Annotated in this window: 41 protein-coding genes; 22 read left to right on the top strand and 19 right to left on the bottom strand. The window is 62.2% G+C overall.

Features of this window, described 5'->3' with window-relative positions; translation table 11 throughout:
• Positions 1 to 702 precede the first annotated feature (702 nt).
• From BJP08_RS01445 to BJP08_RS01420, 6 genes are read left to right on the top strand one after another with little or no spacing between them, the layout of a single operon-like run.
• Entirely contained in the window at positions 703 to 2,646 is a 1,944-nt protein-coding gene (locus BJP08_RS01445; RefSeq protein ID WP_071567924.1) for an alpha/beta hydrolase-fold protein, read from the top strand.
• Between the two features lie 19 nt (positions 2,647 to 2,665).
• Positions 2,666 to 3,142, top strand: a complete 477-nt coding sequence (locus BJP08_RS01440) for a DUF732 domain-containing protein (RefSeq protein ID WP_071567923.1) — start codon at positions 2,666 to 2,668, stop codon at positions 3,140 to 3,142.
• A gap of 9 nt (positions 3,143 to 3,151) precedes the next feature.
• Complete coding sequence (locus tag BJP08_RS01435) at positions 3,152 to 4,081, top strand: cutinase family protein (protein WP_071567922.1); 930 nt, start codon at positions 3,152 to 3,154, stop codon at positions 4,079 to 4,081.
• A gap of 49 nt (positions 4,082 to 4,130) precedes the next feature.
• Entirely contained in the window at positions 4,131 to 5,924 is a 1,794-nt protein-coding gene (locus tag BJP08_RS01430; RefSeq protein ID WP_071567921.1) for a FadD32-like long-chain-fatty-acid--AMP ligase, read from the top strand.
• Between the two features lie 38 nt (positions 5,925 to 5,962).
• Complete coding sequence (locus tag BJP08_RS01425; protein WP_071567920.1) at positions 5,963 to 10,690, top strand: type I polyketide synthase; 4,728 nt, start codon at positions 5,963 to 5,965, stop codon at positions 10,688 to 10,690.
• A complete protein-coding gene (locus tag BJP08_RS01420) occupies positions 10,680 to 12,224 on the top strand; it encodes an acyl-CoA carboxylase subunit beta (RefSeq protein WP_071567919.1) in 1,545 nt (514 codons plus the stop codon). Before BJP08_RS01425 ends, BJP08_RS01420 begins: the two co-directional genes overlap by 11 nt.
• 132 nt (positions 12,225 to 12,356) lie before the next feature.
• Here BJP08_RS01420 and BJP08_RS01415 read toward each other — a convergent pair whose 3' ends face one another.
• A complete protein-coding gene (locus BJP08_RS01415; RefSeq protein WP_071565725.1) occupies positions 12,357 to 12,701 on the bottom strand; it encodes a DUF3054 domain-containing protein in 345 nt (114 codons plus the stop codon).
• A gap of 784 nt (positions 12,702 to 13,485) precedes the next feature.
• Between BJP08_RS01415 and BJP08_RS01410 the strand changes: the two genes are divergently transcribed.
• Together BJP08_RS01410 and BJP08_RS11320 are read left to right on the top strand one after the other, a co-directional pair.
• Positions 13,486 to 14,055, top strand: coding sequence for a hypothetical protein (locus tag BJP08_RS01410; protein WP_255364720.1), 570 nt, complete (start codon positions 13,486 to 13,488; stop codon positions 14,053 to 14,055).
• A 31-nt stretch (positions 14,056 to 14,086) separates the two neighbouring features.
• A complete protein-coding gene (locus BJP08_RS11320; protein ID WP_143109974.1) occupies positions 14,087 to 14,404 on the top strand; it encodes a hypothetical protein in 318 nt (105 codons plus the stop codon).
• Positions 14,405 to 14,735: 331 nt separating this feature from the next.
• Here BJP08_RS11320 and BJP08_RS01400 read toward each other — a convergent pair whose 3' ends face one another.
• The 5 genes from BJP08_RS01400 to trmB form a co-directional block, all read right to left on the bottom strand.
• Positions 14,736 to 15,191: a hypothetical protein gene (locus BJP08_RS01400; RefSeq protein ID WP_143109973.1), complete on the bottom strand. Its 456-nt coding sequence runs from the start codon at positions 15,189 to 15,191 to the stop codon at positions 14,736 to 14,738.
• An 828-nt stretch (positions 15,192 to 16,019) separates the two neighbouring features.
• On the bottom strand, positions 16,020 to 17,018 hold the full coding sequence (locus tag BJP08_RS01390) for a YbhN family protein (RefSeq protein WP_255364719.1): 999 nt from the start codon (positions 17,016 to 17,018) through the stop codon (positions 16,020 to 16,022).
• Positions 17,002 to 19,320 carry an MMPL family transporter gene (locus BJP08_RS01385; RefSeq protein ID WP_071567915.1) on the bottom strand — a complete coding sequence of 773 codons (2,319 nt, stop codon included), beginning with the start codon at positions 19,318 to 19,320 and terminating at the stop codon, positions 17,002 to 17,004. Before BJP08_RS01385 ends, BJP08_RS01390 begins: the two co-directional genes overlap by 17 nt.
• A gap of 9 nt (positions 19,321 to 19,329) precedes the next feature.
• A complete protein-coding gene (locus tag BJP08_RS01380) occupies positions 19,330 to 20,010 on the bottom strand; it encodes an NYN domain-containing protein (RefSeq protein ID WP_071567914.1) in 681 nt (226 codons plus the stop codon).
• Positions 20,011 to 20,013: 3 nt separating this feature from the next.
• A complete protein-coding gene (trmB, locus tag BJP08_RS01375; protein WP_071567913.1) occupies positions 20,014 to 20,775 on the bottom strand; it encodes a tRNA (guanosine(46)-N7)-methyltransferase TrmB in 762 nt (253 codons plus the stop codon).
• 329 nt (positions 20,776 to 21,104) lie between these two features.
• Here trmB and BJP08_RS01370 point away from each other — a divergent pair, with 329 nt between their 5' ends.
• Complete coding sequence (locus tag BJP08_RS01370) at positions 21,105 to 22,928, top strand: phosphoenolpyruvate carboxykinase (GTP) (protein WP_071567912.1); 1,824 nt, start codon at positions 21,105 to 21,107, stop codon at positions 22,926 to 22,928.
• A 250-nt stretch (positions 22,929 to 23,178) separates the two neighbouring features.
• On the opposite strand, the gene BJP08_RS01365 is transcribed toward BJP08_RS01370, so the two are convergent.
• The 5 genes from BJP08_RS01365 to BJP08_RS01345 all read right to left on the bottom strand — a co-directional run bounded on the left by BJP08_RS01365 (position 23,179) and on the right by BJP08_RS01345 (position 27,516).
• On the bottom strand, positions 23,179 to 24,405 hold the full coding sequence (locus BJP08_RS01365) for a hypothetical protein (protein ID WP_143109972.1): 1,227 nt from the start codon (positions 24,403 to 24,405) through the stop codon (positions 23,179 to 23,181).
• Positions 24,389 to 25,198 carry a hypothetical protein gene (locus BJP08_RS01360; protein ID WP_070975627.1) on the bottom strand — a complete coding sequence of 270 codons (810 nt, stop codon included), beginning with the start codon at positions 25,196 to 25,198 and terminating at the stop codon, positions 24,389 to 24,391. The genes BJP08_RS01365 and BJP08_RS01360 overlap by 17 nt, the downstream gene beginning before the upstream one ends.
• A 34-nt stretch (positions 25,199 to 25,232) precedes the next feature.
• On the bottom strand, positions 25,233 to 25,886 hold the full coding sequence (locus BJP08_RS01355; protein ID WP_071567910.1) for an ABC transporter ATP-binding protein: 654 nt from the start codon (positions 25,884 to 25,886) through the stop codon (positions 25,233 to 25,235).
• A gap of 494 nt (positions 25,887 to 26,380) precedes the next feature.
• On the bottom strand, positions 26,381 to 26,764 hold the full coding sequence (locus tag BJP08_RS01350) for a hypothetical protein (RefSeq protein WP_071567909.1): 384 nt from the start codon (positions 26,762 to 26,764) through the stop codon (positions 26,381 to 26,383).
• An 11-nt stretch (positions 26,765 to 26,775) separates the two neighbouring features.
• Positions 26,776 to 27,516 (bottom strand): class I SAM-dependent methyltransferase, encoded by a 741-nt coding sequence (locus BJP08_RS01345; RefSeq protein WP_071567908.1) that lies wholly within the window; start codon positions 27,514 to 27,516, stop codon positions 26,776 to 26,778.
• Positions 27,517 to 27,520: 4 nt separating this feature from the next.
• On the opposite strand from BJP08_RS01345, the gene BJP08_RS01340 reads away from it, so the two are divergent.
• A complete protein-coding gene (locus tag BJP08_RS01340) occupies positions 27,521 to 28,597 on the top strand; it encodes a glycosyltransferase family 4 protein (protein WP_071567927.1) in 1,077 nt (358 codons plus the stop codon).
• Here the strand turns inward: BJP08_RS01340 and BJP08_RS01335 are convergent.
• The 5 genes from BJP08_RS01335 to BJP08_RS01300 all read right to left on the bottom strand — a co-directional run bounded on the left by BJP08_RS01335 (position 28,594) and on the right by BJP08_RS01300 (position 33,564).
• Positions 28,594 to 29,049 carry a DIP1984 family protein gene (locus tag BJP08_RS01335; protein ID WP_071567928.1) on the bottom strand — a complete coding sequence of 152 codons (456 nt, stop codon included), beginning with the start codon at positions 29,047 to 29,049 and terminating at the stop codon, positions 28,594 to 28,596. The genes BJP08_RS01340 and BJP08_RS01335 overlap by 4 nt on opposite strands.
• A gap of 281 nt (positions 29,050 to 29,330) precedes the next feature.
• A complete protein-coding gene (locus BJP08_RS11545) occupies positions 29,331 to 29,978 on the bottom strand; it encodes a DNA methyltransferase (RefSeq protein ID WP_177221696.1) in 648 nt (215 codons plus the stop codon).
• A gap of 1,085 nt (positions 29,979 to 31,063) precedes the next feature.
• Positions 31,064 to 31,291, bottom strand: a complete 228-nt coding sequence (locus tag BJP08_RS01310) for a three-helix bundle dimerization domain-containing protein (RefSeq protein WP_071567905.1) — start codon at positions 31,289 to 31,291, stop codon at positions 31,064 to 31,066.
• A 94-nt stretch (positions 31,292 to 31,385) separates the two neighbouring features.
• On the bottom strand, positions 31,386 to 32,450 hold the full coding sequence (locus BJP08_RS01305; protein WP_255364718.1) for a hypothetical protein: 1,065 nt from the start codon (positions 32,448 to 32,450) through the stop codon (positions 31,386 to 31,388).
• Positions 32,451 to 32,769: 319 nt separating this feature from the next.
• Positions 32,770 to 33,564, bottom strand: a complete 795-nt coding sequence (locus BJP08_RS01300) for a porin PorA family protein (protein ID WP_255364717.1) — start codon at positions 33,562 to 33,564, stop codon at positions 32,770 to 32,772.
• Here BJP08_RS01300 and BJP08_RS01295 point away from each other — a divergent pair, their 5' ends adjacent.
• From BJP08_RS01295 to BJP08_RS11160, 5 genes are read left to right on the top strand one after another with little or no spacing between them, the layout of a single operon-like run.
• On the top strand, positions 33,565 to 34,605 hold the full coding sequence (locus BJP08_RS01295; RefSeq protein ID WP_255364716.1) for an acyltransferase: 1,041 nt from the start codon (positions 33,565 to 33,567) through the stop codon (positions 34,603 to 34,605).
• The gene (locus BJP08_RS01290; protein ID WP_071567901.1) at positions 34,602 to 35,786 is read left to right on the top strand and encodes an ABC transporter substrate-binding protein; all 1,185 of its coding nucleotides are present in this window, start codon (positions 34,602 to 34,604) and stop codon (positions 35,784 to 35,786) included. Before BJP08_RS01295 ends, BJP08_RS01290 begins: the two co-directional genes overlap by 4 nt.
• A gap of 7 nt (positions 35,787 to 35,793) precedes the next feature.
• Positions 35,794 to 36,843: an iron ABC transporter permease gene (locus BJP08_RS01285; RefSeq protein WP_071567900.1), complete on the top strand. Its 1,050-nt coding sequence runs from the start codon at positions 35,794 to 35,796 to the stop codon at positions 36,841 to 36,843.
• A gap of 2 nt (positions 36,844 to 36,845) precedes the next feature.
• Positions 36,846 to 37,571, top strand: a complete 726-nt coding sequence (locus BJP08_RS01280) for an ABC transporter ATP-binding protein (protein ID WP_071567899.1) — start codon at positions 36,846 to 36,848, stop codon at positions 37,569 to 37,571.
• Between the two features lie 38 nt (positions 37,572 to 37,609).
• Positions 37,610 to 38,080 carry a hypothetical protein gene (locus BJP08_RS11160; protein WP_083428334.1) on the top strand — a complete coding sequence of 157 codons (471 nt, stop codon included), beginning with the start codon at positions 37,610 to 37,612 and terminating at the stop codon, positions 38,078 to 38,080.
• 317 nt (positions 38,081 to 38,397) lie between these two features.
• Here BJP08_RS11160 and BJP08_RS01270 read toward each other — a convergent pair whose 3' ends face one another.
• The 3 genes from BJP08_RS01270 to BJP08_RS01260 form a co-directional block, all read right to left on the bottom strand.
• The gene (locus BJP08_RS01270; protein ID WP_071567898.1) at positions 38,398 to 38,670 is read right to left on the bottom strand and encodes a hypothetical protein; all 273 of its coding nucleotides are present in this window, start codon (positions 38,668 to 38,670) and stop codon (positions 38,398 to 38,400) included.
• 505 nt (positions 38,671 to 39,175) lie between these two features.
• Positions 39,176 to 42,091 (bottom strand): alpha-(1->3)-arabinofuranosyltransferase family protein, encoded by a 2,916-nt coding sequence (locus BJP08_RS11950; RefSeq protein ID WP_304441024.1) that lies wholly within the window; start codon positions 42,089 to 42,091, stop codon positions 39,176 to 39,178.
• Positions 42,092 to 42,113: 22 nt separating this feature from the next.
• Positions 42,114 to 42,290 (bottom strand): DUF2613 family protein, encoded by a 177-nt coding sequence (locus tag BJP08_RS01260; protein WP_071565697.1) that lies wholly within the window; start codon positions 42,288 to 42,290, stop codon positions 42,114 to 42,116.
• Here BJP08_RS01260 and BJP08_RS01255 point away from each other — a divergent pair, their 5' ends adjacent.
• From BJP08_RS01255 to BJP08_RS01220, 7 genes are all read left to right on the top strand, one after another.
• Positions 42,291 to 43,478 (top strand): glycoside hydrolase family 3 N-terminal domain-containing protein, encoded by a 1,188-nt coding sequence (locus tag BJP08_RS01255; RefSeq protein ID WP_071567896.1) that lies wholly within the window; start codon positions 42,291 to 42,293, stop codon positions 43,476 to 43,478.
• A gap of 25 nt (positions 43,479 to 43,503) precedes the next feature.
• Positions 43,504 to 45,150 carry a VanW family protein gene (locus BJP08_RS01250; RefSeq protein WP_255364715.1) on the top strand — a complete coding sequence of 549 codons (1,647 nt, stop codon included), beginning with the start codon at positions 43,504 to 43,506 and terminating at the stop codon, positions 45,148 to 45,150.
• 796 nt (positions 45,151 to 45,946) lie between these two features.
• The gene (locus BJP08_RS01240) at positions 45,947 to 47,734 is read left to right on the top strand and encodes an ABC transporter ATP-binding protein (RefSeq protein ID WP_071567895.1); all 1,788 of its coding nucleotides are present in this window, start codon (positions 45,947 to 45,949) and stop codon (positions 47,732 to 47,734) included.
• Positions 47,731 to 49,479: an ABC transporter ATP-binding protein gene (locus BJP08_RS01235; protein WP_070975613.1), complete on the top strand. Its 1,749-nt coding sequence runs from the start codon at positions 47,731 to 47,733 to the stop codon at positions 49,477 to 49,479. The genes BJP08_RS01240 and BJP08_RS01235 overlap by 4 nt, the downstream gene beginning before the upstream one ends.
• Before the next feature lie 34 nt (positions 49,480 to 49,513).
• A complete protein-coding gene (locus BJP08_RS01230) occupies positions 49,514 to 50,110 on the top strand; it encodes an MptD family putative ECF transporter S component (RefSeq protein WP_070361801.1) in 597 nt (198 codons plus the stop codon).
• On the top strand, positions 50,103 to 50,789 hold the full coding sequence (locus BJP08_RS01225; RefSeq protein ID WP_070361802.1) for an energy-coupling factor transporter transmembrane protein EcfT: 687 nt from the start codon (positions 50,103 to 50,105) through the stop codon (positions 50,787 to 50,789). The genes BJP08_RS01230 and BJP08_RS01225 overlap by 8 nt, the downstream gene beginning before the upstream one ends.
• Entirely contained in the window at positions 50,786 to 52,177 is a 1,392-nt protein-coding gene (locus BJP08_RS01220) for an ABC transporter ATP-binding protein (RefSeq protein WP_070975612.1), read from the top strand. The genes BJP08_RS01225 and BJP08_RS01220 overlap by 4 nt, the downstream gene beginning before the upstream one ends.
• Positions 52,178 to 52,467: the final 290 nt, after the last annotated feature.

Genomic DNA, 52,467 nt, shown 5'->3' with positions numbered 1-52,467 from the left:
CACCGCAGCTGGCACAGGTCTTCCAGCAGAAGTCAGCATCATCCGCACCACCACCCACACCGCCCCAACCCCACAACCCATCACGATCTAACACCCAAACACGTTCACAACCACTTGACACAAAGCGTTTCGGGGTTTTGGTTTTGCGTTGCCCCTGGCCATTGGGATCGCGCGAGGGAATTTGGTGCGCTTGCTCGGGGTGTCAGTGACAAAAGACGCACCCTAATATATATAGCCCTTTATCTACCTGCAGGTTTGAATGTCCAGCACTTTTGGGGATGTGTCTTTTGTCACTTCCCCACTCGACCCTGCACCAAATTCCAGCATTTCAGCGGGTGGGTTTTACGTTTGCCCAGGTCGCCGGACTTGCATGCGGGAATGTGGTGCGCACCCCACCTGGCCTGACACCAAATTCCTGGATTTTTGCGTGGCGATCTGCAAACACCCAGGTCGCTGACTCTCGCCGAGGGAATTTGGTGCGGAGTTACCCGCTTAGCAAAAATCTTGGTGGCGCACCGGCGTGTCTGGTGGCTAAACTCTCAAGGCATACTTAACCTTTAGGGTGATTTGTTGGCGCCGTCGCTGGTTGATTCCGGGGGAGGGGAACCCTCGGAGTTTGCCGAAGAGCACGCGGCGCTGGTTGTGCACACCTAAAACCTAAAAGTGGCAGAAGCCCAGAAGAAGAGTTGAGGCAGGAAATTCATGCGTGAGACCCATTCCCCTATGAATCGGATGAAGAAGGCTGCGATTGTTGCGGCGGCGGTGCCGATGGTGGCGTCGTTAGTTCCGGTGGTATCGACGTCGGCTGTGGCGCAGTCGGCGCTGCCGCTGTCGAGTAACCGTGGTGGGCTGTCGGACAATATTCGGCCGTCGGATCCGCCGAAGCGGACGCCGATTGAGGTTGATAAGAACCCGCAAATTCCGGGCCTGCCTGCGGGAGTGAGCGTGGACCGCATTGAGTGGTTGACGAACCGCCGCGTGGCTGTGTTTATTCGTTCGGCGGCGATGCCGGAGCAGCTGATGCAGGTGCAGATCCTGCTGGCGCGTGATTGGCACTCGAATCCGCAGGCGAAGTTCCCGGAGGTGTGGGCGCTGGATGGTCTGCGTGCGCGTGATGATGAGAACGGCTGGACCATCGAGACCAACATTGAGCAGTTCTACGCTGACAAGAACGTGAACGTGATTCTGCCGGTTGGTGGCGAGTCGTCGTTCTACTCGGATTGGCAGCGCCCGAACAATGGGAAGAACTACAAGTGGGAGACCTTCCTGACGAAGGAGCTCGTCCCGGTGCTGAATAACGAGTTCCGCTCGAACGGTAGTCGCGCTGTGGTGGGTATCTCGATGGGTGGTACTGCCGCGGTGAACTTGGCGGAGCGCAACCCGCACTTGTTTAAGTTCGTGGGTTCCTTCTCTGGCTATTTGGACACGACGACCACTGGTATGCCGACGGCGATTAAGGCCGCGCAGATGGATGCGGGTGGCTACGACTCGGAGGCGATGTGGGGCCCGGCTGGGTCGCAGGATTGGATTGACCACGATCCGAAGCTTGGCATTGAGGCGCTGAAGGACATGACGGTGTACGTGTCCTCGGGTTCGGGTCGCGATGATTTTGGTAACCCGGAGTCGGTGGCGAAGGGTGCGGCGAACCCGGCGGGTGTCGGGCTCGAGGTGATTTCGCGCTTGTCGACGCAGACCTTCGTCGATTACGCGTCGCGGACGCCGGTGAAGCCGGTTGTGAAGTTCCGTCCGTCGGGCGTGCACTCGTGGGAGTACTGGCAGTTTGAGATGACGCAGGCGTGGCCGTACATCGCGAATGCGTTGGCGATGGCGGAGGCGGACCGCGGTTCGGACTGCAACCCGGTGGGCGCGATTGCTGAGGCAACGAAGTCGGGCGTGATCGGTAGCTGCGTGAATAACGAGTACGACGTCGCTGGCGGTAAGGGTAAGGCTGAGGACTTCCGTGGTGGTACTGCGTTCTGGTCCCCGAAGACGGGTGCGTACCCGCTGTTCGGTGCGATTTTGGCGAAGTACAGTGGCCTGGGTGGGGCGCAGAGCTGGCTTGGTTTCCCGACCACGGGTGAGACCTCGACGCCGGACGGCGTTGGCCGCTTCGTCCACTTCGAGAACGGCTCGATTTACTGGACGCCACAGACCGGCGCCTACGCCATCCCTGGTGACATGTTCAAGGCCTGGGGTGAGAACGGCTACGAGACGGGCGACCTGAAGTACCCGGTTGCTGAGGCGAACCAGGTGGGCAACGGCTACGTGCAGAAGTTCCAGGGCGGGTTTCTGACCCGTAACCCGGACAAGAGCCACAACATTGTCCACGGCGCGATCGCGGAGAAGTACGGCGAGCTGGGCACCGCAACGAGCGCGCTGGGCTACCCGAAGAGCAACGAGATTGCGATCCGTGGTGGGTTCTTCCAGCAGTTCGAGAAGGGCAACATTTACTGGTCGCCGGAGACCGGCGCGCACGTGGTGCTCTATGGCGACATCTTCGAGGAGTGGGGCAAGCGCGGCTACGAGCAGGGTGCGATGGGCTGGCCGACCTCGGATATGCGTGAGATCCCTGCCGGTGGGCTGGTGATTGACTTCCAGCACGGAACACTGGAGCAGGTCAACGGCGTGGTCCGCGAGCGGAAGTAACAGGAAGTAAGGAGCGGCGATGAAGCGACTGCTGACGAGCGCAAGCCTCTGCCTCGCGTTGGGCCTGGCGGCCTGCGGTGGCACGACGGTGAACAGCGATGACGTGACCGCGACTCAGGGGACGCAGGCCCCGCCGACGGCAAGCGCGTCGGCGTCGGGCACTACGAAGGCGACGACGTCGGGGACCGCGGCGCCGGCGTCGAAACATGCGGGCCCGGCGGATCAGCCGGCGCGCGAGGTGACCTCGATTCCGGAGCAGGCGCCGACGTTTAGCCCGAAGGAGCAGGCGTTCCTCGACCAGCTGCAGCAAAGCGGCGTGAACGTGAAGGGCGTCGAGGATCAGTTGACGGCGACGGGCGCGACGGTGTGCAATGGTGACTCCGTGACGCGCGATGCGGTCGCGGGACAGTTGGTCGAGCAGCGCCGCACCGACCTGGATGCGAATGCTGTGGCGACGCTGATTGCTGAAACCGCGCAGTCCAAGCTGTGCAAGTAAGGGAGTAGTATGCGCAGAGCAGGCGTTGTAGCTGCGGTTATTGTGGTGCTGGCGGCGATTGGGCTGGGGGTCTTCCAATGGTTGAAGAGCCAGGACGGACCGCGTGTGGTGGAGCCTGGTGAGCCGGGTGGCTCGACGGAGGCCCGCCAGGAGCCGGAGTGGTGTCCCTCGGTGGAGTTTGTCTCGATTCCGGGCACGTGGGAGTCGTCAATTGACGACGACCCCTTCGCCCCGCAGGCGAACCCGAACAGCTTCATGCTGTCGATTACGAAGCCGCTGCAGGAGCGCTACCCGATTGACCAGGTGCGCGTGTTCACGGTGCCGTACACGGCGCAGTTCCGGAACATCCAGACGCCTCAGGGCCGCAATGAGATGAGCTACGACGACTCCCGTGCTGAGGGTACGGCGCGTGCGAACGGCGAGATCGCGTTTGTGGCGGAGCAGTGCTCGAAGACGAAGTTCATTGTGGCTGGTTTCTCCCAGGGTGCGGTGATTGCGGGCGATATTACGAGCCAGATTGGCGCGGGTACGCACGCGTTGCCGCCGGAGCGCCTGCTGGGGTCGCTGATGATTGCGGACGGGCGCCGCGAGAACGGCGTCGGCATGAACCCGGGCGTTGAGTTGGCCGGTGTTGGTGCAGAGATTGCGCTGCGCCCGCTGCAGATGGTGGTGAGCGCGGCGACACCGGGCGCGACGATGACCGGAGCGCGGCCGGGTGGCTTCGGTCAGGTGGCTGACCGCGCGTACGAGATTTGTGCGCCGAATGATTCCATCTGTGACGCGCCGCAAAATATCGGAAATGCGGTGGACCGTGCGGCTGCATTGTTGCTGGCCAACGGCAATCACGCGATGTATGCCTCGAACCCGGATGTGATTCCGGGTACCACTACGCCGCAATGGGCTGTAGATTGGTCGATGTCCGTAATTGATTCTTTCTAGAAACTAACCAATTTCTAGGACCTGACAAGACCTGACACAAGGAGTGCCCATGGATCTCCAAGCACTGATTCAGCGGTTTATCGACGAAACCGGCCAGATCAAACTCCCGCCGAACTTCACCATCCCGGCCCTGACCGAGATGCTCTACGGGGCGGCGGCCCAGGCCGGTGCGACAGACACCGTCAACATCCGCTCGTGGGACTACTCCGCGGACCCTGACGGGGCGCTGCGCACCTTCACGCGCGCGGAAGTGAACACACGCATCAAGTCGGTGGCGGCACGCTTGCAGCAGATCGGAAAGCCGGGGGACCGCGTGGCCATCCTGGCCGGCAACTGCCCCGAGTACATCTTCGGCTTCATGGGCGCCATGTACGCCGGCCAGGTCCCTGTGCCGCTCTACGACCCGACCGAGCCAGGCCACGAAGGCCACCTGCGCGCCGTCCTCGCCGACGCCGAGGCCAACGTGGTGCTCACCAACAAGCAGGGCGCGCCAGCAGTGCGCGCCTTCTTCGCGGAGTTGCCGGGCAAGGAACGCCCGCGCATCATCGCGGTCGACGCACTGCCGGACACGCTCGCTGCCGGCTGGGTGGCTGGGCAGGCGGAGGAGGCCGTCGATACGTCGGACCATGTGTCCTTCCTGCAGTACACCTCCGGCTCTACCCGCAACCCGGCCGGCGTGATGCTCACCAACGAGTCCATCGTGTCCAACGTCATCCAGATTTACACGGCGGCGAAGCTGGAACAGCCGATGCGCGTGCCGTGCTGGCTGCCGCTGCACCACGACATGGGCATCATCATCTCGATGATGCTGATCATCCTCGGCAGCGAGTTCGAGCTATTCACCCCGCGTGACTTCATCCAGCAGCCGATGCGCTGGGTGGAACGCCTCGGCCGCTGCGAGAGCGACCCGGAGGACATCCACGTCTTCACCGCGGCGCCCAACTTCGCGCTCGAGCTGTGCGCTCGTGCCGTCGGGCACGCGCCGCAGGACCTGGACCTGTCCGTCCTCGACGCCCTCGTCATCGGTTCTGAGCCGGTGACGAAGCCGAGCGTCGACAGCTTCATTGCGGCCTACGAGGGCTTTAACCTGGAGCGCAAAGCGATGCGCCCCTCCTACGGGCTCGCGGAGGCGACCCTGCTCGTTTCCACCCCGCAGACCCCGGACCGCCCCAAGTTCGTCGCCCTCGACCGCGACAAGCTCACTGAGGGGCTTGCGGTAGAGACAGATGACGGCGTTGTGATGGCCTCCAACGGCCAGCCGGTGTCCTGGATGCACTTCGCCGTCGTCGACCCGCAGACCCACGACGAGGTCGCGCCTGGCACCATCGGCGAGCTGTGGGCACACGGCCCGAACATCGCCCTCGGCTACCAGGACCGCGAGCGCGACACCGCCGACACCTTCGGCAACACCATCGGCGCCACGCTCCAGGAAGGCCTGCCGAAGGACGGCTGGCTGGCAACAGGGGACCTCGGCACGCTTCTCGACGGCCACCTCTACATCACCGGCCGCGTCAAGGACCTCATCGTCGTCGCAGGACGTAACCACTACCCGCAGGACATCGAGGCCACCGTCATGGAGGCCAGCGAACATGTGCGCAAGGATTCGGTGGCGGCGTTTGCGGTGCCGGGGGAGGACGTCGAAAAGCTGGTGCTGCTGGTAGAGCGCGCGGACACCGCCACCCCGGACGGCGACGCCGACGCCATCGCCGCGATCCGCTCCGCCGTGACCGCGAAGCACGGCCTGGCGCCGGCGGACATCCGTTTCTACGCGCCGGGCGAGATCGCGCGTACCTCCTCGGGCAAGATTGCGCGCCAGGTCAACGCGAAGAACTACCAAGGCTGATAACGAAAAGAAAGGCACGACCGATAGGGTTGGATGCTATGAGTGAGAATGCATTGATCCAGTGGCTGCAACAGTGGGTTGCGGAGACGACCGGAGTGGAAAGCGTTGACGCGACCACCCCGTTCGAGTCCTACGGGCTTTCCTCCCGCGACGCAGTGGTGCTTTCCGGGGAACTGGAGAAGTTACTGGGCCGACGCATCGACCCCACCGTGGCCTACCAGTACCCGACGATCGCTGCCTTGGCCCACGCGCTGACTGCTGACGCCCCGGCGGCGTCGAACGTCGTCGCCACCGGCCGCGACGTGGAGGCGAAGGGCCACGACATTGCCATCGTTGGCACGGCCGGGCGGTTCCCGGGCGCGAATAACGTGGACGAGTACTGGGAGCTGCTCGCCGCAGGCGAGGTCACGACCGGCCCGCTGCCGGAGGGCCGCTGGTCCGAGTACAACTCGGATCCGTTCCTGCGCACCAAGATGCGCGAAGAAGCCACCGACGGCGGCTACCTCGACGACATTGCGGCCTTCGACAACGAGTTCTTCGGCCTGTCCCCGCTGGAGGCGAAGAACATCGATCCGCAGCAGCGCATCATGCTGGAGGTCGCCTGGGAGGCGCTTGAGGACGCCCACATCCCCGCCGACTCGCTACGTGGGCAGCGTGTGGGCGTGTTCGTCGGTTCCTCGAATAACGATTACGGCATGCTCATGGGTGCCGACCCGGCGCAGGCGCACCCGTACGCGCTGACCGGCGCGTCCAGCGCGGTGATCCCGAACCGGATCTCCTACGCCTTCGACTTCCGTGGGCCCTCCATGAACGTGGACACGGCCTGCTCCTCCTCGCTGGTGTCGGTACACCACGCGGTGCGCGCCCTTCGCGAGGGCGAAGCCGACGTCGCCCTCGCCGGTGGCGTGAACATCCTGGCCAACCCGTTCGCTTCCCTGATGTTCTCGGAGCTGGGCGTGATTTCGCCCTCCGGGAAGATCCACGCATTCTCTGATGACGCGGACGGCATCGTCCGCTCGGAAGCAGCCGGGTTCATCGTGCTCAAGCGCGTCGAGGACGCCATCGCCGACGGCGACGACATCCTCGCCGTGATCAAGGGCAGCGCCACCAACTCGGACGGCCACTCCAACGGCCTGACCGCCCCGAACCCGGAGGCCCAGGTAGACGTGCTGCAGCAGGCGTACGCCGACGCGGGCGTGGACCCACGCACCGTCGACCTTGTGGAGGCCCACGGCACCGGCACGATCCTCGGCGACCCGATCGAGGCGACCGCGCTGGGGCAGGTCTGCGGCGCCGGACGCGATGCTGGCCAGCCGTTGCTGCTCGGTTCTGCGAAGTCCAATATCGGCCACTCGGAGTCGGCCGCGGGTGTGGCCGCGCTGATCAAGGTTGTGCAGGCCCTACAGCACGATGCGATCCCGGCCATGGCGAACTTCGCCGGCCCGAACCGCTACGTCGATTTCGACGCCAACAACCTCGAGGTCGTCGAGGACCCGCGCGAGTGGCCGCAGTACTCCGGCCAGCGCGTGGCGGGAGTCTCCGGCTTCGGCTTCGGCGGCACGAACGCGCACGTCGTGGTCAAGGAGTTCGACCCCGCCGACTACGAGACAGCACCGCAGCGCCCCGAGGCGCTCACCGGCGTATCGACGGCCACCCTGCCCGTCAGCGGCCTGCTGACCTCGCGCCGCAAGACCGCAGCAGCCGGGCTTGCCGACGCGCTCGAGGGACGCCCGGACGCCGACCTTATTCCTCTTGCGCGGTCGTTGGCGCTGCGTAACCATGGCCGTTCCGCCGCGGTGGTCACCGCCGCCACGACCGAGGAGGCCGTCAAACGGCTGCGCCAGGTCGCTGAGGGCAAGGTCGGCCCCGGTATCGCCGTGGCGGATTCGCCGAACGCACTCGGCCCGGTGTTTGTGTACTCCGGCTTCGGCTCCCAGCACCGCAAGATGGCGAAGCAGCTCATGGCATCCTCGCCACTGTTTGCACAGCGGATGCGTGAGCTGGATTCGATCGTCCAGTTCGAGGCCGGCTGGTCCATCATCGAAATCATCGAGGACGACGGGCTGACCTACGACACCGAGACCGGCCAAGTCGCGGTGACCGCCTACCAGATCGCGCTGACCGATATGCTGGACGCCGCCGGGATCCGCCCGGCAGCCGTGATGGGCATGTCCATGGGCGAGATCGCTGCGGGCTACGCCTCCGGCGGTATCAGCGCGAAGGACGCGATGGTGATCGCGTGCCACCGTGCTCGCCTGATGGGTGAGGGCGAAGCGCTCACCGCCGACACCGACGCCGAGGGCGCCATGGCCGTCGTCGAATTGAGCGCCGATCAATTGGAGGGCACGGGTGTTGAAGCGGCCGTGTTCGCCGGGCCCGGGATGCTCACCGTCGGTGGCCCCGTCGGTGCGGTGAAGGGGCTCGTCGAGAAGCTGGAAGAGGAAGGTAAGTTCGCGCGACTGATGCGCGTGCGCGGCGCCGGGCACACGAGTGCGCTCGACCCGATATTGGGCGATTTGGCTGCCCAGATCGCCGGCATTGAGGCGCACCCGCTGCGGATCCCGCTGCTGAGCAGCGTCGACGAGCACGTTGTGTACCAGCCGGGCCAGGTCGTGCACACCGACGAATACTTCCTGCGCATGACGCGCCAGCCGGTCTACATCCAGCAGGCCACCGAGACCGCGTTTGCCGAGGGCTACACCACACTCGTGGAGGTCGCGCCGAACCCGGTGGCGATCATGGGCCTGATGAACACCGCGTTTGCCTCGGGCAAGCCGGACGCGCAGCTGCTGTTCACGTGCAAGCGCAAGGTCGACGAGGTGGAGTCCATCCTGGACCTCGCGGCGAAACTGTACGTCACCGGCACCGCCGTCGACTTCACCGCGTTCTACGGCCGCGGCCCGCGTATCGACGCCCCACTGACCCAGTTCAAGCGCTCCGAATTCTGGACCGACGCGCGCCCCGCCTCTGCGCACACCTCGCTGCTCGGTGCGAAGGTGCGCCTGCCAGAAGGCCAGGTCGCGTACTCGACGGCCGCGGACACGCTGTTTAGCCCGCACCAGATTATTGACGCCGTCGCCGCCGAAGTCCTGCCCGGCTCCCGGGTGGTGGCCTACGAGGACCACGACGTACTTCCTGCCGAGGGCGACGTGACCACCATCGCGGCGACCTCGCTCGGCGGGGTAAGCGTGAAGGTCTTCCACGAGGACACTCTGCTCGCGGAGGGCTTCGCCACGACGCTCGACCTTGGCGGCGCTGTTGAGGAGGACTCAACGGCTGCTGGTCCTGCCGCAGTGGCTGACGCCGCTGGTGACGCCGCGCCGGTCGCGGACGAGCTCGCCGACGTCGACGCCATCCGCTGGGACCCGAACTCCGGCGAGTCCGTCGCGCAGCGCCTGCGCTCCATCGTGTCGGAGTCCATGGGCTACGACGCCGAGGACCTGCCCGACGAGCTGCCGCTCATCGACCTTGGACTGGACTCCCTGATGGGCATGCGCATCAAGAACCGCGTGGAGAACGACTTCCAAATCCCGCCGCTGCCAGTACAAACGCTTCGCGACGCCTCCGTCGCCGACGTCATCCGCATCGTCGAGGACGCCGTCGCCGGGGTGCAGTCCGAGGCCCCTGAGCCTGCTTCTGAGCCAGTCGATAATGCTGATGAGCCCGCCGAGCCCGCCGAGAAGTCGGAGGGTGCCCAGGGCGTCGGCGTCGCACCACGCGACGCCTCGGAGCGCATGGTGTTCGGCGCGTGGGCCAAGTTCACCGGCACCGCAGCCGCAGGCGTGACCTCCGAACTGCCCGCCATCGACGACGCGCAGGCCGAGAACATCGCCAACCACTTGAGCGAACGCTCGGGCATTAGCGTGACCGCCGAGCAAGTCAAGGACGCCGAGACGCTCGAGCCGCTCGCCGACATCGTGCGCGAGGGCCTCGAAACCGAGGTCGAAGGCAACATCCGCGTCTTGCAGCAGCCAGAGCACACCACCAAGCCGCCCGTGTTCGTGTTCCACCCGGCCGGTGGGTCCAGTGCGGTGTACCAGCCGTTGGCTCGTCGACTAGCGGACGACGTCGCGGTGTACGGCGTCGAGCGACTCGAAGGCACCCTGGAAGAGCGCGCCGCGGCCTACGTGGAAGACATCAACCGCATCGCGCCCGAGGGCAAGGTCGTGCTCGCGGGCTGGTCCTTCGGCGGCGCACTCGCCTACGAGGTGGCGCACCAGTTGGGCAACGACCGCATCGCCTACATCGCGCTGCTGGACACCACCCAACCGTCCGAACCCGCCCCCGACACCCCAGAAGAAACCAAGAAGCGCTGGGAGCGCTACGCCAAGTTCGCCAAGGACACCTACGGGCTGGACTTCCCAGTGCCCTTCGACCTGCTGGAGACGGCAGGGGAGGACGCGGTTCTCAACATGCTGGCCGAGTTCCTCGCCACCACCGACGCCTCCGAGCACGGGCTCGCCGCCGGGGTGCTGGAACACCAGCGTGCCTCCTTCGTCGATAACCAGATTCTCAACCGCCTCGACTTCGCCCGCTGGGCGGACGTGCAGGTGCCCGTGCTGCTGTTCCGCGCCGAGCGCATGCACGACGGCGCGATCACCCTCGAGCCGGCCTACGCCCACATTGACGAGGACGGCGGCTGGGGCGCTATCGTGAAGGATTTGACGATCGTCCACCTGCCGGGCGACCATTTGGCAGTAGTTGACGAGCCCGCGGTAGGCATCGTGGGCAAGCACATGAACGAATGGATTGACAATGGCAACTAGCGCAGAAAAGCTCGCTGACCTGCGTGCGCGTCTAGAAAAAGCGCAGGACCCCGGTTCCGAGCGCTCGCGGAAGCGCCGCGACGACGCCGGGAACACCACCCCGCGCCAGCGCATCGCCGCGCTTCTCGACGAAGGCTCCTTCGTCGAAATCGGCGCCCTGGCCCGCACCCCCGGCGACGAGAAAGCCGTCTACTCCGACGGCGTCGTCACTGGCTACGGGCGTATCGACGGCCGCCCCGTCGCCATCTACGCCCACGACAAAACCGTCTACGGCGGCTCCGTCGGCGTCACCTTCGGCCGCAAAGTCGTTGAAGTGATGGAATTCGCCATCAAGATTGGCTGCCCCGTCATCGGCATCCAAGACTCCGGCGGCGCCCGCATCCAAGACGCCGTGACCTCTTTGGCCATGTACTCCGAGATCGCCCGCCGCCAGCTCCCGCTGTCCGGCCGCAGCCCGCAGATCTCCATCATGCTGGGCAAATCCGCCGGCGGCGCCGTCTACGCGCCCGTGACCACCGACTTCGTCGTCGCCGTCGACGGCCAGTCCGAAATGTACGTCACCGGCCCCAACGTCATCCGCGAAGTCACCGGCGAAGACATCACCTCCGCCGAACTCGGCGGCGCCCGCGTCCAGGAACAATCCGGCAACATCCAGGCCGTCGTCGGCTCCGAAGAAGAAGCCTTCGACTACGTCCGCGACCTCCTCGCCCACCTCCCGACGTCCACCTTCGACCCAGCCCCCGTCGAATGGGCCCCCGAGGACGACGACCTCGACGACTCCGCCCTCGACACCTTCATGCCCGACGACACCAACGCCGGCTACGACATGATGGACCTCCTCGTCCAGCTCGGCGACGACGACAACCTCGTCGAAATCCAAGCCGGCTACGCCGAAAACCTCATCTGCGCCTTCGGCCGTATCGACGGCCGCACCGTCGGCTTCGTCGCCAACAACCCCATGTACCAGGCCGGCTGCATCGACGCCGACGCCGCCGACAAAGGCGCACGCTTCATCCGCACCTGCGACGCATACAACATCCCCCTCGTCTTCGTCGTGGACACGCCCGGCTACCTGCCCGGCGTCGACCAAGAACGCGAAGGCCTCATCCACCGCGGCGCCAAACTCGCGTTCGCCGTCGTCGAGGCCACCGTGCCGAAGGTCACCCTCATCGTGCGCAAAGCGTACGGCGGCGCCTACGCCGTCATGGGGTCCAAGAACCTCACCGGCGACATCAACCTCGCCTGGCCCACCGCCCAGATCGCCGTCATGGGCTCCTCCGCCGCCGTCGTCATGATCCAAGGCAAGCAGCTCGCCGCCATCGAGGACCCCGTTCAGCGCGAGGCGATGAAGAAGATGTTCATGGACTTCTACGACGAAACCATGACCTCCCCATACGTCGCAGCCGAACGCGGGTTCATCGACTCGATGATCGAGCCGTCCCAAACCCGCCTCTCTTTACGACGCGCCCTTCGCCAACTTGCCACCAAACAAGAGCAAGACCTGCCGAAGAAGCACACCATCAGTCCCCTCTAAAACTCATAAGGAGAAGAATTTCATGCTTTCCTCAGCACTCGACATCGCCGGTGACATCATCAACCACCTCGTGTGGATGATCTACGCCCTCCAAGGCGGCGACTTCCTGGCCAACATGGGTTGGCTGTCGAGCTAACGCCGCTTCAGGATCAGTTTCGCTGCACCGCGCCATCCGAGCATGAGCAGCGCCGACATGCTGCTCGCCACGATGACGAACGAGTAGTGCGGCAACTTGTGGCGGTAGAAGCCCCAGATGATCAGTCCGACCACGATCGTGATGAGCCAGATCAGCCACCCCTTATCCTTGCGGGTGGCCAGCCACGCCAGCCCCAGCCCAGTCGCGAACGGCAGGAAGGTTTCCAGCCAGCCGAAGAAGTTCAGCGGCATCTCTTCGGTCTGGTGCGCGATGCGCGCGAGCAGCGCGAACGCGGCGATGGCAACGTAGTCAGCAGCAATTGCGTACGGTTTTTTGATCATGTCAGACAGTCTAACCCGGTGCCCGGCGGTGCTGGTAGGTCGCTGGTAGGTGCCACAAAACCTGCTTAGCGAATTTGTGAACAGATTTGCGTTTTCCCCTGCCACCCCCGGTAAAACCGCAAAGCGTAGCAATAGGATTGTAGTAATCATCGAAACGGGAGCACGGAAGTGTCACGCTGCTAAAGGGGCAGGCGTTTCATGAGCTCTGGAAGAGCGCGTGGACTACTCAGTCCTGGGTACTTGAATCATTTTCTTCTTTTCTTATTTTAGTACCAATGGCGTAGCCGAGCAGGCAGCCGGCAAAAACCACAGCACCAATCATCCATACTGGCATGGGTTGCTCCTTAATCCCAAGGTTCGATAGCTTCGAGCATAAGTGTTGTGTTTTAGATCGTACCGGTCGTGTAATGGTCGCGTATCCTGCTAGAGTCACGGGATTGGCAAGCATGTAGTGGTGAACCAGTAACGCCTGCCCAAATCGGACCCGTTTGGTTTTGGTAGAACCTACCGTCTCGTTTTCCGGCTTCCCAGTCTGCGCTGTGCGGTTTCAATTCGTTGCTGAGGTCGTGACACAAACGATGAGAACTCAACAGCGCTAACGAAAGACCGAGGCCACTCCTCATCATCGGTCAGAAGCATGTCCTCCCACAACCGTGACACAGTTGCGCCGGGTTCAGTGGGTTCATCGATTGTTCCAGGTGCGGTGGAATGACGGTACATATCTTATGTGTGTAATCAGCGATGGCTTTTTTGCTTGTCTTTAGCTATATTCGGCCTCGCGATTGTGAAAAATGATTTCACCCTACAGAAAGGATGGACTAGTCCGTTGAAAAAACTTGTCTCTCGATTTGTTCCCGTCGTGGCTATGGTGGCAGCTGCTCTCACTGGGGTGGTTACTGTAAACGCTCCGGCATATGCTGCCGAATCTGCTTCTGCTACGGCTCCCGTATCTTCGGGCCAGAATGATCGAGGTGATCTTTGGTTTGAACAAGAAGACGGGATCCGTAGCTTTAACGTTGATAGCAATGTTCTCGTTCCTAACGTCCTTGATGGTGATCAAATCAAGATCGAAGGCAATCTCATCAATACTTATGACGCACAGGGGAAACTTGTTGCGAGCATCAAAGCGGATCTTCCCGAGGGCGTTGTTTTGAAATACACCGACGGAGTAATTTACGCGGGGAGCGTGAGCGGACAAGCCGCGCGTTGCATCGATAACAAGTGGGTGAGTCTAGGTATTAATCTCGCTGCCGATGCATTGGTCTGTGCCCCCTTCGGTGCCGCTACTGGTGGTGTCGGCGGTTTTGGGTGCAGTGCTGCTGTAGGTGTAGGTATTACTGCAGCGAGCTGCTAGTGCAGCGGTTCTGGGATGAAGGCTTAAAGGGATGAATAAAGTATCCGGTAGGACTATTGTAAAGACCCCAACGGGATTGCGGGTTCCACTGGTTCTCTATGCAGCGTCAATTGCAGTTTTAATTGCTGCTGGGTCTGCTGCTGGAATGTATAAAATGAACTTCCCATTGTGGGTGTGGATTGCGGAGGCTTTGATCCTTCTACCTATCGTTTATGTGACCTCCCGCAATCTGACCGTCGATGACGGTTTTGAAGGCTATGTGGTTGTCGGAAAACCGAAGGTTATTGGATTCGCTACAATCTCAGCGATCGTGATTGCCATGTTGATTATTACGATCGCCGTATTATAAAGGTTCATTTATCTCGCTGAGCGTAGTTTGTTGCTGGGTTGAAAACGGGTCTTGTTTGCCTTTGTAAAAAGGCCAAGATCCGTTTTTGCTACTGATCTCATTTAAGCGAAAGCTCCGTGATACATGGCGCCAATATAGAGGGGCGGAGGACTGCAAAATCGATTTTTCGGACGAAAGGAGTCGCACTGTGAGTGGTGCTCTCCGGGAGGCGCTGATGCTGCAGCTAAGGAATTATTTAATTGGCTGTGTGCGGTTTAGCCCACGTTGCATGGAAGATGAATCTCGGCGGACAGTGCAGTTCCCCGTTGGTTTCCAGCGTTAATTGTCGCTCTTATGCGGTAGCCATGCCCAGCTTGTCAGGTTTGCAGAAGGCCTCTCCGCGAACGAAACCATATCCATCGTGGAGTCTCATCGAAGCTCTATCGACCGACCGTCGACCAGTACCCGCGTTTACCCAGGGGAGGCCGTGGGGTGGCGGGGCTTGTACGTCAGGCGGTGGTGGTACGGAATACTTCGCCTTGACGGAGGATTTGAGCCTTATTTCGCCGCGCTTGAAGCCGAATAGGGCATGGAGCGTATTCACCGTGGTGATCGCCTCGGCTGCTGCGTGCGCGCCAGAATTGTCTAGCCCTAGTTGGTCGAGAACCGCTGGCAGGCTGTAGGGTCCATGGTCGGCAATTTGCTTGGCAAGATCGATGGTGTCAATGAAGAGGAAGATCTCGTTCTCGCCCTCATCGTCGAGACCAGTCATGCAGCCTGGCTCGGCGATGATTAGTTTTTGAGTCAAAGGGAACATTGAAACACACGAGTGTGGCGGTACGGATACAAAATTGCACCCGTACCGCCACACCTGCGTACGCTTTAATGACCACCTAAAAGAAAACTTTCCTCCACGGTGTCTCTGTCATTTCCTATCAGGGATCCCCTTCGTGTCTTTTCTGTTGAACGACATACAGAAGAAAAGCGATAGGCCCGAGTACCGGAAGGACGATTATGGTGGCAAGCCATATAAGTGCAGAAAGAGCACTCATTTTCTTTTTGAACAATACAGTAATGCTTATCGCCCAAAGGAGGAAGATGGCTGACATGACTGTAGTTGTTGCAAAATCATAGAACGTAATCATCAGTCGCCGCCTTTCGGTAGGCAATAATGGTCTACATGAGTGGGGTAATGGACACTTATCTTAATGAAAAATTTGCCGTCTTTTGAAGTAATAGATGAAAACACATTGAGGTTACCGCTCATTTAGCGGATGGCAGAAAGCCTCTTTGCAGACGAACCCAAATCCATCGTGGAGTCTCATCGAAGCTCTATCGACCGTTTGGTAGAAGACCCCTAGGTGTTCTTTCTGCAGCTCAAGTTGCACGTCTGGTGGTGGTGCCTTGTCCTCTGTAGACCAAAATCGTTCCCGCCCTCGGGAACTATTTGGCGTTAGGGGCCGGTTCCCATCGACCAGCAATCGCGTTTTCCCAGGGCGCGACGAATGTCTACGAAAAAAGTTCCGCGACCAACGGCGAGCCGGGGAACTTTTTCGGCGTGGGCGGTACGAGCGAGCGGCACGCGCGAGCGATCCCGGCGCGAGCCGACCGCCTGACACCGAGATCGACACCGACCTCACGCCTTGCCCAGCATGTAGCCGCGCCCGGCGTACTCCGCCGTGTGGAAGACCCAGCCGATGGCGGTGATGAGGGCGAAGGAGATGAGTCGGTAGAGTACGGTGACGGCGGTGGCGTCGACAAGGGTGAGGCCGACGGTGACCAGGGACCCGGCGAGGATGGCCTCCACCGTGCCCACGCCGCCGGGGGTGACTTGGGCGGCACCGGCGAGTTTGGTCATGATGAACGCGAGGGTGATGCCCATTGCGGAGGTTTGGTTGAGGCCGGGGTTGAAACCTGGGGCGGTGCCGAGGACGGACCAGGCGCAGAAGTAGAGCACGGCCAGGTCGAGGACCTGGTTGAGCAGGGAGAATGCGGCGGCTGCGGTGAAGCGGCGGCGTGACATTTGGATGGTGGCGACTTGGTCGACGACGCCGCTGGCTTTGGTGGCGACGCGGTCGGGCAGGAAGCGCAGCCAGCGTTTCAGCACGGAGGGGTTGCGGGTGGCCCAGTAGAGGGCGCCAACCACGGCGGCAGTGCCCAGCAGCGATCCGGCTAGGGCCCACACGGAGAGGCTGGCGCCCATGAACACGACGGCGCTGATGCCGATGAGCGCCATCCAGACCGTGGATAGCGCGCCGGAGACGACGAAGAACCAGGCGCACAGGCCGGTGGAGGCGCCCCAGGACTGGTGGACGCGGAAGGTCAGCCACGCGGAGAGTGCCGGGCCGCCGGGGACGGTGGTGGACCAGGCGTTAGAGGCGAGCGTGATGTTCACACAGCCGCGCAGGGTGGCGATGCGCCCCTCAATGTTGAGGAGTACTAGCATCACGGCGGCCATGGCGGCGATGGCGCCGAACGCGGTGGCCACCGCGCCGACGAGCGGCAGCAGGTCGGCGCGGCGTAGCGTGGTCCAGGCTTCGCCGAGGAAGGGGAGGCGGTCGCGAAACAGCACCAGGCCGACAATCAGGATGACGACGGGTGCTGTCCAGCGCAGCCACTTAGCGTTCAAGTTCACGCTTCTTGAGCTGCTCGAGGGCCCGGCGGGTCTCGAGTTCCTGCATCAGTTCCGTGAAGGGGACAAGGTCGGCATCCTCGTTGACGGTCCTGCCCGCGCGAGCGGGGGAGGGGTCGAGGGCGATCGCTTCGTCGACGGGGGTGTGGGTGGGGTCGGAGGGGGCGTCGACAAGCGGGACGGAGCTGGAGCCTTCGCCGAGGCTGCGGTAGGCGCGCTTGACCCAGCGTGGTGCCCACCAGTTGTCCTCGCGCAACAGGTGCATGACGGAGGGCACGATGAGCAGACGGATGATGGTGGCGTCGAGGGCCAGGGAGACGATCATGCCGAACGCGATGTACTTCATCATGACGATGTCGCTCATGGCGAAGGCTGCGGCGACCACGATCATGATGGCGGCGGCCGCGGTGATGATGCCGCCGGTGTGCGCCGTGCCGTACTTGATGGACTGGTCCGTGGTGGCGCGGTTGTGGCGGGCCTCGACCATGCGGGAGACCAGGAAGACTTCGTAGTCGGTGGACAGGCCGTAGAGGATCGCGATGATGAGGACCAGCACTGGGCTCATCAGCGGGCCTGGGGTGAAGTTGAGCAGGTCGGAGCCGACGCCGTCAACGAAGACGAGGGTGAGGAACCCGAGGGTTGCGCCGATGCCGAGTACGTTCATAATGACGGCCTTCGCCGGTAGGATCAGCGATCCGAACAGTAGCGCCATCAGCAGGAACGTGGCCAGCACCATGTAGAGCGCCATCCACGGCAGCCGCTCCAAAAGGGCCTCGATGGATTCGACTTCCATGGCAGGGGTGCCTGCGATGTAGACGCCGACGCCCTCTGGCGCCTCGATGGCGCGCAGCTGGTCAACGACTGCTTGGCCGCCGTTGCGGTCCGCCAGCGGCGCGGAGAGCACCGTGGTGCCGTCCTTCGTCGCCTGGGATGGGGAGAGCGGCTTGGCTAGGCCGGTGACTTCGCGGGACTGCAGGACCACGTCCACGAGTTGCTCGTTGGTGGCGTTGGTGACCACGAGCTTGATCGGGTTGGTGCGAAACGCCGGGAACTCCTCGTTGAAGGCGTCCTGCGCCTGCCGCGTTTCCTGGTTGGGTGGCAGGTAGCTTTCGTTGATGCCACCGAAGGTGATGCCGACCATCGGCACGGTGAGCAGCAGCAGCGCGCCGGTCGCGCCGACGACGACTTTCTTCGAGTTGCGCATCGCCCACGCCGGAAGCCGGTACCACACGGTGTCTTCTATTCGACGCCCCTTCCGCGACGTCCGCCGCACCGACCACTTATCGATGTTCGGCCCGAGCATGCCGAACAGCGCCGGCAGCATGGTCACGGAGATGACCGCGGCGAGCATCACGGCGCTAATTGCGCCGTAGGCCACGGACTTGAGGAAGGCCTGCGGGAACATGAGCAGGCCGGAGAGCGCCACCCCGACCATCAGGGCGGAGAAGAACACGGTCTTGCCGGCGGTGGTTGTGGTGGCGGCGACGGCCTCCTCGGTGCTCACCCCGCGGTCGAGTTCCTCGCGGAAGCGGGAGACCATGAACAGGCCGTAGTCGATGGCCAGGCCCAGGCCGAGCAGCGTAATAATCGACTGGGAAAAGATGTTGACCTGCTGGAACTGCGCCAGGATGGACAGCAGTGACAGGGAGCCGATGATGGACAGGATGCCCACGATCAGCGGCATCGCCGCGGCGACCACGCCACCGAAGACGAACAGCAGGATGATGGCTACGAACACCAGGCCGACTTTTTCGGCGCGGGCGATGTCGTTGGCCATGCCGGTGTCCAGCGCGTCGGCGACGGCGGTGGCGCCGGCGATCTGCACGGTGGCGTCGCCAGGCAGCGTGATGTCGTTGAGCGCCGGTTGGATGGTGCGGAAGTCTTTCAGCGTCTGTTCGCCGTCGCCGGCCAGGCCGATCGCGGCGAAGGCGGCGGTGCCGTCCTCGGTGATCTGCTGCTGGTTCGGCGCGGAGAAGTAGCTGGTGATGTGGTCGATCTGGTCCGGGAACTGGGTTTTTAAGGCCTCGATTTGCCGGTTGGCCTCGTTGAATACGGCGGGGTCGGCTACGCCTTGTGGGGCGCGGACGAGCAGGATGACATCACCGGCGTTGTCGCGACCGAAGGTGTCGTTCTCGATGGTGGCAGCTGTGGTGGAGTCCGCGCGCGGGTCCTCCCAGCCTTCCTGCGAGAGGCGCTCGCCCAACTTGGAGCCGAAGAGCACCTGCAGCACCACGATTACCGCGATGACCACAATCGGCAGTACTTTGCGCTGCCGGTACGCGAAATGTCCCCACCTGTAAAACACGGCCAGCTCCTACTTTTCCTTGGTGTTGTGCAGCAACGAGGTCAGCGGGCGGAACGGCTGCAGCCATGCGCCGCCGTCCGGCAGGGATTCCAGGTTGATGCGCGGCAGCGGCTCCAGGAAGACGTTCGGGATGTCCTCGAGGTCCACGAAGCGCAGCAGCGGGGAGTCGACGGCCCACGCGGCGTGCTCGTGAAACCCGATGACGGTCACGGGCAGGCCGTCTTCCGCGAGCTGCTCGAGCGGCTCCTGGAAGTTCTGGCCGTCGGCCGACGCGACGACGACGCCGCGCAGCACGCCCTCGTCGAGACGGCGGCGGATGTGGGTGAGCATGTCCTGATCGACGTCCGAATCCTCAGCAGTCTTCGGCTTTGCGAAGACCGCGAAACCCACGTTGCGCAGCGCGTCCACCCACGGGCGGACCGATTCGGCGTTGTGGGCGGCGACGTTGGTAAACACGGTGGCCTCCGGCTCGATGGTGGAGCCGGTGTCCTGCGAGGCCTTCGCCGCGAGCCCGATCAGCCAGTGGCCGAGGGCGTCGAAACGCGGACGCTGCGACCCGGAAGGCCGCCCGCCGAGGATCGCGCCGAGCCCCATGTCAAGGTTCGGTGCGTCCCAGACGAGCAGGTAGGTGTCGGGGCCTGGCTCTGCGCCTGGCGTGTAGGGGTGCGTCTTGTCCTGCAGGTCCTGCATGGTTTACTTCTTCTCCCAGAGGTATTCGCGGATTGTGTGGTCTTTTTCTAACCCTTTCCCCTCGAATTTAGTGATGACCTGACGGTCTGTCAGCAACGGCGCCTCTGGCCACGGCCAACCCTTGTATTCCAGCATGGGTTCCACGTTGACAAGTTCGTCGATCCACTCGGCGTAGTCGGCGTGGTCGGTGGCCACGTGCAGCACGCCGCCTTTCTTCAGGCGCGTCGCGATCAGGTTCAGCGTGCCCGACTGAATAATGCGGCGCTTGTGGTGGCGGGCCTTTGGCCACGGGTCCGGGAAGAAGATGCGCACGCCGTCGAGGCTTTCCTCACCGAACATGCGGGCCAGCACCTCGACGCCGTCGCCACGCACCATCCGGATGTTTTCGATCTCGCCGCGCACCACGGAGCCGAGCAGCTTCGCCAGGCCCGGCTTGTACAGCTCGACCGCAATCACGTTGGTGTCCGCCTCCAGCGGCGCCATCGCCGCAGTGGAGGTGCCGGTGCCGGAGCCGATCTCGAGGATCGTCGGGTGGCCCGTGCGGCCGAACCATTCGTCGACGTTGATGGGGGTGTCGCTGAGCATCTGCCCCAGGCGCGGCCAGTGCTCGTCGAAGAGCGCCTCCTGGTTGTCCGTTAGCGTGCCGCGGCGGAACGTCACCGAGCCGAGGCGCGGGTAGTCCAGGCCGGTATCAAATTCGGTTTGTGGGGGCCGCCCGTGGGGCAGTTCGCCCATGCCAGGGCGTGAATTCTCAGACATGTTCATCGTGTTCATTGTCCACACGGTGGATTGAAATGCAATTCCCCCATTTGCCCCCAAAATAGGGTGAATGTGGGTCCGGTCACGTTTGTTTTCGGGTTTGCGCAGTCGTGGAATGTTGTTTTCGCTGCGTACGGCCTATATTTATTGACGTCTCACCGTTCGGGCACACCCCTTTTCGGGGCACATTTACATGCTCACTCTTGGTCGTATCTATGAAGTATGTCACTGGTTATGACCGGGGTGGGCGTCGAAAAGCTGGAGACGGACCAGCGTAACCGCGATTTCGATAGGCTTGGGACCTAGAGGTTTGTCTATTTTGACCAGGAGAGATTATGACCACTGCCGTGAAGCGCATCGAAGGCAACGTACCAACCGACAATGAGCAGCTCATTGCTTGGATCAACGACGCTGTCGACCTCTTTGACCCGGACAAGGTGGTTTTCGCGGACGGATCCCAGGAAGAGTGGGACCGCCTCGCAGCCGAGCTGGTAGAGAAGGGCACGCTGATCAAGCTCAACGAAGAGAAGCGTCCGAACTCCTTCCTTGCGCGCTCGAACCCTTCCGACGTCGCACGTGTTGAGTCCCGCACCTTCATCGCCACCGAAGACGAAGACGGCGCAGGCCCAACCAACAACTGGCGCGACCCAGCCGAGCTCAAGGCTGAAATGCGCGAGCACTTCAGCGGCTCCATGAAGGGCCGCACCATGTACGTTGTGCCGTTCTGCATGGGCCCAATCAGCGACCCGGACCCGAAGCTAGGCGTACAGCTCACCGACTCCGCATACGTGGTCATGTCCATGCGTGTGATGACCCGCATGGGCCAGGAAGCGCTGGACAAGATCGAGGGTGACAAGTTCGTACCGTGCCTCCACTCCGTCGGCGCACCGCTCGAGCCAGGCCAGGAAGACGTCGCATGGCCATGCAATGAGACGAAGTACATCTCCCAGTTCCCAGAGACCAAGGAAATCTGGTCCTACGGCTCCGGCTACGGCGGCAACGCAATCCTGGCGAAGAAGTGCTTCGCCCTGCGTATCGCCTCCGTCATGGCGAAGGAAGAGGGCTGGATGGCTGAGCACATGCTCATCCTGAAGCTCACCTCCCCAGAGGGCAAGGTGTACCACATCACCGGCGCATTCCCGTCCGCATGTGGCAAGACCAACCTGGCAATGCTCACCCCGTCCCTCGAGGGCTGGACCTCCGAGGTTGTCGGCGACGACATCGCCTGGATGCACCTGCGTGAGGACGGCCTCTACGCCGTCAACCCAGAAAACGGCTTCTTCGGCGTTGCACCTGGCACGAACTACAAGTCCAACCCGATCGCCATGAAGACGATGGAGCCGGGCAACACCCTGTTCACCAACGTTGGCCTCACCGACGACGGCGACGTCTGGTGGGAAGGCATGGACGGCGACGCCCCAGCGCACCTCGTGGACTGGCACGGCAACGACTGGACCCCGGAGTCCGGCGAGAAGGCCGCCCACCCGAATTCCCGCTACTGCACCCCGATCGCGCAGTGCCCAACGGCAGCACCGGAGTACGACGACTGGAAGGGCGTCAAGGTCGACGCCATCCTCTTCGGCGGACGCCGCCCGGACACCGTGCCACTGGTCACCCAGGCGCACGACTGGGAGCACGGCACCATGATCGGTGCGATGCTGTCCTCCGGCCAGACCGCAGCCTCCGCTGAGGCGAAGGTTGGCTCCCTGCGCCACGACCCAATGGCCATGCTGCCGTTCATCGGCTACAACGTCGGTGACTACTTCCAGCACTGGATCGACATGGGCCGCGAAGGCGGCGACCGCATGCCGGCGATCTTCCTGGTGAACTGGTTCCGCCGCGGCGAGGACGGTCGCTACCTGTGGCCAGGCTTCGGCGAGAACTCCCGCGTACTGAAGTGGATCGTGGACCGCATCGAAGGCCGCGTCGGCGCAGAAGAGACCGTGGTCGGCTACACCGCCCGCGCGGAAGACCTGGACCTGGAGGGTCTCGACGAGCCAATCGAGGACGTCAAGGAAGCCCTCTACCCGGATCCGAAGCTGTGGGAAGGCGATGTCGCGGATGCCCGCGAGTACTTCGCTGGCCTCGGCGACCGCGTTCCGAAGGAAATCTTCGAGCAGCTGGACAAGCTCGAAGAGCGCGTCAACGCCGCGAAGTAAGCTTCTGGCGTAAGTAATCCGCTGAGATGAAAGGCCCGCCGTGTGGCGGGCCTTTTACTTATGTGAACTTACTCGCCAGAGCTGCCAGCTCCGCTCTACTCTGCATTCGGTGGGTACGCAGTAGGGCCGATACTTTCTTTGTGATAGTGATTTCCGCGTAATTCAGTCGCTGTGCAATCTGCCGATTGCCTGTTCAGAGCTTCGTTTGTCGACAATTAGAAGCTCCACTAGCTGGACCAACCATGCAGGATTAATCATCTGGGCCATCCGTCCTGCGAAGCTGGATTTCAGTGATGATAGGTACTGCGACAATGTAAACCGTCAGTATTCCCAGCGCATGAGGAGTGAAAGCATCCCAAGGATTTAGGCTAGATACTCGCGCGACTGCAGCAGCTAGAAGAGTGCCACTGATACATCCAAACAGCACGAAGGGGAGAGTAAGACTAATCGTTTCGACGCGGATAAGATTCTTGGCGACCGTATTTTGTACTCCCCGTAAGGTGAGAACCTTGACTAACCTAGTGCGGTCTCTGATTGCTGCAATAGCGATTCCACTTACTGCTGCTAGACCGAACAACATAATACTGAGTGTCAACGCAAATGCAGCGTCACCGTACCCGGATGACATGGCAGAGTTGACATTGTCGATTCTTTCCTGCGATGTCAATCCGGACTTGGTTTGCATGGTTGCAGACAAAACAACATTAGATGGGAGCTGATCCAAATCTGCGTATAGATATCTGCCCACGTTGTTGATTTCTTCACTGGAGGTCGAAATGAGAATTTCCGTTAGTCCGGGAACTTCTTGGATCCGTAGTGGCGGTAGGTCTAGTTCAGTGTCTGTGATTGGGATGACAAACTGAGAAGATAGAGCTGCTGCGTCCATTCCCACCGGGGTCAGCAGTGATTCGGCGTCATCCGCTGGACATTCGGGGTCGTCAGTGGCTAGCTCTGCATATTCATGACAGGACATAACGAACGCGTTTATTGAACGTTGGTTGTCCCGCAATAGTCGCCCTTGGCCAAATGTTCCCATTACCCCCGGAGATGTGAATTCTTCGTAGGTGGCCTCAACCTCAGCATCATCGCGAAGAGCTCCCCAGTGAATCCCTGGCTTCCAGTAACTCAGTCCCGAGCTCACCTGTCCAAGTCCGGCATTCGCTAAACCAACTGTCACAGTCGATACTGCGCAGATGCAGAATAAGAGCACTACGCTCGAACCAATGGAGGTTGCACGGTAGCGAAGGGAAGCTGATATTAGAGTCCCTTGGATCCCTCCGCCGAAGATCTTTTCATAACACCAGCCGGCGCCGAGGGCTAGAAATGGCGCAAGATACACCAGCCCAGCAATGATAGGGAGGAAGGCTAAAGGAACCAAGATTGGGAGGGAAAATATCTCGGATGCGATGGCCATCAGGGCCGCTGCTACTATGCCAACTGGAAAGGCAGCTAATTGCCATTTATGCAGTCGTTGCAAAGAGTTTCATCCTCCTCAGATACGTCGCGACACCCATCATGATGGTGATAAGAATCCCACAGCCAAATGCTCCTATTAGGCCAGCGAAAGCATCCGCAGGGAGGAACCCACGGCCTTCCCAAACCACCTTTTCGAGAATGCGAGATACGAGATATAAGGGGGCTACTGAAAGTACAACGCTCACGAGAAGACCGGCCAACGGTGCAGCCGACAGCAACGCAGCCGCGACCCACTTCCCGGCGCCTCGTAGCGCAAGAACCCGAGCAGTTTCCTCCCATGCAGGGTCGAAGATCTTGGACACATTCCAAAAACACACCAGGCAAGGAAGCACGACAACAATAAAGTAGACCAAAACTATATACATGATGGTCTGATCAATTACAGATGCTGAATCTTTGGTTGCAGTGACGGAGCTGTCCACTGCCTTATCTGTTGGCATAACAATGTTCACCATCCGGGAGTCTGCGAGCGCCGTCTTTTTAATTGTGGAAGTGCATTCCAAATCCTCCATGTATCGAACGAACCTGTCCGGCGCGTTATCACCTGCTCCCGCGGCACAATTGAACGATGGAGCCTGACCCTGAAGAGGAACTTTGCTGAGGTGAGCAGGCGTGATAAATGTCAGTTCCAAAACCCCGTCGCCGGAAGCGATCCACCATGTTGCGGAGCTCTGCTGTCCCGCGATAATCTCCGGAGACTGCCAGTTGGTGCGTTCATCCGCATTTACGAGCATCATTATTCCCATGAGCGGAAGAAGCAGGATCACCAGCAGCGCCAGGTTGAAAAATCCCACAACGAATACTTCGCTCCTGTTCCGCTTGGCTAGGCTACCGAGATACACGCGAGCCACCGATCTGGTAGATAGCGGATGCATATTTAGTTACTCGGGCATCGTGAGTAACCATCACCACCGGAACTTCGAATTGCTGGGCAAACTTCAGGAACAGATCCATCACAACCCCAGCAGCTTCATCGTCGAGACTGGAGGTTGGTTCATCTGCAGCAATTAGCGAGGGGCGGTTAGCTAGCGCGCATCCAATGCTGATGCGTTGACGTTCGACCCCTGAGAGCAAACTGGGATAACGATCTTCATAAGCCTCCATATTTAATTGCTTGAGAATTTCCCTCGCCGTAGCGAGACTCTTCCTTCTTCCACCTTGGGACATCTCAGCAATCAGCCGGATGTTATCGCGGCATGTCAGATCCTCAATGAGGCGGTTTCCTTGATCTACTACACCGATATTTTTGAGCCGAAAGTTACGGCGGTCTTTTTCGGGGAACCTTGAGTAGGTCTTTCCAGAAAGTGAAATCGTACCGGAGTCTGGTTGGATGGTTCCGATGATGCAGCTAAGTAGGGTAGTCTTGCCGCTCCCGGATGGTCCGGTGATAGCAGTTAATTCGCCCTGCTTTACGGAAAGGCTAACTTCATCGAAAATAGGTTTTCCCGAGAGGGTTTTGCTGATATCGCTAACTTCAAGCATATGTTCCAGCTCCTAGAAAAATAGATTGTGTGCCGCCGATATCGGCGGCACACAATCCTCTTCTCTTTTACATGTAGACGCAGCGTAGGTCGAGGAAGCCCTCACAGTAGCCACCGGAGGCGTTGTAGTTGTCTCGGCAGCAAGCCCACAGCGCTTTTCCGACGGGTAGCCACAGCATTCCGCTGGAGCGGTGGTTGCGTGCAGATTCAGGTTTCGGGGGGATTCAGTGGAATCGGTGCGAAGAGCGAACGTAGGCATTACTTCTCCTTACTCTCTGGAGCACAGTGGATTTGCTATGCATCTTAGAAGATAGAGCAACCCACTTACTTGGCAAGCACAAACAGAGAAAGAGTATACAAAAGTGACCACCCCGTCGAGGGGTGGAAGAAAACCAAATAAAAGGCATCAGTGAGGTGATCGCAGATCACGCTAAAGCGGAAGAGAGGCGGGACTGCCGTTTCAAGATGCTCCTTGTGAGCCTTTACCGCTCGACGCTATTGAACAGTGATTGTGACAACCTGTGGCTTCTCAAAGTTGCTGACCTGCGCGTGGCCTTCCAGCCGTGTTCTCCCGGAGGACAGCGCCGCGACACTCGGGCAGGATGCGTCGATGCGTTCCTCCCCCGGCTCGAGCTTCCAGTAGTAGACGGAGTTCTTGTCGGTGTAGTGCACCTTTTCCTGGCGCAGACCACCGAGTGCGCATACGCCCGCTGACTTGCCGTCCTCGGTAACCACCTGGATGACTGACTTTTCGCCGCGCGGTTCCACGACGGGTGCCTTCGCGTTGGTTTCGCCAACCACGACAGCCACCACGATGGAGAGTACCGCCAACACGGCTGCGAAAATGGACGGGGCTTGGAATTGGATCGGGAGTTTCATAGTTGCCGATCCTACCCGCGCAGCACGACGACGAGGTTAGAAACCGCAAACTCGCGAAGCAGGGGCACCCGCGTGAGCCACCAGGCCCAGCGCGGATGGTAGCGCGGAAACGCCGCGAGGAGCTTGCCGGTCGATTCCGCCCACGCCACACCCTCCTTGGCGGAGACGGCGAAGAGGGACTCGCCCCATTTGTTCTTCGGCTCGTGCCCGTGAGCAGCCACGTAACGACGCCTGGCGAACTCGCCGCCCACGTAGTGCTCCCACAGGCCGGTCTCGTGTCCGCCGAAGGGGCCCAGCCACACCGTGTAACTCAGCACCACCAGGCCGCCGGGCTTGACCACCCACAGCATCTCCTCGGCCATCGTCTGCCAATCCGGGATGTGCTCGGCAACGTTGGAGGAGTACACCACGTCGAAGGAGTCCGTGGCGAAGGGGAGGGCGGTGCCGTCGCCGCGGACGGAGCCGTAGCCGGAAATGCCGGCGGCGGACAGCTCGGAGACGCTCGGCTCCACGCCCACGTAGAACGTGTCCGCGAAGGCCTTGGCGAAATAGCCCGGCCCACCACCCACGTCTAACACCGACTTGCCCCGCAGGGGGGTGGAGGTGAGGTCGGCGGAGAGGGCGTCGAGAAGCTGGTAGGTGTCGCGGGCCAACCCCTCGTAAAAGATGCGGGGGCGGAACTGCTCATAGCGAAACGAGCGCAACAAGCGCAACGAACGTGCCAACGTGGCCAGGCGGCGGGTACGGTACATGACAATGAAGATACTGCTGATGTGTTGGCGCGACTCCACCCACCCACAAGGTGGTGGCTCCGAGGCGTACCTGGAACGCGTCGGCGAAGCGCTCGCGGCCGCCGGCCACCAGGTGATCTACCGCACCGCGAAACACACCGACGCCCCGCGCGTTACCCGCAGAAACGGCATCCGCTTCGAGCGCGCCGGCGGCAAATACAGCGTCTACCTGCTCGCGCCGTTCGCCGCGTGGCGGCACCGTCCCGACGTCATCGTGGACACCCAAAACGGCATCCCCTTCTTCGCACGCCTCTACTCGCGGGCCACGACCGTGCTGCTCACCCACCACTGCCACAAGGAACAGTGGCCGGTGGCTGGGCCGATCATCGGGCGGTTCGGGTGGTGGCTGGAATCCAAGGTGGCGCCGCGGGTGTACCGGGGGGCGCCGTACGTGACGGTCTCGCAGGCATCGAAACGCGATTTGGAGGCGCTCGGGGTGGGCCCGGCGGCGATCCGCATCATCGAAAACGGAGTGGACCCAGTGCCCGACGAACTGCCCACCCTCGCCGACGACGGCCACCCCCACGTGGTCACCCTGTCCCGGCTCGTGCCACACAAGCAGATCGAGCACGCCATCGACGCCGTCGCTGCCCTCGACAACGTGGTGCTCGACGTGATCGGCTCCGGCTGGTGGGAAGACCAACTCCGCGACTACGCCGGCGACCTTGCAGGCGAGCGCGTCATCTTCCACGGCCACGTCGCCGACGACCACAAACACGCCCTGCTCGCCCGCGCGCAACTCCACCTCATGCCCAGCGCCAAAGAAGGCTGGGGCATCGCCGTCATCGAAGCCGCCCAACACGCCGTCCCCACCATCGGCTACATGACGGCAGGCGGCCTCGCCGACTCAGTGCAGCACGGGGAAACCGGCCTGCTCGTGGAAACGCGCGCCGAGTTCGTCACCGAAGTCGCCCACCTTCTTGACGACGCCCCCCTCCGCCACACCCTCGGCACCCAGGCGCAACAGCGCGCCGGGACCTACTCGTGGGCGGAAACTGGGCGCAAGTTCACCCAGTTCATTGACTCTCTCACCCGCCCTTAGAGCAGCTCCGTCGCCCAGTTCAGCTGCTGAATCTTCGTATCCAGCTCCCGGTACTCCTTCGCCGCCTTATCCGCCATCGAGTGCAACTGGCCCACATCCACCGTGGACACATACCGCACCTCGGAGGCCGAATACCGATCCGCGCGTGCCGACGCCGCATCCGCCACCGCGCTATAAAACCTCCGGGCGCGCAAAAACGCATCCCGGCGTGCAATCGCATCCGTCAACGTCGCGTCCCCCTCAAACGGCGTCGACGCATTCGTGTGGTTAATCCGGCGGACCAGCGTCTCAATGCTCTGCAGCACCGACGCCGACTCCTGCAGCAACGCCTCCGAATCCTCCACCGGGGTATCCCCCTCCTGGATCCGCGCATTCCGCGTCAAACGACGCTCCAACTCATTCAGCCGATCCTGTGCCTGCGCCCGCTTCGCCAGCGCTTCTGCCAACAACATCGCATCCTCCTTCAAAAATAGGCGGCCACCCCCAGCACCGTGGTAGTTCCCAATTCTCATGTGCACTGTGCCCGTGTACCTTGTGCAGGCTTAGGGATCAATCACAGGGACCCGGAAAGCCACCGGGTTACAGGTTTGGGTGGTTTCCAATTGCGCCCGAGGAAACCGGTCGGGCTGGTGCTCGCTGAGTGGCCTGTGCACCACGATAGCAGGTTGGGGGCGTTGGGGTTGGTGCCGGTTTCGGGTCTGGTTTTGTTCTGGTTTCGTTCCGGTCGAGGTGTTCAAGGAGTGTGACGCTGGTCGCCCAAAATCGGTCGGGCCAGGTGAAAATGCGCGACCTGCAAGGGGATAGTGTCGGGCCAAAGGGGCCTATTGCGATTCCAGACGAAAATATCCGGCGCGTCGGCCAGGTATGTGTTGAGGCGGCTCGGGTGGAGATCCATCGGGTTTGAGTCTGGCGTCTCGTAGTGGAATAAGCGCGGGGTGACCTTTTGCTTTGAAAAGCTCACGATGACGCAGAAGACATGAGCTTGGTCACTTGCTTCGTTCGCCCAACGGAAGGTGTCGTGCGCGAAGTCAATGTGGAAGCCCAATTGGGTGATTGGGTACCAAATGTTTGCTACCTGTTCGCCTTGGACAACCGAGTTGGTCGATACGAATGCCGTGCGTACGGTGTGGTCGCCCATGTACTCTGCGGCCTTGATGAACCAACCCGCTACGTAGTCGATGTTGCCGACATTCTTCGTTCCCTTTGGAAAGACTGAAGTGCCCCAGGTTTTGTTCCGTCTGAGCAGATGGGAAAATCTGGGGCACTTCAATTGACTTCCTTCACCCCGTTCACTAGGTGTGAGGAAGTTGAAGGTTGGTGACCGAAGCAATCTTAGATCGCCGAAATTCGGCCTGCGCGATAGCTCGGTAGAAGTTATCATTATTAGCACCACTGCCAATATCTACGGAGGATCTGGAGCACCACATCGTGAAAGAAAAGCTCACAACAGCCCTAGAACCAATCGTCGGTACGTCCTACTCGCTGATGATCGCAGACGTTATTGCTTGGCTGGCCCTATAAAAACATGGACAATATCGAGCATCGCATTTCCCAATTAGAACTTAACCAAGGACGGATCGCAATCCTACTCAGCTCAGCCCCCGAAGAGCATAAAGCGTGGGATAAAGCGTGCCTATGCCATGACCTCACCTTCGAACAAGAATACAGGACTCGACAAGAAATCCTAGATTTCCTCAACTCAGAAGCGACTGATAGTAACGAACTACTATCAAAAGTAAGCCACATCGTAGGACATCCCGCAGTAGCTCGCGACCTCGTAAGCGCATTTAAACAACGTGGCACGGCAGCTCAACGATGGAAAGAAATAGACTCGGAAAACCTACTCTGACCATTCAGCTCACTGACTGAATGTTTTCACAGAAAGAGCATCAAGTGTTGAACTAGTACTCAACGTTTGATGCTTTTGTCTTTCTGTTTTCCCATATGAGGGCGCTCCACTGGTGAGTGCATCGCTGGAGGGCCTGAAACGTGGTATTACGAACCTGATCAGCCCTTCTATTTGGCAGATTCAACAGCAGAATCATGTATTAGGATGGAGATTTCCATTTTGCAGGGTGGAAAGTACGGAATCCGCTTTTACCCTATCCATTGGCCTCAACAAGATGGTGGTGAAGTGCCCCGGTTTTTGTTCCTAGGCATGTGCCTTGTTTTCCATTATCCCGTGGTCCTGGGAACTTTCTTTGTGGTCAGTCGTCGCGACCTGGGGAAACACTACGTCGGTCGACCGGAGCAGCTGCAAAACGCAAAATGGTTCCCGAGCTTGGGAACTATTTCAGCGGGCACGAGCGAGCGAACGAGCTGGCCTGGGGGAAACGCGTCCGGAGGGCCGCCGGGGCCCCCGAAAACGTGAAAAAGTTCCCGGACGCAGGGCGCGGGAACTTTTTGCAGATGGAAGGGAGGGGGATGGGGGCAGGCAGAGCGCGTTGAGTATGAGTGAACCGGAGTTTAGGCGGCTGCGAGGAGGCTGCCTGCGCGCAGGCGGTTGAGCATCTCGGCTTCGACGAGGACGGGGATGAAGTCTTCGACGGTTGCGGTGCTGCAGTGCTCGGCGAGGACGGTGTCGAAGGCGTTGTTGATTTCGGCTTCGCTGAATTGTGGGGTCCACGCCTCGATGAGGTCGTGGCGGATGTTGCGAAGTACGCGCTTCTGGATGGTGTTGAATTGAATCTGCATGATAACGCTCCTTGTTAAACTCTTGTTTACCTGGCGTTCACTTTAGCCCAGCCGTGCAAATACTGCAAGCGTTCCAATAATGGGCGCGCCCCAACTATCTAATACGCCTGGTCAATACCGCAATCAGGGGCGAGACGCACCACAAACCGAACAGTCCGAGGCCAAGCGGCGGCAGCCCGACGGGCGCAGCACCCGTGTTTACCGAGCGGCCATCTGGGTACACCACCACGCCGACGCCCATCGAGGCGGCAAGCCCCACATCCGCGTTAAGGGCGGACCAGCGCGGGGACGGCGGGTCGACTTCCACGTCGCCAACGCGCAGCGCGCCTGATTCGACAACGTTCATGATTTTGGGGGCGGGGTCGACGATGATGGCGCCGTCGGCGCGGCGGGTGAGGGTGGGGCGGTCGACGAAGAAGACGTCGTGGCCCTGGTCGTCGACGTTTGGGATCGGGAGGGAGGACGCCGGAACTGGGGTGAGGGCGGAGAGGGCGAAGGGGGCGTCGAGAAGCTGGAGGAGGGCAAAACTGCCCGCGAGCTGCGCGCGAAGCCCCGGTAGGTTGCCGGCGGCGGTGACGTAGGCGGGGATGGCGAGGATGAGGAGTTTGTGGGCGTCGCGAAGGAGGCCGCCGCCGGGAACGTGCTGGATGACGGGGGTGAGTAGGCCCGCCCACGACGCGAGCGCCAGCGCGAACCCGAGACCCGCAAGCGCGAGGAGGCGGCGCGGGACGCGGCGCCACGCCAGGCACAGCACGACGAAGAGCAGCACGCCGAAGACGGCGAAGCCGGAGGCGCGGGAGGCGGGTACGGCGTGGGCGTTCCAGATCCCGCCCAGGCCGAGCAGTGCACCGAGGGTGCCGACGCCCGCCTCCGCACGCGGGGCGAACATGGCGGCGGCCTGCGCCGAGGATGTGCCCTGTCCGCCGCCAAAAGCGGCAACTGCACCGGCGACAACCCAGGGCACGCAGGTCAGGGCGCTGAACAGCCAGCGCCTGGAGTGGAGGGCGGCCGCGATGGCGCCGGTGGGGGTCAGCGAACACACCCACTGGGCAGCGATGCTGCCACGCGCGCCAAGCGCCACCAGCGGCAGCAGCCAGGCGGCCACCGCCACCGACCACTGCCCCTGCAACAGGCGCTCGACGACGAACGGGTTCCACACCGCGACCGTGATCGCCGCGAACCGGCCCCAGCCGTTACGCCCGATCCGCCAGCCCGCCCAAGCGGCAGCGGCGGCGGCGCCGACCACGAGCGCGCGCACCGCCGCGACCGGGAAGGGGAGGACGGCGAGCAGTGCGTCCTGGGGGACGTTGCGGGCCGGCAGGTCCCCGAAGCCGAGGGCTGCGCGGGTCAGCGCCATGTCCGGCAGGACGAGCATGTCCCGGTAGGCGAGCGCCTCGCCCGGCGCGAGGAACGGCCAGGTCACGCCGAGGACCAGGGCTGCCGCGTAGGCGAACAGCAGCCAGGAGAGCAGACGCCCCTTAGCCACGGCGGCGCCGCACCAGCAGGACGAAGGCGTAGAAAAGCGCGAGCGCGCTGACCAGTCGGGTTACAAACGCCATGACCTGGAGGGACTTGAGGATGTGGACGTCGTGAAGTGCGGCGGAGGCCGCGGTGGCCTTGTTCTCTTCGCTGAGTGTGTAGAGGCCCTTGAGGGGGCCGCGCGTGATGGTCCACGACTCGTCGAGGAGGCGGCCGGTGCGGCGCTCGACGTCGATGGTGCGCTCGGCGTGGTATTCGGGCACGTCGATGGTGGCGGTGTACTTGTAAGTTTCCAGGTCGGCGACCCAGCCGGCGCCGAGGTAGTCGAGGGGGACGACGAGGTCCGCAAGCGGGTCGTAGAAGGGGTAGGAGCGGCGCTCCGGGTTGTACGGCAGGACGTAGCCGAGGCCCTGGCGCCCGCTGGTGGGGTAGGCGGAGGCCGGGTTGACCTCGAAGGAGTCCTCGGCGATGACGGTGCCCTCGTTGCGGACGGTGGCGGACATGGTCAGCGCCTTCTTCTTCGGGTGCTCCTCCGAGGGACCCTCCGTGATGAGGAGGGTGCGGGTGAGGGCGGAGGGGCCGTCGAAAAGGAGGGTGCTTTCGGTGGGGGCGAGCACCCGCTGGTGGTTGATGATGAGCGGGGACAGGAAGTTCAGCGCCACGCACACCGCGATGATGGCGGCGCAGATGCCCAGGCGCCGTTTGCTTACAATGTCCACATCAGAAACATTAACGTACTCCCGGAACTGGCGGGCCTGCGCGGTATCGCGGCGCTCGGCATTGTGGTGACGCACGTGGCGTTCCAGACGGCCACCGATTCGCCGCTGCTGGTGCGCTTCGACTACTTCGTGGCCGTCTTCTTCGCGCTGTCGGCGTTTTTGCTGGCGCGCGGCGAGCCCCGCCCGGCGCGCGAGTACTACTGGCGTCGCGTCGCCCGCATTGTGCCTGCGTACGTGGTGTCCGTGGCGATCATCGTGGTGACGTTGCCGCCGCTCGCGGGGGTGCGCGCCGGCCCGCTTCTGGCCAATCTGATGCTCACGCAGCTCTACGTTCCCGGCGGGCTTATCGACGGCCTCACCCAGCACTGGTCGCTCTGCGTCGAGGTGGCGTTCTACCTGGTCCTGCCCGCCTACCTAGCGTGCGGGCGCCGGGGCCGCGCCGTGGTGCTGGCGGTGGCGGTGGCGACCGCCCTGGTCTGGCCGCACCTGATCCCCGCCCCCGAGCAGACGCCGGGGGAGCTGAACTTGCAGATCTGGCCGATCTCCTTTGCGCCGTGGTTCGCGGTGGGTCTGCTGTGCGCGGAGGTAGAGCGCGCCGGGCGCACGTGGCGGGTGCGGGTGCCGGCGCTGCGGTGGGTGTTTCCGGCGTTGTCGTTGCCGGTCGCGTGGGCGGGCGGGGTGCTGGGGCCTGCGGGTTTGGAGCACCCGAGTGCTGCTGAGTTCAACGTCCGCGTGCTGCTCGGCGCGCTGTTCGCGGTGCTGTGGATCGTGCCGTTCGCGCTCGCGCCGCGGCTGCACGGCACCGCGCTGTGCACCCGCCCGGCGCAGCTGTTGGGCCGCTGGTCCTACTCGCTGTTTTTGTGGCACATGGCGGTGCTCTACGCGGTGTTCCCAATCTTGGGGGTATCGCTTTTCGACGCCCACTTCGTCCCCGTCCTCACCCTGACGGTGGCGTTGAGCCTGGTGGTGACCTATTTGTCCTACACGTGGGTGGAGGTGCCGGGCGCGCGGGTGGTGCACCAACTACGCGCCAAGCTTGTTAGGCAAGCCTTGCCTGATATATTGTTGATTCGCTCTATTGGAATGAATGTTACTACGGCAAGGAAACCACTGTGAACATCCTGCGTAAAGCAATGACCGGCGCCGTCGCCCTCTGCGCGGCCGCCTCACTCGCCGCGTGCTCGGGCAACAGCACCGACACCACCCCATCGGCCGAGCCGACCCAGGCGGACAAGGCACTGACCGTCACCGACGTCACCGGCCGCGAAGTCACCTTCGACCACGCCCCGGAGCGCATCGTGCTCGGTGAGGGCCGTGGCGTCTTCGCCACCGCGCTGCTCGGCGGGGACCCCTTCGAGCACGTCGTGGCCTACGGCAACGACCTGACCAAGGCCGCCCCGGCGTTCAAGGACAAGGTTTTCGAAATCAGCGAGGGCGCCATGAAGGCGCAGGAGATCGGCAACATCGGCAAGGGCGACGTCTCCCTGGAGACGCTCATGGCGCAGGACCCGGACGTCGTCGTGATGACGCTCGACCAGAAGAAAGTCGCCGAGGAATCCGGCCTCCTGGAAAAGATGGACCAGACTGGCATGAAGTACGTCTTCACCGACTTCCGCCAGTCCCCACTCGAGCACACCGTCAGCTCCGTGCAGCTGCTCGGCGACCTGCTGGGTAAGTCGGAGCGCGCCAAGGAGTACGGCGAGTTCTACGAATCGAAGGTCGAAGAGATCAAGGGTCGGGTCGAAGAGGCCGTCGCAAAGGACGGAAAGAAAGACGGCCTGATCTGGTCCGCCGCGGGCTTCGTTGACTGCTGCAGCACCCCCGGCAAGGCGAACCTCGGCCAACTGCTCACCGCCGCGGGCGGCAACAACCTGGGCGAACAGCTCATCACCGCGGACTCCAAGCAGTTCAGCGCTGAGAAGATGATCGAGCTGCAGCCCGAAAACCTCATCGTCACCGGCGGCGAGTGGGCACGCAAGCCCGACCAGCCGGACACCTTCAGCCACGTCGAGCTCGGCTACCAGTCCAGCCCGCAGCGCGCCGCCGAAACCCTGAACAACCCGCTGGGCACCCCGGGCCTCGACCTGCTGCAGGCACCGAAGCAGGGCAAGTACTTCGCCGTCTACCACCAGTTCTACGACAACCCATACAACGTCTTTGCGCTTGAGGCGTTCGCGAAGTGGCTGCACCCAGAAGCCTTCGCTGACATGGACCCGGCAAAGGACTTCGAACAGTTCCATGCCGACTGGCTGCCATTCGACTACTCCGGCGCGTTCTTCGCCCAGGCACAGCAGTAGGGGAACCATGAACCAGCAAGATCAGGCGATCCGCGCCTACCACCAGAGAGGACGACGCAAACTCATCGCGATCAGCGCGCTGCTGCTCGTCGCGTTCGTCAGCTTCGTCGTTGCCACGGTGGTCGGCCCGATCAACCTCAGCGCCTCCCAGCTTCTCGACGCCCTCCTCCACCCCAACACCGCACCCGAGCAAGCCTCCGTGGTGCTGTGGGACCTGCGCCTGCCGGCCTCGGTGATGGCGCTGCTCATCGGCGCGTCCCTGGGACTTGCGGGCGGGATGATGCAAACCATCCTGGACAACCCGCTCGCGGAGCCGTTCACGCTGGGCATCTCGGCGGCGGCCGCGTTCGGCGCCGCGATGTCGATCGTGCTGGGCATTAACCTGATCGCGCACCCCCAGTTCAACCTGGCGCTCGCCGCTGCGCTGGCCGCCCTGGTGGCGGTGGCCGTCGTCGCCGCCGCTGCCGTGTGGCGCGGGGCCGCCGCCGAAACGATGATCCTGCTGGGCATCGCCCTGTCCTTCTTCTTCCAGGCGTTGCTGTCGCTTATGCAGTACGGCGCAACGCTTGAGGCGCTGCAACAGATCGTCTTCTGGACGCTCGGCTCCATGCAGCGCGCCACCTGGCTCGCCGACGGTATCATCGGCGTCCTCCTCGCCGCCGCGGTCCCGTTCGTGGTGTTCAACGCCTGGCGGCTCACCGCCCTCCGACTTGGCGACGCCCGCGCCGCCTCCCTCGGCATCAAAGTCTCCCGCCTGCGCGTCACCACCCTGATCGTGGCATCCCTGCTGGCAGCAGCTTCGGTGGCCTTCGCCGGCGTCATCGGCTTCATCGGACTGGTGGGCCCCCACATCGCCCGCATGTTGGTCGGGGAGGACCAGAAGTTCTACCTGCCCGCCTCCGCCGCGGCCGGCGCCCTGCTGCTCACCGCAGCGCACGCCGTCTCCATCACCGTCAAACCAGGCCTGGTGATCCCGATCGGCATCATCACCGCCATCGTCGGTGTCCCATTCTTCGTCTTCCTCATCTTCTCCCGCTACCGCAAGGCAGGCCGTTAACCATGATCGTCGCCACAGACCTCAACGTTGCCTACGGACGCACCCCTATCCTCCACGACATGACCTTCCGCCTGGGCACCCCCGGCGCCGTCACCGGCCTGCTCGGCCCCAACGCCGCCGGCAAGTCCACCCTGGTCAAAACCATCGCCGGCCTCAAAGCCCCCACGTCCGGCACCGTCACCACCTCCTGTGGGCCCCACGACGTCGGCTACGTCCCCCAAGACCTGCTGACCAGCGCGTCGCTGACCGCGTTCGAATCCATCGTCGTCGCCGCAAAAGCCGGCGGCGCCGTCACCAACCCACTCGAAGCCACCGCCGCGATGATGGACCGCCTCGGCATCCTCCACATCTCCGACCGGATGGTCTGCCACATGTCAGGTGGCCAGCGCCAACTCGTCGGCGTCGCCCAGATGCTGGTACGCGAGCCCCAACTCCTCCTTCTCGACGAGCCCACCTCCGCCCTCGACCTCCACCACCAAGTAAGCCTGCTCACCATCATCCGCAACATCGTCGCCGACACCGAACGCCAAGCCGTCGTCGCAATCCACGACCTCAACCTCGCCGCCCGCTACTGCGACGAACTCCTCGTCATGAAAGCCGGGCGCGTGGTCACGCACGGCGAACCCCTCGAGGTGCTCACCCCCGAACTCCTCCAAGAGGTCTATGGCATCGAAGCCCGCGTCCTCTACGACCCGGTCTCCGGTGCGCCCGTCATTTGCCCTGCGTAGACGCCCAAACAAGCTATGATGCGTGTTAAGGAGCGAAAATGTCTGGAGTACTTTCTAAACTTGGTATCAACGCAGGGCTGAACGCACAAAATGTACATTTGGTCGGCGCTATCTTAGCGGTGTTGGCGGTGGTGGGCAGTGCGGTAGGAATAGTCTCAGCCACCCCTGTCGGCGACGAACTCAGCAGCGCAATGGGGATCGTCCACAAAACCCGCCAACAACCCTCCGACCGGGAGGCGCGCAACGATCTCAAAAATGAGCGTCAAGTCAAATGGTCGGGCTATCAAGTAATCAGCCCCACACAAATACGCGTGTTCTTCCCCGCCGGAACCGAAACTTGCTACGGATACCGCGCAGAGACATCGGAAACCGCAACCACAGTAAAAGTGAGAGTGTACGAAGGGAATATTCCAGGTTCGCCCAATGAGTGCATCCTGATCGGTTCCACCTCCTCCATGAAGGTGACGTTGCAGTCGCCACTTGGGGCTCGCTTGCTCCAGAACTGGTAGATCACACGCCTGGTGTGTGAGAGTTTTCCGGCGTTTCTATTGACCCGTGCCCTCATGGGCACGGGTCAAATTACGTGTGGAGCTCAATAAATTTCGGATTCACCTCGCGTACCCCACGCCGTCGTCTGACCTGTGTGGTCGGGCGGTTTTTGTTCCGGTCGAGGTGTTAAAAGCGTGCGATGCTGGTCGCCGGAAATCAGCCGGGCTGGTTGAAAGTGCGCGACCTGCATCGCTCGCTTCTAAGCGCACGCTTTGAGCATCGTTGGGGCTTGATGGACTGAAAACGCGGTAAAGCTATCGCCTGCAACTCGAAGAATTCAGGCTGATTCACCCTTCTGCCAAGCAACGATTGCTTCAGAAAAAGAGAGATCTGGATTCTTCTCCCGATAGCTCTTTAACTCTGCTGCCGAAGGGGTTGGCAGATCAGAATCAATAACATCATCGAATGCTGAGCGCCGATTATGCGACCCCAACCCCCACACGCCAATCGCCGCGACTACCGTCGCAAGCAGAAACTGGCCGGAAAGAAGCCCCAGTACCGCCGCGAATAGAGCCAAATATGATCCAATGATCGTCAGTTTCTCAGACATAACGACGCCTTTCGCAATATCTCGGTCGTGCTATCTACTCAAAGCACTGGTCTTTGATTCCTGCAATTCCAGTCAGCTCTGCTGCGAGCACCGGCTGCGATCATTCTAGTGATTGCTGCCGCACATCGCAGAGCGCTTGTAGATGGAGTGGCGTGCTGTCACCCGATTTTGTTCCGGTCGAGGTGTTAAAAGCGTGCGATGCTGGTCGCCGGAAATCGGTCGGGCCGGACGAGAATGCGCGACCTGCATTGCACGCTTCTAAGCGCACGCTTTAAACGGTTTTGGGGTGCGATGATCGGCCGGGTGCGCACCAAATTCCTGCATGAGGTTTGCGCGACCTGGGGTTTTGCAAACCCGCTCGCCGGAAACCTGGAATCTGGTGCGAAGAGGCGGTGGTCTTGGGAACTTTCTGTCGTAGACAGCGGTCGCGACCTGGGGAAACGCCATGTCGGTCGACCGGAACCGGCCGAAGCCCCAAAATGGTTCCCGGGCGGGGCAGCCAAACCTAGTCCGGCCAGGCGAGGCAGGCCACCGCGACGCACCCGGCCACGAGCATGAGGGCGGCGTCGCCGGCGTACCCGGCGGAAGGCCAGGGCGCGCGTGCCAGCCACAATCCCATGGCGGTGATGGCGCCGGCGGCAATGTATTGGCTGGCCAGGAGGGTAAAGCGGCGGACTGCCCAGACACCGATGGCGCTGACGATTCCGATTGGCGGGTTGATGCACAGCGCGGCTGCCAGCGGCAACGCCGCCACCATCCCGTCGGGGACGGGGCGGGCCGGAGTGCCAACAACAGGGCGGCGCCACGCGAACCACCCCAACACCAGCACGGTGACCAGGCTGAGCGCCGCCCCGCCGAACAGGCTGAGGCGGTAGGGGCGCTCGCCGGCGAAGGAGAACGTGAGGGTGCCACCGTGGCGGGCGGGGATGCGGAAGGCGAGCTGGCCGACGTCGATGCGTTGGGCGGTGAGGGGTTCGCCGTCGAGGCTGGCTTGGAGCCCTGGGTTGAACGCGCGGGTGGTGATGAGCAGGCGGTCCTGGTCGGCGGGCACAACTGCGCCACCGGTCACCGGCTCCCAAGAAATAGCAGGCGCAGGCCCGCGCCGCAGCGTGATCGTTTCGGCGTCGGTGACCAGTTCGTGGCGCCCGGCGGGGAGGAAGACGGTGTTGGTGGCGGAGGAGCCGTCGATAAGGGCGGGGGAGGAGAGTTGCCATTCGGCGTCTTCGGCGGTGGTGAAGGCGCGCTGCAGCGTGGTGGTTTCGGGCATGAGGCGTTGGAAGAAGTAGGTGTCGGCAGTGCCGGGGACGTCGACGATGCGGTGGATGCCGGCGTCGATTTCGGTGATGCCGACGGGCTCGGTGAGCGTGAGGGTGGTTTCGCCGCGTACGCTGATGGTGCGGGGTTGGTCGGCGACGAGGCTGAGCGTGCGCTCGCCGGATGAGTCGGTGACCTGCACTTTTGTGTTGGCGGTGGCGGTGATGGTGGCGGTGTCGGCGGTGGGGGCGAAGCGCAGCCACGGGTTTGGGTCTTGGGCGGCGGGCCACCAGGCGGTGTCGTCGAGGCCGTCGAAGGCGGCGGTGAGGGAGCGGGAGGCGCGGGCGCCGCCGAAGGCGGTGGCGTCGGCGGCGGAGGAGGAAGCGGAGGCGGCGCCCTCCATGGCAACGCCCACCGGTGTGCCCGCAGACGGGTAGTCCGGCACCCGGTTGCGCACGTCTTTGCCCTCCGAAGCGGTGGCCAGGTGCGCGGACTGCGCGCGCTGCACGGCGCCGTAGTTGCGCACCGCCAGCGCCGGCGTATCCGTCACGATGTCCGCATCACCGCTGGTCAGGGTTGCGGGAAAGTAGCCGAACTCGCGCCACAGGAGGGGCAGCGTCTCGCCGCCGGCGTCGACGCGCACGGGGGTGGCGTTGGTCAGCATCATGTCGCGCGTGGGCTCCAGCACATAGATATCGACGTCCCCGAAACGCACGGTCGGCTCGCCAAGATCGGGCACGCTTGTCGACGCCACCGCCTCCTCCAAATCGTGCCGGACCACGACGACGCCCACCCCGATGGCGCGCAGCGCCTCCGAGTCCACGGCGCGGACCTGGCCGTCGAGGCCGCGGATCGCCTCCGGGTCGACGAGGGGGATGGCGTCGCGCACTGCGAAGCGCGCCTGACTGAGCGCCTGGATGGGTTCGTCGCGCGTCCAGCCCCAGGTCTGGCGGGCGAAAGGCGCGGCGGGGACGACGAGCGTGCGGGTGCCGGTGGCGTGTTCGTCGAGCCAGCGGGCCGCCGCGACCCAGTCCGCGGACGGTTCCTGCCACGTGCCCTGTGGCAGCAGGCGTAGCGACCACGCCGGGGATACCGCCACCGCCACCAGCGTGACGGCGCCGATCAGCTGCGGGGTGCGCGCCCGGGACACCACCCACCCGGCCCCCAGCACCAGCGGGAGGCGGACCAACGGGTCGAACTTGTGCAGGTTGCGGAAGGCGGCGAGGGGGGCGTCGAAAAGTGAAGGGTGGGCATGCGCGAAACACAGCATGCCGACGCCCACCGCGAAGACCGCGACGAGCGGGCCGCGGGCGGGCATGTCGCGCCGGGCCAGCCCCGCGATGCCGAGCGCCGCCACACCCGCCGTGAGCAGCACGAATACTGGTTCGGTGACCAGGAGGTGCCCGGCGGCGCGCTCGGCGTCGACGAACGGGGTCCAGCTGGTGGTGCCGCGCAGGACCTCGATCGGGTTGAGCCAGGCAGTGGTCACTGAGGCGGACTCAATAAAGTCGGTGAACGGTGGGGAATAGCGGCCGAGGACCACGAGCGGGCCGAGCCACCACGCGTTGACCAGCACCGCGCCCACCGGCCACAGCGCGGCGGCGCGCCACTGGCGCTGCGCGCACAGCACGAGCAGAGCGGGCAGGCAGGCGGCGATGGTAGCCGTCGCGTTGACCGCGCCCATGCACGCCACCGGCAGCAGTGCAACGGCGAGTTTCGGGCGGCGCTCAGCGCCCAACAGCGGCAGCAGCGTCCACGGCACCAACGCCACCGACCAGGCCTCCGAAGAGATGGCGGTCAGCGTGGTCAGGATGCGCGGGCTGAACGCGTAGAGCGCCCCGGCCACCGCCGGGCCCGCCACCCCGCGCATGCCCAGCCGCCTGGCCAGCGCGTACGTCCCGGAGAACGCCAGCCCGACCAGCAGTGTCCACCAGCAGCGCTGCAACACCCACGCGGGCAGTGGCAGCAGGAAGAACACGCCTTGGGGGAAGAGGTATCCGTACGCCTGGTTCTGCAGCTGCCCGAGGGTGAAGCGGTCCGTGTAGGCGTGCAGCGCCTGCGCGAGGAACCCGGCAGGGTTGGTAGTGAGGTCGAACTTGGTGTCCGCGGCGATCTGCCCCGGCGCCTGCGCCCACACAATCAGCGCGATGATGACCCACGCGACCAAGTGGGGAGTGCAGCTGCGGAGTTTAGCGCGCGCCATATTCCGGGCCGCCAAGCACGGCCTCGTCTGCCGGGACGGCGTTAGACACCGGCACGGAATTCTGCCCGGAGAACGCCGCTACCCCAATCACGCCCACCACGCCGAGCACAACACCGACGACGGCGCTAGCCACAACGGAAGGCAAGGTAGTACGGTTTGACATGTGCAAAAGCGTACCAGACGTGTATGGGGGCTCGCCGCGGTGACGGCGGGGCTCGTCGTCGTGCTTGCCGGGTGCGCGCCCGAGCCGGCCCCACACAAGGTGGCGACGCCCGCTCCGCTCCACGAACACATCCCACTCCTGCCCACCGACACGGTGCCGATCACCGAGGTCGTCCCCAAAACGCCAGCCCAGCAGCGCGTCCCGGAGGACCTCCGCGCGCGCGTGGCATCCCTCATGGTCGTCGGGGTGAAGAACTACGACCAGGCCCGCGCGGCCCTCGACCAAGGCGTCGGCGGCCTCATCATCCCCAGCTGGGCAGACCCCAAGCTTCTGCGCGAGCCCGGCCGCGACATCAATGCGCTGCGCGAGCAGTACCCGCGCGGGTTTACCGTCGCCATCGACTTCGAGGGCGGCCGCGTCCAGCGCCACACCGACATCCTGGGCGACTTCCCCGCGCCGGGCCGCCTGGCCAGCGGGACGCCCGCGGTGATCCAGGGCACCGGCTACGACATCGGCCGCTCGCTTCGCGCCCACGGCATCAACGTGGACTACGCCCCCGTCGTCGACATCGACGCCGCCGACCTGCCCATCATCGGGGACCGCGCCTTCCACCGCGACCCCGCCGAAGTCACCCGCATCGCCGCACTCTTCTCCCAAGGCCTGCTCGACGCCGGCGTCACCCCCACCTTCAAACACTTCCCAGGACACGGCCGCGCCTCCGGCGACACCCACAAGAAGCTCGCCACCACGCCACCCATCGGGGACCTGCACGCCTTCGACCTGGTCCCCTACGGCGAGCTGCTGCAGCGCTTCCCGCGCGCCAGCGTCATGGTCGGCCACATGATCGTGCCCGGCCTCGGCGCCGAGGGCGTGCCCAGCAGCCTCAACCCGGAGGCCTACCGCATCCTGCGCGAAGGCGACTACCCCGGCGGCGTCCCCTTCGAAGGCGTCGCCGTCACCGACGACCTCTCCGGCATGCGCGGCATCCTCGAATACGCCCCCACACCCGACGCGGTCCGCCTCGCCATCAGCGCAGGTGCCGACCAAGCCCTCTGGTCCTCCGGCCACGACATCGCAGGCATCATCGATGGTGTCGTAGCGGGCGTCGAAAAGGGAGAAATCCCCGAATCCCGCATCAACGAGGCCGCGACCCGCGTCCAACAACAACTCATTGACGTTGGGTTATAGCCCACACTCGATTACCCTGGGGCGGGTGAATAGGGCAACAAAGATCTTCATCGGCTTCTCCGTGGGCGTGCTCGCGGTGCTGCTGGCCATCTACCTCGCCGACCTGGCGCTCAACCGCGGCCACGTGCCGCGCGGCACCACCGTCGGCGGCGTCGCCATCGGCGGGCTCACCCCGCAGGAAGCAGAAGCCGAGCTCAAAGCCCAACTTGGCGACGCCCCCTCACGCCCCATCACCGTCACCTCCGGGCCAGAGCGCGCCGAAGTGGTGCCGCAGCGCGCCGGGCTCGGCATCGACTACGTGGCGACCATTGAGGCGGCCGGGCTGCAGTCCGCAAGCCCGATTGAGCGCCTCAGCGGCCTGATCCGAGAGCACGAAGTGGCCGTCGTTCCCAGCGTCGACGACGCGAAACTCGCCCCCGAAATCACCCGCCTACAGAAAGAACTGCACCGCGACCCCGTCGACGCCGCCATCACCCTCGAGGGTGGCACCGCCCGCCAGCGCACCCCCGAAGACGGCCAAGACGTGCCCGCCGACGCGCTGCGCACCGAGCTGACCACCCACTGGCTCAACCCCGACGGCGTCACCGTTGAGCCGCAACCAATAGCGCCGCGCATCGGCGCTTCCGCTCTGAAGGAAGCGATGGACGGCCCGGTCCACCGCGCCCTCTCCGGGCCACTCACCGTCAACGGCCGCGAAGACGTCACAGCCGTGATCCCGAAGGAACGCATCGGCGAAATCCTCCACTTCGACGAGGCGCTGAAACCCGTCGTCGACCACAAGGCGGCCGGCGCCATCCTCGGCGAGCAGCTTGCCGAGTCCGAGGTAGAGGCCAAGAACGCCCGCGTCTTGACCAGCGGCGGCATCGAGCCCTCCGTCGACGGCATCAGCGTCGACTGGGACGCCACCTTCAAAGGTTTCGACGACCGCCTCCTCCACGACGCCGACCGCACCTGGGACGCCACCTACAAAGACGTCCCCGCCGCCTTCACCACCGCCGACGCCGAACAAGCCACCTTCAACGACACCGTCGGCACCTTCACCACCGGCGGCTTTTCCGGCGCCTCCGGCGAGAACATCCGCATCGTTGCCAACACCGTCAACGGCGCCATCGTCAACCCTGGCGAAACGTTCTCCCTCAACGGCTACACCGGCCCCCGCGGCACCGCCCAGGGCTACGTGGAATCCGGCATCATCATCAACGGCCGCGGCGGCACCGCCGTCGGCGGCGGCATCTCCCAGTTCGCCACCACCCTCTACAACGCCGCCTACTTCGCCGGCATGACCGACGTCGCCTCCACCCCGCACTCCTACTACATCTCCCGCTACCCAGCCGGACGCGAAGCCACCGTCTACGAAGGCGCCATCGACCTCGCCTTCCGCAACGACAGCAACCACCCCGTCAAAATCGTCACCAACTACGGCGGCGGCAACATCACCGTCAGCCTCCTCGGCGTCAAGACCGTCAAGGTGCAGTCCATCAACGGTGGACGCTGGGCCTACACCCAGCCACAACCCCGCACCGTCACCGGCCCCGACTGCGCCCCATCCGGCGGCGCCCCCGGCTTCACCACCTCCGACACCCGCGTCATCACCGACCTCGCCGGCAACGAACTCAGCCGCGAAACCACCACCACGGTCTACGACCCGCAGCCCATCGTCCGCTGCGGGTAGGGTCTCTGTTCTTGGCTTCTTCCCTTTCGCTTCAGTGACAAAAGACGCACCTCTTGACGTCTAGCCCTTTTACGGCCTGCGGTTATGGCGACCAAATTTTTCCGGGTTGCGTCTTTTGTCACTCGCGTCTCCGCCCACCTCAAAAACGGCAAACGTAAACACCCCTGCAAAAGGGGTGTTAGTGGAGGCTTAGACGTCGAAAATGATAAAAGCCGCATGAGCCACTAAACCCCTGTTGAGCTGGGATTTAGCTGTTTTTGAGACTGCTCGCTACTTCGCTGGAGGTTCGGCGATCCGGCAGTCATCGCTGTAACGCCCACTGGGGGTGGCGTCCGTTTGAAGCCAAGGGGATCTGCGGGTGGGCTTGCGTTAGCGGTTATCTGGTTAGGGGGTGTCATCGCTTTCAGCTAGTGGTTGGAGGGCACGGAGTGTTTCAATACCGGCTTGATTGAGCGTTTCGAGAATTAACTCTGTGAGTGTTTCGTACTCTTGAGCAGTAGATGGACTTGCTTCAAGTTCGTGTTGGACAGTCCTGAAGTGCTTGATCGGTGCGAACCCATTTCGCGGGCGCAGCAAACTTCCAGCCCAAGAGCCTTCGTTCTTACAGATGTAGAGTGGAGCGCACTCATTGACCACGCCATCGTAGACGAGGATACGATCCGGTTGGTATTCCGCACCGGTGAACAGGTAAGCATGGCCTTGAAAGGGTGATGCTCGTATCGGTTGATGTGCACGGTTAGGTACACCTCCCAGAAAGCTAGTAAGGTTAGACTTACCTAATAAGGATGGTGTTTACGTGAACGATAGTGTAACGGATCAGGTTGTTGACGGTGAGTATGGGTCCGCGAAGGAAAAATCTGTCGCTGGCCAGAACGCGATCCGTCAGCTATCGCAGCCGGTGAAAGGCAAACTGTTTATCGCGCAGGTTTTGGCTTTTCTCTCAGGCGTGTTGGCTATTGCCCCGTATGCGGCTCTGGTGGAGCTTGGCAGAGAACTTATGCAAGACCAGGTGGACCCGGCGCGGGTGAACTGGATCGTCATGCTCCTCGTCAGCGCATACATGGCCCGGTTGACCTTATATTTTGTTGCATTGGGCGTGACGCATTTTATTGACCTGTCGTTGCGTAATCAGATGCGTCGGCAAATTGCCGCCCGAATGTCGACTGCTCCGCTGTCGTGGTTTACCCGCGAGGGTGAGGGGAAGATCCGCAAGACCATTCAGGATGATACGGCCACGGTGCATACAGTGATCGCGCACGGGCCGATTGAGAAACTGAACGCGATCGTATCCCCGCTCGCCTTGTTGGTGTATGCGTTTGTGGTGGATTGGCGGCTCGCTCTGCTGTCGATTGCGACGATTCCGATTTATGTGGGCATGTATGGCATGTCGATGCGTGGGATGAATGAGAAGACCGCACAAATGGACACCAAGCTCGCTCAGGTTTCGGCAACGATGGCCGAGTTCGTTGCCGGTATCTCAGTGGTGAAAGCATTCGGCAAGGTCGGCCAAGCACATAAAGCCTATTTAGATGCGGCTAACGAGTTTTCTAAGTTCTACCGGGCGTGGTGTATGCCGCTGGTGTCGATGTCGGTCGCCTCATTTTCGTGGGTGTCGATCCCGGTGTTGTTGATCGTGAACCTTGGCGGTGGCGCGTTGATGATGAACGCCGGTTGGGTGAGCATCTACGAGGTGATAACGACGACGTTGATCGCGTTGGTGCTGCCGGGAGCGTTGATGGCAGTCGCAACCATCGCCTGGTCGTACCAGCTCGCAGGGTCTGCCGCAGTGAGGCTGGTGAACGTCATGGAGCTACCAGCGTTGAGTCAGCCCGATGCGCCACAGACACCACACGGTCATGATATCGAGATTCGGGGTGTGTCGTATGCCTATGACGACACCCAGGCATTAGACGAGGTGAGCCTGAGCATTCCGGCAGGCACGGTGACCGCGCTGGTTGGCCCGTCGGGTGCGGGGAAGTCGACGTTGGCGAGTTTAATTGCCCGCTTCGATGACCCGGACGCTGGCACGATCACTATCGGCGGGGTTGATCTAAAGAGCATTTCCCAGGATTTGTTGTATTCGACGGTCGCGTTCGTCTTGCAAGATGCACAGCTTATTCGCGACACCATCCACAACAACATTGCCCTGGGCGCGCCAGACGCAACCTTGGATCAGGTGCGACAGGCGGCGAGAGCCGCGCAGATCGACGAGTTCATCATGAGCCTGCCAGATGGTTACGACACCGTGTTGGGGGAGGACACCCACGTTTCGGGCGGGCAGGCAGCCCGTATCGCGATCGCCCGGGCGCTCATGGTTGATGCCCCAGTGTTGGTGCTGGACGAGGCGACGGCGATGGCGGACCCGGAATCGGAATCGAAAATTCAACAAGCTCTCTCGACTCTTGCCAAAGGCAGAACCGTGATTGTGATCGCCCACCGGTTGGCGTCGATCAGGGGCGCGGATCAGATTGTCGTCATGGAACGCGGGCGCATTGCTGTGGTCGGTAAACACGACGAGCTGTTGGGTAATGCGCACTATCAGGCACTTCTTGCCCAAGGTGCATGTGAGGAGATGACACGATGAATCAACTATTGCTGCCACGCTTTAAGCGTTTGATGGAACCCGCCTCGTGGCGTGACCTCTCGGTCGGTCAAGCGTGGGGTGCGGTCTCAGGACTGTGTCACGGCTTTGCCCTGCTGATTCTGCTTCCCGCAGCAAGTGCCCTAGCGACCGGAATGCCGGTGTGGGGGTTATCGTTTTGGGGCTGGCTCATCGCCTTGGCGGTGATCTCGGTAGCGGGTGTAGGCACCGAGTTTTATGGCATGCGCACCGGCTATATTGGCGCGCTCGGGTTCATTCACGACGTCCACCACGCAATAGGTAACAAAGTAGCCCGCCTACCGTTGGGAGTGTTCGATTCGGGTAGCTCTGGCCGACTGTCGCGCATGGTCACCCAGGAAATGATGAACTTGGGCGAGTCGGCGGCGCACTTCATTTTCTCCCTCGTCCAAAAACTCTCAGCCGTGCTGGTGATCACTGTGGGAACCTGGTTCTGGGATTGGCGGCTGGGACTGACCTTGACGATCGCGTTCCCGATCATGCTCGCCTTCCTCCATATCTCCCGCGTGCTTCTTGATAAAGGTAAGCAGGTTTCCGAACCAGCTGAGTCAGAATTGGCGGCTCGCATGGTCGAATTCGCCACCTGCCAAGGCGCGCTGCGCTCCTGCCATGTCGCCGACGACTACCCGGCCCTTGATCGGGCATTCAAACAGGCTGACCGCAAAAGCCGCAAAGCATTGTGGATCGAAACATTAGCGAACCTGATTAATGGAATGTTCGTCCAAGCCCTTGTCGTGATAATGATCTGGCTGACCGCCCAACTCGCCCTCGGCGGGCAAATGAATGCGCTGAACGCCGTGGTCACAATCGGCATGTGCCTGCGGTTCACCACCATGCTCCAAGACATCGGTGGCTGCATGACCGGGCTGGAAGAACGCCGCCAGCAGATGAACCACGTCGACAAGGTCATGGATGCCCCCGAACTGTCCGAACCCGATGCCTCTACACCAGTGAGGGCACCTGGTGATGTTCGTTTCGAGGACGTCACCTTCAGCTACGATCCGGACACCCCGGTGCTGCACGATATGTCCTTCCATGTCCCGCAAGGCGGCATGTGTGCCCTGGTTGGTCCATCTGGGTGCGGGAAGACGACGATCGCCCGGATGGTTGCACGTTTCTGGGATGTGCAGTCCGGCAGCGTGCGCGTTGGCGGAGTGGACGTGCGCGAGCAGACCACCGAAGATTTGATGCGCCAGATATCTCTGGTCTTCCAAGACGTCTACTTATTCAACGACACTCTCGAAGCCAACATTCGCCTTGGCAATCCCGAAGCTACTGATGAAGAAATCAGGTGGGCCGCTGAGCTGTCGGGCGTGACGGAAATTGTCAACCGCCTCCCAGACGGCTGGAATTCATTGGCGGGTGCTGGCGGGCGTGCACTGTCAGGTGGGGAACGCCAACGAGTGTCCATCGCTCGCGCCTTGGTGAAGAAAGCCCCGATCGTGCTGTTCGATGAGGCCACCAGCGCGTTGGACGCGGAAAATGAAGCCAACATTGTTGCGGCGATGAACGAGCTGCGTAAGCACTCCACACTAATTGTCATCGCCCACAAACTTGAAACCATTCGCCAAGCTGACCAAATCATTGTGCTCTCCCACGATGGGCGTATCGCCCAGCGCGGGTGCCACGACGAGCTGGTCAACCAGCCGGGTCAATACCGCGATTTCTGGCAAGAACGCATCAACGCAGCTGGATGGCAACTCGTCTAAACACAGCACGTATAAGCACATGAAAGGAAAAACTATGTCTACGCCTACATCCTCGCGCCTCAACACGCGCGACTTCATCAACATTGGCGTCTTCACCGCCTTGATGTTCGTCATCGTGTTTGCATTCGGAATGCTCGGGTTCATCCCCGCCGCCATGTATGCCGGCTTCTTGCTTTCTATTCTCGTTAACGGCATCGTCTTTGCGCTGTTCACAGCACGCACTCCGAAGATGGGGGCATTGACAATCATGCTGATTATCATCGAAATCCTCTTCTTCGTGACCGGCCACTGGGTAGGGGGAATCGCGGTGGCCGCTGTATTCGGCCTGCTCGCCGACCTAGTCATTACCAAGGGGCCGAAGAGCGTGAAGGTTCGCGTTCCGCTGGCATACGCACTGTTTATTCTGCCGATCTATGTTTCCCCGTGGATGCCGCTATTTATGGACCAAGACGCATATATGTCGCAGATCGCCGAACAAATGGGCGCCGAGTATGCCGCGAAGATGGCGCAGGTTGTCACGATTCCGATTCTGTTGGGCTTCTTCGTTGTGATGCTCATCGTGGGCTGGCTTGCTGGTCTGTTGGGAACCAGGGTGGCGCGTAAGCACTTTGAACGGGCCGGTCTTGTCTAAACTTCCCGACCCGCGCACGATTATCGTAGCGCTCGTCATCGTCTCCACCACGATCTACAGTGCCTACTCGCCGTGGTTCGTGTGTGCTCTGGGCGGATTCGCCGCCGTGATGCTGGCGAGCGCTGCGATCAACCCCAACACGCTCGTGCGCCCGAGCTGGGTGGCCGTCTACCTGGCCACGTTTGCGGTCCTCGGCGGGCTCGTCTTCGTGATACCACTGGTGTGGAAGTCAACGGTCAGCGCGTTCCTCATGCTGTTTTTGCAGTGGATGTGGCGATTCAGTGTCAGCGCAGGCATGGGCGCATACGCGATCGGTGTAATCCGACCCGCCACCTTGCAAAAAGCACTCGTCAGCTCACGGATCCCGACCTGTTTCACGATCCCAATCTCGGTTGCCTTACGGGTGCTGCCCGTGATCGGCCACGAGGTTAAAGCGATCTCAGATGCGATGAAACTACGCGGCATGTCTGCGTTTTCCCTGCGCGCGGCCCAGTACTTCACAATCCCGCTGCTATCGACCGTGGTACGCAGCGGGGACGAACTGGCATCTGCTGCCCTCGTGCGAGGACTGGGCGGAACCGCAAAGCCCACCTCAGTCACGGTCGTGAAATTCCGTGTGATCGACGCAGTCATTCTGCTCGTCGTTATCGGCTTCGCGATATGGAGAATCGTCCTATGACAATAACCCAAGCCACCGGCGTCACCTTCACCTATCGAGGAGCAGACCACCCCTCAATCACTGACGCAACCATCACCATCACACCTGGAACCGTCACCTTGCTGTGTGGCGCATCGGGATCGGGGAAAACCACCGCGCTACGGCTGTTTAACGGGCTCATCCCGCACTTTCACGACGGCGACCTTACCGGAAGCGTCACAGTCGACGACATTGACGTGGCACGAGTAGATCTATCAGAGCTTGCCCACCACTGTTCGACAGTGTTTCAAAACCCACGCACCCAGTTCTACACCACTCACGTGCGCCAAGAACTCGCCTTCGGCCCAGAAAATCTCGGCCGCGCCCCGCAGGAGATCTGTGCCCGCATTGACGAGGTTGCAGCCGAGTTAGGTATCGCCGACCTGTTGGAATCCCGCGTCACACAGCTGTCGGGCGGGCAGATGCAACGCGTGGCCTGCGCCGTCGCCATGTGCAACAACACGTCGCTGATCGTCTTTGACGAGCCGACCGCGAACCTATCAGCTGATCTTATCGGCCAACTCGCCACACTCATCGCCAGGCTCAAAGCTGATGGACACACGATCATCATTGCTGAACACCGGCTAAGTTTTCTTTCCGGGATCGCTGACCGTGTCTACTGCTTCGACAAAGGCAAGATCGCCCTCACCGCAACCGGCGAAGAGTTCTACGCTACCTCGGATGAGGAGCGCAAACAGCTTGGACTGCGATCCCTAGTGACTGTGTCTATGCCACAACTTCCGGAACCGGCAGGGGAGGGGCTCACGATCGACAACCTCACCTTCGCCTACCGGCAGGGGAAAACGGTTCTCAACGTCGACCATGCGCTCTTTCCGGCAGGGAAAATCACAGCGCTCCTCGGCCCGTGCGGTTCAGGGAAATCAACCCTGGCACGCATTGTTTGCGGACTAGAAAAAGCCAAACACGCATCCATCACACTCAATGGACAAAAATTCCCCAGCCGTGACGCCTACCTTGTGATGCAAGACCCTACCCGACAGTTGTTCTCAGATACCGTCATCGACGAAGTCACGCTCGGCACGACCAAAGCCGAAAAGCAACACATCGATGCCCACGCGATCCTTGAAGAACTCGACCTTGCCGACCACGAGGCTGACCATCCCCAAGCACTCTCTGGCGGGCAGCGCCAACGCCTGGTTATTGCTACAGCGCTTGCTGCGAACAAGAAAGTTTACATCTTCGACGAACCCACGTCCGGTGTTGGCTACAAGCACCTTGTCGCGATTTCCCGAGTAATGCGTAAACTCGCTGACACTGGTGCCGTCGTCATTGTCATCACCCACGACGCTGAACTCGTTACCGAGGTCGCCGACCATAGCGTCCGCCTTGACCAGATCAACGCCTGCTAACGCAAACGCTCGCTCAGCCGAAAGAGAGGAAAGCGCTTCCGCAGGTCAGAGCTAATGCGCTATACACTCGCTAACGCAAGCGATTTTCTTGACCCCCTTGGGGCGTACGCGCTAACGCAAACGCCTACTTATCATTTTCGACGTCATAGTGGAGCCGGCGACGGTGTCCGAAGTCACGACATAGTTGACACGGCGTGCCTGCGAGAACCTTCCTGATGGTTGACACCTCAGCCGCGACATAGTTGACACTTAGCCCGAGGAAACAACCTGGGGTGGTGGTTGACACCTCA

It is taken from the genome of Corynebacterium sp. NML140438 (genome assembly GCF_001875725.1).
In the GTDB taxonomy this organism is placed as follows: Bacteria; Actinomycetota; Actinomycetes; order Mycobacteriales; family Mycobacteriaceae; genus Corynebacterium.
This window is presented reverse-complemented; position numbering and strand designations above follow the sequence as displayed.

Coding starts and splice junctions, on each gene's coding strand:
- BJP08_RS01445 (WP_071567924.1), top strand. CDS start 703: ATGCGTGAGACCCATTCCCCTATGAATCGGATGAAGAAGGCTGCGATT.
- BJP08_RS01355 (WP_071567910.1), bottom strand. CDS start 25,886: ATGCTTGAAGTTAGCGATATCAGCAAAACCCTCTCGGGAAAACCTATT.
- BJP08_RS01260 (WP_071565697.1), bottom strand. CDS start 42,290: ATGTCAAACCGTACTACCTTGCCTTCCGTTGTGGCTAGCGCCGTCGTC.
- BJP08_RS01380 (WP_071567914.1), bottom strand. CDS start 20,010: ATGCAGGACCTGCAGGACAAGACGCACCCCTACACGCCAGGCGCAGAG.
- trmB (WP_071567913.1), bottom strand. CDS start 20,775: ATGAACATGTCTGAGAATTCACGCCCTGGCATGGGCGAACTGCCCCAC.
- BJP08_RS01340 (WP_071567927.1), top strand. CDS start 27,521: ATGAAGATACTGCTGATGTGTTGGCGCGACTCCACCCACCCACAAGGT.
- BJP08_RS01430 (WP_071567921.1), top strand. CDS start 4,131: ATGGATCTCCAAGCACTGATTCAGCGGTTTATCGACGAAACCGGCCAG.
- BJP08_RS01415 (WP_071565725.1), bottom strand. CDS start 12,701: ATGATCAAAAAACCGTACGCAATTGCTGCTGACTACGTTGCCATCGCC.
- BJP08_RS01280 (WP_071567899.1), top strand. CDS start 36,846: ATGATCGTCGCCACAGACCTCAACGTTGCCTACGGACGCACCCCTATC.
- BJP08_RS01370 (WP_071567912.1), top strand. CDS start 21,105: ATGACCACTGCCGTGAAGCGCATCGAAGGCAACGTACCAACCGACAAT.
- BJP08_RS01335 (WP_071567928.1), bottom strand. CDS start 29,049: ATGTTGTTGGCAGAAGCGCTGGCGAAGCGGGCGCAGGCACAGGATCGG.
- BJP08_RS01285 (WP_071567900.1), top strand. CDS start 35,794: ATGAACCAGCAAGATCAGGCGATCCGCGCCTACCACCAGAGAGGACGA.
- BJP08_RS11320 (WP_143109974.1), top strand. CDS start 14,087: ATGAATAAAGTATCCGGTAGGACTATTGTAAAGACCCCAACGGGATTG.
- BJP08_RS01310 (WP_071567905.1), bottom strand. CDS start 31,291: ATGCAGATTCAATTCAACACCATCCAGAAGCGCGTACTTCGCAACATC.
- BJP08_RS11160 (WP_083428334.1), top strand. CDS start 37,610: ATGTCTGGAGTACTTTCTAAACTTGGTATCAACGCAGGGCTGAACGCA.
- BJP08_RS01345 (WP_071567908.1), bottom strand. CDS start 27,516: ATGTACCGTACCCGCCGCCTGGCCACGTTGGCACGTTCGTTGCGCTTG.
- BJP08_RS01230 (WP_070361801.1), top strand. CDS start 49,514: ATGTCTACGCCTACATCCTCGCGCCTCAACACGCGCGACTTCATCAAC.
- BJP08_RS01425 (WP_071567920.1), top strand. CDS start 5,963: ATGAGTGAGAATGCATTGATCCAGTGGCTGCAACAGTGGGTTGCGGAG.
- BJP08_RS01420 (WP_071567919.1), top strand. CDS start 10,680: ATGGCAACTAGCGCAGAAAAGCTCGCTGACCTGCGTGCGCGTCTAGAA.
- BJP08_RS01220 (WP_070975612.1), top strand. CDS start 50,786: ATGACAATAACCCAAGCCACCGGCGTCACCTTCACCTATCGAGGAGCA.
- BJP08_RS01270 (WP_071567898.1), bottom strand. CDS start 38,670: ATGTCTGAGAAACTGACGATCATTGGATCATATTTGGCTCTATTCGCG.
- BJP08_RS11545 (WP_177221696.1), bottom strand. CDS start 29,978: ATGATAACTTCTACCGAGCTATCGCGCAGGCCGAATTTCGGCGATCTA.
- BJP08_RS01435 (WP_071567922.1), top strand. CDS start 3,152: ATGCGCAGAGCAGGCGTTGTAGCTGCGGTTATTGTGGTGCTGGCGGCG.
- BJP08_RS01440 (WP_071567923.1), top strand. CDS start 2,666: ATGAAGCGACTGCTGACGAGCGCAAGCCTCTGCCTCGCGTTGGGCCTG.
- BJP08_RS01235 (WP_070975613.1), top strand. CDS start 47,731: ATGAATCAACTATTGCTGCCACGCTTTAAGCGTTTGATGGAACCCGCC.
- BJP08_RS01350 (WP_071567909.1), bottom strand. CDS start 26,764: ATGAAACTCCCGATCCAATTCCAAGCCCCGTCCATTTTCGCAGCCGTG.